General features: G+C 66.7%; 46 protein-coding genes and 1 pseudogene (1 of these 47 running past the window's edge). 28 read left to right on the forward strand and 19 right to left on the reverse strand.

Translation table 11 applies throughout. From position 1 onward, the window contains the following. Window positions 1-869: 869 nt before the first annotated feature. The 4 genes from AB4Z47_RS07035 (at window position 870) to AB4Z47_RS07050 (ending at window position 6,362) form a co-directional block, all read left to right on the forward strand. On the forward strand, window positions 870-2,045 hold the full coding sequence (locus AB4Z47_RS07035; RefSeq protein WP_441948843.1) for a hypothetical protein: 1,176 nt from the start codon (window positions 870-872) through the stop codon (window positions 2,043-2,045). A 295-nt stretch (window positions 2,046-2,340) separates the two neighbouring features. After that, window positions 2,341-3,567: a serine hydrolase gene (locus AB4Z47_RS07040; protein ID WP_441948845.1), complete on the forward strand. Its 1,227-nt coding sequence runs from the start codon at window positions 2,341-2,343 to the stop codon at window positions 3,565-3,567. Between the two features lie 269 nt (window positions 3,568-3,836). After that, window positions 3,837-5,078, forward strand: coding sequence for a tryptophan synthase subunit beta (gene trpB / locus AB4Z47_RS07045; RefSeq protein WP_441948846.1), 1,242 nt, complete (start codon window positions 3,837-3,839; stop codon window positions 5,076-5,078). A 141-nt stretch (window positions 5,079-5,219) separates the two neighbouring features. Next, window positions 5,220-6,362 (forward strand): metallophosphoesterase, encoded by a 1,143-nt coding sequence (locus AB4Z47_RS07050; protein WP_441948848.1) that lies wholly within the window; start codon window positions 5,220-5,222, stop codon window positions 6,360-6,362. Window positions 6,363-6,550: 188 nt separating this feature from the next. Here the strand turns inward: AB4Z47_RS07050 and AB4Z47_RS07055 are convergent, their stop codons facing one another. After that, window positions 6,551-9,184 carry a LuxR C-terminal-related transcriptional regulator gene (locus tag AB4Z47_RS07055; RefSeq protein WP_441948850.1) on the reverse strand — a complete coding sequence of 878 codons (2,634 nt, stop codon included), beginning with the start codon at window positions 9,182-9,184 and terminating at the stop codon, window positions 6,551-6,553. Window positions 9,185-9,595: 411 nt separating this feature from the next. Here AB4Z47_RS07055 and AB4Z47_RS07060 point away from each other — a divergent pair, with 411 nt between their 5' ends. The 8 genes from AB4Z47_RS07060 (at window position 9,596) to AB4Z47_RS07095 (ending at window position 15,856) form a co-directional block, all read left to right on the forward strand. Then, on the forward strand, window positions 9,596-10,009 hold the full coding sequence (locus tag AB4Z47_RS07060; RefSeq protein ID WP_441948851.1) for a DUF7144 family membrane protein: 414 nt from the start codon (window positions 9,596-9,598) through the stop codon (window positions 10,007-10,009). A 510-nt stretch (window positions 10,010-10,519) separates the two neighbouring features. Further along, entirely contained in the window at window positions 10,520-10,942 is a 423-nt protein-coding gene (locus AB4Z47_RS07065) for a low affinity iron permease family protein (protein WP_441948853.1), read from the forward strand. 93 nt (window positions 10,943-11,035) lie between these two features. Further along, entirely contained in the window at window positions 11,036-11,845 is an 810-nt protein-coding gene (locus AB4Z47_RS07070) for an alpha/beta fold hydrolase (RefSeq protein ID WP_441948855.1), read from the forward strand. A 128-nt stretch (window positions 11,846-11,973) separates the two neighbouring features. After that, window positions 11,974-13,167 (forward strand): alkane 1-monooxygenase, encoded by a 1,194-nt coding sequence (locus AB4Z47_RS07075; protein WP_441948857.1) that lies wholly within the window; start codon window positions 11,974-11,976, stop codon window positions 13,165-13,167. A 287-nt stretch (window positions 13,168-13,454) separates the two neighbouring features. After that, complete coding sequence (locus AB4Z47_RS07080) at window positions 13,455-13,793, forward strand: histone-like nucleoid-structuring protein Lsr2 (RefSeq protein ID WP_441948859.1); 339 nt, start codon at window positions 13,455-13,457, stop codon at window positions 13,791-13,793. A gap of 210 nt (window positions 13,794-14,003) precedes the next feature. After that, window positions 14,004-14,984, forward strand: a complete 981-nt coding sequence (locus tag AB4Z47_RS07085) for an iron-containing redox enzyme family protein (RefSeq protein WP_441949016.1) — start codon at window positions 14,004-14,006, stop codon at window positions 14,982-14,984. Next, entirely contained in the window at window positions 14,974-15,669 is a 696-nt protein-coding gene (locus AB4Z47_RS07090) for a HemK2/MTQ2 family protein methyltransferase (protein WP_441948861.1), read from the forward strand. Before AB4Z47_RS07085 ends, AB4Z47_RS07090 begins: the two co-directional genes overlap by 11 nt. Continuing rightward, complete coding sequence (locus tag AB4Z47_RS07095; protein WP_441948863.1) at window positions 15,647-15,856, forward strand: CDGSH iron-sulfur domain-containing protein; 210 nt, start codon at window positions 15,647-15,649, stop codon at window positions 15,854-15,856. Before AB4Z47_RS07090 ends, AB4Z47_RS07095 begins: the two co-directional genes overlap by 23 nt. Before the next feature lie 15 nt (window positions 15,857-15,871). On the opposite strand, the gene AB4Z47_RS07100 is transcribed toward AB4Z47_RS07095, so the two are convergent. Together AB4Z47_RS07100 and AB4Z47_RS07105 are read right to left on the reverse strand one after the other, a co-directional pair. Then, entirely contained in the window at window positions 15,872-16,360 is a 489-nt protein-coding gene (locus AB4Z47_RS07100; RefSeq protein ID WP_441948865.1) for a CinA family protein, read from the reverse strand. 5 nt (window positions 16,361-16,365) lie between these two features. Further along, window positions 16,366-17,829 (reverse strand): aminotransferase class I/II-fold pyridoxal phosphate-dependent enzyme, encoded by a 1,464-nt coding sequence (locus AB4Z47_RS07105; protein WP_441948867.1) that lies wholly within the window; start codon window positions 17,827-17,829, stop codon window positions 16,366-16,368. A 202-nt stretch (window positions 17,830-18,031) separates the two neighbouring features. On the opposite strand from AB4Z47_RS07105, the gene AB4Z47_RS07110 reads away from it, so the two are divergent. Together AB4Z47_RS07110 and AB4Z47_RS07115 are read left to right on the forward strand one after the other, a co-directional pair. After that, complete coding sequence (locus AB4Z47_RS07110) at window positions 18,032-19,219, forward strand: zinc-dependent alcohol dehydrogenase (protein ID WP_441948869.1); 1,188 nt, start codon at window positions 18,032-18,034, stop codon at window positions 19,217-19,219. Window positions 19,220-19,322: 103 nt separating this feature from the next. After that, window positions 19,323-23,939, forward strand: a complete 4,617-nt coding sequence (locus tag AB4Z47_RS07115) for an HAD-IC family P-type ATPase (RefSeq protein WP_441948871.1) — start codon at window positions 19,323-19,325, stop codon at window positions 23,937-23,939. Between the two features lie 101 nt (window positions 23,940-24,040). Here AB4Z47_RS07115 and AB4Z47_RS07120 read toward each other — a convergent pair whose 3' ends face one another. Then, complete coding sequence (locus AB4Z47_RS07120; RefSeq protein WP_441949017.1) at window positions 24,041-24,796, reverse strand: ABC transporter permease; 756 nt, start codon at window positions 24,794-24,796, stop codon at window positions 24,041-24,043. A 444-nt stretch (window positions 24,797-25,240) separates the two neighbouring features. Here AB4Z47_RS07120 and AB4Z47_RS07125 point away from each other — a divergent pair, with 444 nt between their 5' ends. From AB4Z47_RS07125 to AB4Z47_RS07135, 3 genes are all read left to right on the forward strand, one after another. Further along, window positions 25,241-26,521: an ATP-binding protein gene (locus AB4Z47_RS07125; protein ID WP_441948873.1), complete on the forward strand. Its 1,281-nt coding sequence runs from the start codon at window positions 25,241-25,243 to the stop codon at window positions 26,519-26,521. A 64-nt stretch (window positions 26,522-26,585) separates the two neighbouring features. Then, complete coding sequence (locus AB4Z47_RS07130; RefSeq protein ID WP_441948875.1) at window positions 26,586-27,365, forward strand: helix-turn-helix domain-containing protein; 780 nt, start codon at window positions 26,586-26,588, stop codon at window positions 27,363-27,365. Beyond that, window positions 27,362-28,327, forward strand: a complete 966-nt coding sequence (locus AB4Z47_RS07135; protein WP_441948877.1) for a fructosamine kinase family protein — start codon at window positions 27,362-27,364, stop codon at window positions 28,325-28,327. The genes AB4Z47_RS07130 and AB4Z47_RS07135 overlap by 4 nt, the downstream gene beginning before the upstream one ends. 156 nt (window positions 28,328-28,483) lie before the next feature. Here AB4Z47_RS07135 and AB4Z47_RS07140 read toward each other — a convergent pair. From AB4Z47_RS07140 to AB4Z47_RS07150, 3 genes and pseudogenes are all read right to left on the reverse strand, one after another. Beyond that, window positions 28,484-29,357: pseudogene (locus AB4Z47_RS07140) on the reverse strand (TIGR03619 family F420-dependent LLM class oxidoreductase). 79 nt (window positions 29,358-29,436) lie between these two features. Then, on the reverse strand, window positions 29,437-29,940 hold the full coding sequence (locus AB4Z47_RS07145) for a VOC family protein (RefSeq protein ID WP_441948878.1): 504 nt from the start codon (window positions 29,938-29,940) through the stop codon (window positions 29,437-29,439). 741 nt (window positions 29,941-30,681) lie between these two features. Beyond that, on the reverse strand, window positions 30,682-31,317 hold the full coding sequence (locus tag AB4Z47_RS07150; RefSeq protein WP_441949019.1) for a TetR/AcrR family transcriptional regulator: 636 nt from the start codon (window positions 31,315-31,317) through the stop codon (window positions 30,682-30,684). Between the two features lie 230 nt (window positions 31,318-31,547). Here AB4Z47_RS07150 and AB4Z47_RS07155 point away from each other — a divergent pair, with 230 nt between their 5' ends. The 3 genes from AB4Z47_RS07155 (at window position 31,548) to AB4Z47_RS07165 (ending at window position 35,156) form a co-directional block, all read left to right on the forward strand. Next, window positions 31,548-32,351: an SDR family NAD(P)-dependent oxidoreductase gene (locus tag AB4Z47_RS07155; protein ID WP_441948880.1), complete on the forward strand. Its 804-nt coding sequence runs from the start codon at window positions 31,548-31,550 to the stop codon at window positions 32,349-32,351. Between the two features lie 42 nt (window positions 32,352-32,393). After that, entirely contained in the window at window positions 32,394-33,521 is a 1,128-nt protein-coding gene (locus AB4Z47_RS07160; protein WP_441948882.1) for a DUF5938 domain-containing protein, read from the forward strand. Between the two features lie 105 nt (window positions 33,522-33,626). Then, entirely contained in the window at window positions 33,627-35,156 is a 1,530-nt protein-coding gene (locus AB4Z47_RS07165; protein WP_441948884.1) for an AMP-binding protein, read from the forward strand. A 330-nt stretch (window positions 35,157-35,486) separates the two neighbouring features. On the opposite strand, the gene AB4Z47_RS07170 is transcribed toward AB4Z47_RS07165, so the two are convergent. Next, the gene (locus tag AB4Z47_RS07170) at window positions 35,487-36,407 is read right to left on the reverse strand and encodes an alpha/beta fold hydrolase (protein WP_441948885.1); all 921 of its coding nucleotides are present in this window, start codon (window positions 36,405-36,407) and stop codon (window positions 35,487-35,489) included. Then, on the reverse strand, window positions 36,404-36,871 hold the full coding sequence (locus tag AB4Z47_RS07175) for a nuclear transport factor 2 family protein (protein ID WP_441948887.1): 468 nt from the start codon (window positions 36,869-36,871) through the stop codon (window positions 36,404-36,406). Before AB4Z47_RS07175 ends, AB4Z47_RS07170 begins: the two co-directional genes overlap by 4 nt. A gap of 115 nt (window positions 36,872-36,986) precedes the next feature. Between AB4Z47_RS07175 and AB4Z47_RS07180 the strand changes: the two genes are divergently transcribed. Beyond that, entirely contained in the window at window positions 36,987-37,601 is a 615-nt protein-coding gene (locus AB4Z47_RS07180; RefSeq protein ID WP_441948888.1) for a TetR/AcrR family transcriptional regulator, read from the forward strand. Window positions 37,602-37,750: 149 nt separating this feature from the next. On the opposite strand, the gene AB4Z47_RS07185 is transcribed toward AB4Z47_RS07180, so the two are convergent. Next, on the reverse strand, window positions 37,751-41,101 hold the full coding sequence (locus AB4Z47_RS07185; RefSeq protein WP_441948889.1) for a protein kinase domain-containing protein: 3,351 nt from the start codon (window positions 41,099-41,101) through the stop codon (window positions 37,751-37,753). 442 nt (window positions 41,102-41,543) lie between these two features. Here AB4Z47_RS07185 and AB4Z47_RS07190 point away from each other — a divergent pair, with 442 nt between their 5' ends. The 4 genes from AB4Z47_RS07190 to AB4Z47_RS07205 all read left to right on the forward strand — a co-directional run bounded on the left by AB4Z47_RS07190 (window position 41,544) and on the right by AB4Z47_RS07205 (window position 45,436). After that, a complete protein-coding gene (locus AB4Z47_RS07190) occupies window positions 41,544-42,287 on the forward strand; it encodes an IclR family transcriptional regulator (protein ID WP_441948891.1) in 744 nt (247 codons plus the stop codon). A 103-nt stretch (window positions 42,288-42,390) separates the two neighbouring features. Further along, entirely contained in the window at window positions 42,391-43,473 is a 1,083-nt protein-coding gene (locus tag AB4Z47_RS07195) for a Rieske 2Fe-2S domain-containing protein (protein ID WP_441948893.1), read from the forward strand. Between the two features lie 181 nt (window positions 43,474-43,654). After that, window positions 43,655-44,590, forward strand: coding sequence for a PDR/VanB family oxidoreductase (locus tag AB4Z47_RS07200; RefSeq protein ID WP_441948894.1), 936 nt, complete (start codon window positions 43,655-43,657; stop codon window positions 44,588-44,590). Window positions 44,591-44,644: 54 nt separating this feature from the next. Further along, on the forward strand, window positions 44,645-45,436 hold the full coding sequence (locus AB4Z47_RS07205) for an alpha/beta fold hydrolase (RefSeq protein WP_441948895.1): 792 nt from the start codon (window positions 44,645-44,647) through the stop codon (window positions 45,434-45,436). A 45-nt stretch (window positions 45,437-45,481) separates the two neighbouring features. Here AB4Z47_RS07205 and AB4Z47_RS07210 read toward each other — a convergent pair whose 3' ends face one another. Next, window positions 45,482-47,878: an ATP-binding protein gene (locus AB4Z47_RS07210; protein ID WP_441948897.1), complete on the reverse strand. Its 2,397-nt coding sequence runs from the start codon at window positions 47,876-47,878 to the stop codon at window positions 45,482-45,484. 289 nt (window positions 47,879-48,167) lie between these two features. Next, a complete protein-coding gene (locus tag AB4Z47_RS07215; RefSeq protein ID WP_441948899.1) occupies window positions 48,168-48,623 on the reverse strand; it encodes a MarR family winged helix-turn-helix transcriptional regulator in 456 nt (151 codons plus the stop codon). A 76-nt stretch (window positions 48,624-48,699) separates the two neighbouring features. Here AB4Z47_RS07215 and AB4Z47_RS07220 point away from each other — a divergent pair, with 76 nt between their 5' ends. Together AB4Z47_RS07220 and AB4Z47_RS07225 are read left to right on the forward strand one after the other, a co-directional pair. Then, window positions 48,700-49,083: a hypothetical protein gene (locus AB4Z47_RS07220; RefSeq protein WP_441948900.1), complete on the forward strand. Its 384-nt coding sequence runs from the start codon at window positions 48,700-48,702 to the stop codon at window positions 49,081-49,083. Window positions 49,084-49,092: 9 nt separating this feature from the next. After that, on the forward strand, window positions 49,093-49,536 hold the full coding sequence (locus AB4Z47_RS07225) for a nitroreductase/quinone reductase family protein (RefSeq protein WP_441948902.1): 444 nt from the start codon (window positions 49,093-49,095) through the stop codon (window positions 49,534-49,536). 259 nt (window positions 49,537-49,795) lie between these two features. Here the strand turns inward: AB4Z47_RS07225 and AB4Z47_RS07230 are convergent, their stop codons facing one another. The 6 genes from AB4Z47_RS07230 to AB4Z47_RS07255 form a co-directional block, all read right to left on the reverse strand. Continuing rightward, on the reverse strand, window positions 49,796-50,260 hold the full coding sequence (locus AB4Z47_RS07230; RefSeq protein WP_441948904.1) for a MaoC family dehydratase: 465 nt from the start codon (window positions 50,258-50,260) through the stop codon (window positions 49,796-49,798). Between the two features lie 21 nt (window positions 50,261-50,281). Continuing rightward, on the reverse strand, window positions 50,282-51,820 hold the full coding sequence (locus AB4Z47_RS07235; RefSeq protein ID WP_441948906.1) for an acyl-CoA synthetase: 1,539 nt from the start codon (window positions 51,818-51,820) through the stop codon (window positions 50,282-50,284). After that, window positions 51,817-52,692 carry an amidohydrolase family protein gene (locus AB4Z47_RS07240; protein ID WP_441948907.1) on the reverse strand — a complete coding sequence of 292 codons (876 nt, stop codon included), beginning with the start codon at window positions 52,690-52,692 and terminating at the stop codon, window positions 51,817-51,819. The genes AB4Z47_RS07235 and AB4Z47_RS07240 overlap by 4 nt, the downstream gene beginning before the upstream one ends. Before the next feature lie 142 nt (window positions 52,693-52,834). Continuing rightward, entirely contained in the window at window positions 52,835-53,758 is a 924-nt protein-coding gene (locus AB4Z47_RS07245) for an SDR family oxidoreductase (RefSeq protein ID WP_441948909.1), read from the reverse strand. Window positions 53,759-53,793: 35 nt separating this feature from the next. Continuing rightward, entirely contained in the window at window positions 53,794-54,897 is a 1,104-nt protein-coding gene (locus tag AB4Z47_RS07250; RefSeq protein WP_441948911.1) for an NAD(P)-dependent alcohol dehydrogenase, read from the reverse strand. Window positions 54,898-54,925: 28 nt separating this feature from the next. Then, window positions 54,926-56,377, reverse strand: coding sequence for an aldehyde dehydrogenase family protein (locus AB4Z47_RS07255; protein ID WP_441948913.1), 1,452 nt, complete (start codon window positions 56,375-56,377; stop codon window positions 54,926-54,928). Window positions 56,378-56,719: 342 nt separating this feature from the next. Between AB4Z47_RS07255 and AB4Z47_RS07260 the strand changes: the two genes are divergently transcribed. Beyond that, complete coding sequence (locus AB4Z47_RS07260; protein WP_441948915.1) at window positions 56,720-57,172, forward strand: MarR family winged helix-turn-helix transcriptional regulator; 453 nt, start codon at window positions 56,720-56,722, stop codon at window positions 57,170-57,172. Window positions 57,173-57,193: 21 nt separating this feature from the next. Here AB4Z47_RS07260 and AB4Z47_RS07265 read toward each other — a convergent pair whose 3' ends face one another. Beyond that, window positions 57,194-57,671: the 3' portion of an IclR family transcriptional regulator gene (locus AB4Z47_RS07265; RefSeq protein ID WP_441948916.1), read on the reverse strand. It continues 302 nt past the right edge of the window; only the last 478 of its 780 coding nucleotides appear in the window; its start codon lies off the right edge, out of view; it ends in the stop codon at window positions 57,194-57,196.

Consider the following 57,671-nt stretch of genomic DNA (forward strand, 5'->3'; position numbering starts at 1 on the left):
ACCCCGCCAAGACGCCCCCGCCGTACCGGCCGAAACACACCCACCCGAACCCGGCCCCGGCGAACCCGCAGAATCCACCCCACCCACACCCACCCCACCACCCGGCATCGCCCTCCCCTTCGGCATCGTCATCCCCCTACCCACACCCCAAAAGTGACCGAGCCACCGCCCTGTCCGCCCGCCTAGCCGCGTGGTTCGCTGTTCGCTTGACCTCGGCAAATTGCCCGCCGCACTGCCTGCTCGGTCGTTGGCGCTCAACCGGCCGTGTCGTTTGTCTGGCGCGGCTCCTGGCTGCAGTACCGGCTCGGCGAGTGTCGCTGGTCGGCCGGGTGCCTGCGTTTGTTCGGGCGCGGCGCCCACCCGGCCGCGGTGCCTGCCCGAAAATGACGTTTGTGCCGCGCTGCCAGCCTTGCCCTGACGTTTGTGCCGCGGTGCCTGCCTTGCCCTGACGTTTGTGCCGCGGTGCCTGCCTGGCCGTGTCGCCCGCCCGGCTGCGGTGGCTGCTCGGTCATGTCGGTTGCCGGGCTGCCGCGCTTGCCTGACACAGTGCACGCGGCCGCAGCGCTTGCCTGACACAGTGCGCGCGGCCGCAGCGCTTGCCCGGCTGCGGCGTTGTCCGGGTCGTGACGATCGTCCTGCGGTGCGTGCCAGGGTGCGGCGCTTGTCCCTGCGGTGATCAGCCGGGGCGATGGTTGCCGGGCTGGAACGTCTGCCGCTTCATGGTGCTTGCCCGGCCACGACGCCACTTGCAGCACTGATCCACGAGCGTAGGTCTCGGACCGTTCGGCCGCGTGATGGAGAACCGGTGCCAATCGCTGGTCGCTCTCGTGACGAACCCTTACCGACGGGGTTCGAGCAGAGGCGGATTCATGACGGCCACAGTCGGAATATCAGCGGAACAGTCCGTGGTGCGTGCGGTAGTGCTCTCCATGCCCCAGCGGGGAGTGCGGCCGACTGTGCTATGTGCGGTCGAGCAGGCGGCGGAGGAGTCGCCCGCCGCTTCGGCCGCCGCGGCGCTCGGCACCATTACGGCCGATGCCGGGTCCGATACCCGGATCGATGACGTCGCCGTCGCGTATCGGACGGTGGCCGAACGGCGCGCGATCGTGTCCGGACTCTCGTCGGCGCAGTGGCGATCGTCGTCGCTCGTTTCCGCCAAGATGGCGTTGCTCGCGCTACTCGAGGACATGTCGGGACTCGATCATTACGGCACCGTGCTGGTGCTGGAGGTCGTGAATTATTGCACGTCCTTCCTCGTCGTCGGGCCGCAGCGCGACAAAATCCTCGCCTGCGACTCCTGGTCGTCCGGCGTCGTCGACGCCGACAGTGCGAGCCTCGCGATCGGTCGCATCTGGACGACCCTGGACGGGGTCGGGATGCTTCCGGATGCTGTAGTCCTATGCGGCTCGTCGGCAGGGGAGCCGGAGGTCGTGTCCGCACTGCAACTCGGGCTCGCCGCACCCGTCACCCGGGTTCCCGACTTCGACACCGCGGTGGCGCGCGGCGCCGCTCTGGTCGCCGCCGCCCCATTCCGGAACGTGCCGGTAGGAGCTCCATCCGGTCGGCGCACCGGACGAGTGGTCCTGGTCGGCGCGGCCGTCGCCGCCTTGCTCGGCGGGACCGGGATCGCGGTCGTGCAGCTGCGTGCGGACCGACCGGACAACGCCGAAATCCGCGAACCTGCGGAGAATCCGGTCCCCGCTCCGGCACCGGAAGCCCCGCCGGCCGCGCCGACCTCCGAAGCCGCCGTGCCGACACCGGTGGCCGAGCCGTCGGCTCCACCGGTCGACCCCACCGTGCCGCTTTCCGTGCGGCCGGTGTCGCCGACCCGGTCGGCTCCCACGCCGGAAGTCCGCACCGGCCCGGTTGCCCCCTCCGGGGTGCAACAACCGGCCGCACCGACGACCATCAGCCCGACCGAGACACCGGCGCCGGAGATTCCGGCGCCGACGACCACGGTCGGCCCGGCCGAGACACCCACGCCCGGGACTCCGCCCACGACCGCCGTCGGCCCGCCGAACGGGTGGCCTGCCGGTCCCTGGTGAATCTCGGCCTGCGCCAGCCGGTGGCGACCACGTGATCGTGCAGGCATGGTGGGGCGGCCAGCGCCGACCGGCTCATCGGCTTGCGGAACCCGCCGACCGGGACAGAAGGATTGCACACGGGTCGGCCGATGCGGCGCTCGCTGTACCGACATCGACGTCGTCAACAGCGCGCTCACGTGCTAATGCACCCAGAACAGCATTTTGGGATCACCATCTCGGTCAGGAACTGTTCCACCAGTGATCGCAGACAGCCGCTGCACACCGCGTCTCCGCCCGTGGTCGATAAGCTGGCCGAATGAGCACGCTTACGGCCGGATCGGTGGCGATTGCCGAGGACCTGGACACCGTGACCACGGTGGGCCACGAAGACGATCCAGCGGAGGCCGGACTCAGCCGCGGGGACCTCGAGACGCTGTGGGAGTCGATGCGGGCGTGGTACCGCGTAGGCACGAGCCCGGCCATCCAGGTGTGCCTGCGGCGGAACGGCAAGATCGCGCTGAACCGGACCATCGGGCACGGTTGGGGTAACGCACCGCACGATGGACCGGACGCGAAAAAAGTACTCGCGACACCGGACACACCGTTCTGTGGCTTCTCGACGGCGAAGGGCGTGTCCGGCGCACTGATGTTCATGCTCATCGAACAGGGCGCGTTCGGGCTGGAGGACCCGGTGTGCGACTACATCCCGGAATTCGCCGCGAACGGCAAGGCGGACATCACGATCGGCGACGTGCTCTCGCACTCCGCAGGGGTGCCCTTCGTCACGCCGCCGTACCGGGGTGTCGATCTGGTGCTCGACGAGGAGTTGGCTGTGCGCGGATTGGCCGATCTGGTCCCGAGCTGGAAGCCGGGCCGGTTCCGGGTCTACCACGCGCTGACCAGCGGTCTGATCATGCGTCTTCTGGTGCAACGGGCGACCGGAAAGCGCTTGCGGGAGCATCTGTCCGAACAGGTGCTCGAGCCCTTCGGGTTCCGGTGGACCACGTTCGGCGTGCCCCCCGAGGATCTCGACAAGGTCGTACCGAGCGTAAAGACCGGTCCCGCGCCGTCTCGGATGTCGACTTATCTGGCAAGCAAGGCGATCGGCGGACGGATGGACCGCGCATCCCGATCGGCCACCCAGGCGTTCCTGACCGCCGAACTGCCGTCGGGCAATTTGATCACCACCGCGTCCGAGCTGTCGCGCTTCTATGAAATCCTCACGCGCGGTGGACCGGACGGCCGCAGGATCATCCGGCCGGAGACGTTGCGCGAGGCAGTGCGGCCCGCCCGCTGGCTGCCAGGCGTGGCCGGACGGGTCAGTCGCGCGGGTTTCGAACTGGGCGGGCGGAGATCGAAGTTCGGCCGCGACACCGCGGCGCACTTCGGGCGCAGCGGACTGACCACCCAGTACGGCTGGGCCGACCCGGCACGCGGGCTGTCCGGTGCGATACTCACCAGCGGCAAGGCCACGACCGACACGAAGCGCCCGTGGCAGCTGGTCGCGCAGATCTCCGACACTGTGCCCGCCGAACGCCGGTGACCACCGCATGAGCGTGACCGCCCACGGACACCGTCGCGCGGACCTCATCAGGGCGTGTGGCCGATGAGGCGGCCGCGCGCCCTGGTGATGCGCGCCAGACGGCAGTCCAAGCACACCCCGATGGGCGATCACCACCAGCAGTGAGAAGACGTTAGCCGTCCGAAAAATCTAGTCTGTTAACTCTGCTGTTGCCGAACAGTGGTCTTGTGCTAGCACGAGCAGAACAGACTGATCCGTCGGATCTGCGGCGGTGAAAGCGTTGGTGTTTGATGAGGGTTGATCACGAAGTGCCGGCGAGTGGATACCGGCACGGAATTTTTCCAGATGAGCGTGGACGATTCGGAGTGTTCGGAGGCAGATTCGTCCCTGAAGGTCTGATGGCCGCACTGCTGGATCTCGAACAGGATTATCAACTCGCGCAGGCGGATCCGAACTTCGTGGCCGAGTACCGCGAGTTGCTGCGCGACCGGGTCGGACGGCCGACACTGTTGCATCAGGTGCGACGGTTCGCCGAGTTGCTGAGAGTGCCGGGGGTGCGCGTTTATCTGAAGCGTGAGGATATGACGCACACCGGCGCGCACAAGATCAACAATGCGCTCGGACAGGCGCTGCTGGCCAAACGGATAGGCAAGCGGCGGATCGTCGCCGAGACCGGCGCCGGGCAGCACGGCGTCGCGGTGGCTACGGTGTGCGCGATGCTCGGCCTGACCTGTGTGGTCTACATGGGGACCGACGACATGCGCCGTCAGGCGTCCAATGTCGTGCGCATGAACCTGCTCGGTGCCGAGGTGCGCCCGGTGGACAGCGGTTCCCGGCGGCTCAAGGACGCGATCAGCGAGTCGGTGCGTGACTGGGTGGCGAACCTGGACACGACCCACTACCTGTTCGGCACCGCGGCGGGGCCTGCGCCGTACCCGAGGATCGTGCGCGATTTCCAAACCGTGATAGGTGCCGAGACCCGTAATCAGATCGTCCGAGCCGAAGGCAGACTGCCCGACTACATCCTCGCCTGTGTGGGCGGCGGCAGCAACGCCATCGGGGTCTTCCATCCATTCGCGGGTGAGCCGGAGGTGCGATTGATCGGCGTCGAGGCGGCCGGACGAGGTGTCGAGACCGGCGATCACGCCGCGACCCTCTGCATGGGCAGCCCAGGTGAGATCGACGGCTCCTACAGCTATCTCCTGCAGGACGAGGACGGTCAGATCGCACGGACACACAGCATCGCGGCGGGGTTGGACTATCCGGGCGTGGGCCCCGAACTCAGTCATCTGAAGGACAGCGGCCGGGTGACCTACCGTGCGGCGACCGACGCCGTCGCGCTGCGCGGGATGCAGGCGCTCAGCCACACCGAAGGTATCCTCGCCGCCCTCGAATCCGCTCACGCCGTCGGACATCTGCTGGAGATGGGTGACCGCGGTGAGATTCCCGCTGACTCACTGATCGTGTTGTGCCTGTCCGGCCGCGGTGACAAGGATCTCGCCGTGGTGGCAGAGCGGCTCGGGGTGTCCTGACCGGGTTGACGAGTGGGGCTGCGCCCCATACATCACGCAGGCCCTCTGCGGCCTCGGGAACAGGACGCTATCGTCGATAGCGCCCCATGGCGCCGGGGGAGGGACCGCGCGCTGTACCTGCGCCGACGAGGATGAGCCCACTTGAAGTACGTGTCCCGCCTGATGCTGTTCTTGGCGATTCCCGCAGTGTTGTTCCTGCTTCCCTGGTGGACCCTGGTGGAAGCGCCAACCCAGGGAGCCGGCCCACCGTTCTGGATCGGTTCCGCGCTGTTCCTGCTCGGGTTCGCCTGCCTCCCCGCGTCGATGTTCCTCGGACACGGGCCCGCGCAGTCGGATGCCGCGTCCATCGTCGGTGACACGCTGCTCGGCGTGATGTGGGTCATGTTCACCTGGTCGGTGTTCGGGAACCTCGCGCGGATGGGGTTGGCCGTCGCGGGCGTCGACGATCCGGCCCGCTCCCGCGTCGTCGCGGTGGGCGTGCTCGCCGCCGCGACCATCCTGGTGGTGTGGGGAGTGGTCGAGGCGCGTCGCGTGCCCCGAGTGCGCACGGTCGATGTCGTCATCCCGGGGCTCGGGCCTGCCCTGGACGGCCTGCGCATGGTGGTTGTCACCGACACCCACTTCGCCGCACTCGACCGGTTGCGCTGGTCGGAACGTGTGGTCGAAGTCGTCAACGCGCAACGTCCCGATATCGCCTGCCACGCGGGTGATCTCGCGGATGGCTCGGTGGCGAAGCGGCACCCGCAGGTCGACCCGCTCGGCAAGGTCGAGGCAGAACTCGGCAGGTTCTACATCACCGGCAACCACGAGTATTTCGGTGACGCGCAGGGCTGGATCGACCACATGGCGTCCCTCGGCTGGCAGCCGCTGCACAACCAGCACGAGACGGTGCGCCGCGGCGACGACCAGTTGGTGATCGCGGGCATCGACGACCCCACCGGCGTCGGTCTGACCGGTCACGGCCCCGATCTGCCCGCCGCGCTCGCGGGGGCGGACCCGCACGCGCCGGTCGTCCTGCTTGCCCATCAACCCAAACAGATCACCGACACCGCCGCGGCGGGCATCGCGCTGCAGATCTCCGGCCATACCCACGGCGGCCAGATCTGGCCTTTCCACTATCTGGTTCGCCTCGACCAGCCCGTCGTCGCGGGCCTGAGCCGCCACGGCGAACGTACCCAGCTGTACACCAGCCGTGGTACCGGCTTCTGGGGACCGCAATTGCGTGTCTTCGCCCCGAGTGAAATCACCGTTCTGGTCCTGCGTTCGGAGTCGGCGAGCAGCTGAGGGTGCGGTCGGACACGTGTCAGCGGGTACCGCGGGTGCTGTCGATCGGTCCGGTGGCGTGGGCTGCGGATCTCGGCTCACTCGAGTTGTCGGGCCGCCATGCCTCGGTCATCCCGGGCACCCCGTCGTGGACGACGTAGCCGGCGCAGGGGCGGATGGGTGCGCCGGATGGCGAAACCGGGCCCGGCTCAGAGCAAACCGCTGCGGCGGGCGTTGTCCAGGGCGTCGATCCGCGAGTTCGACCCTAGTTTGGCGTAGATGCCGCGCAAGTGAGTCTTCACGGTATTGACCGAAACGCCGAGGTCGGCGGCGATCTGCTGGGCTGTGCGGCCGGACGGGAGCAGCTTGAGCACGGTCGTCTCGGTGTGTGTCAGTGCGGGGTAGGTCGGCCGACGCTGCGCCGCAGGATGACGCCGGACCAGGTCGGCGAATCGCTCGTCTCGGCCGAACCGGCCGACATAGCGGTCCAGCAGAGGGATGGCGGTCGGCACGTCGAGAAACGGTCGCACGAGCCGTTGTGGCGCGGCGACGCGCAACGCGTTGTCGAGCGCAGCGACGGCCTTCGACGGCGCGCCGGAGTCATGCTGAGCCGTGGCGTACAACAGCCAGCCGGCGATCTCGCTGACGGGATGTAGGGCCGCCGCGTCGTCGAGCAGAGGTTCGAGGAGGGCACAGGTAGCCTTGGGCCGGTTGGCGGCGTAGGTCAGGGCCGCGTCGGCCAGCCGGATATCGGGCAGGTCGCCGACGATGCCGCGAGAACGCTCGACCAACAGGTGTGCCGTTGCGGCCTCCTGCACGCGCAGCAGCGCCCACACCACCGGAGGAACCAGGCTGCCGGTCGCGTTCGGCAGCGTTTTCCTCTCCAACAGCAGCAGCAGGTTCCGTCGCAGTGCGTCGACCGCTGCGCCCTGATCGTCGGCCCGCTCGAGGGCGAGAAGGTGGCCGATGACATTGCCGTGCCACCCGGCGACGGGACTGCTCGACCCGTCGTGATCGACATGGACCGCGAGCGCGGCGGCCACCTGCGCCGGACCAGGCTCGTCGCCGTGCAGATAGGCGCCGTGGGCGGCGATGGTAGCGGCATGGACGGCATCGGTCGCTTCGAGTAGACCGTGCTCGGCGGCGATGGCCAGCGCTCGGGCGGCGCGGTCGCGCATCGCGCCGGCGTTGTCGACGGCGCTCGCCGCGAAAGCGAGCCGGGTGAGCGCAAGCAGCACCAGCCGGGGATGGCAGATGTTTTCGGCCAGCGCGAGACTCGACCGCAGCAGCTCCTCGCCGCGCGCGACGTCGCCGCAGGCGATCAGCGCGGTGGCGAGTTGGATCGAGGTGTATGCGTCGAACTCCGGTTCGCCGATCGGCGCGACGGTGTGCGGGAGTTCGCCGAGCACCGTGCCGCTGGTCACGGCGACGTCGACCGCCGCGGCGAGCGCGAGTGCGTCCACCCGGTCCGCGGACGCGAAGGACTTCTTGGTCGCCCGCCGCGCCGTTGCCGTGTCGAGACAGGGGATCGCCGCGGCGGTGTCGCCGCGGACCAGCGCGTCGACGACCCGCACCAGCCACAGGAAAGGATCGTCGAGCAGTGCGGGTGCCGCGTGGGCAAGTGTGTCGAACAGTAGGTCGCCCGCGCCGTCGAGGATCATCGTCAGCGCGCACGCGGACAAGAATTCACCCAGATGCTGTTGGTCGGGCCCGGCGAGTAGATGAGGGAGCGCGTCCCGCAGCAGGCCCGTCGACCGCAACCAGCGCGCCGACCGCACCTGCAGATCCGAGCGCAGTTCCGGCCCGAGCCGATCGGCCTGGGCGAGAAAATACGCCCGCAGCATCGGGTGATAGGTGAACCACACCGCGTTGCCGCGCACGACGGAGACGATCGGGAAACTGATCCGGTCGAGTTCGTAGAGGCAGTGCCCGGCGCCGCCGCCGACGAGCTCGTCGGCGAGCTTCTCGGTGAACGAGACCGGGACGCTGGTGTAGGTGAGGAACTGGCGCAGCGTGGGCGGGAGAGCGTCGACGAGTTCGCCGACCAGGAAGTCCGCGACCGCGTGCGGTGGGCGCGCGAGGACGGTCAGCGCGGCCGCGTGGTCTTCCGGGTATGCCGCAAGCTGGATCGCGGCGATACGCACCAACGCGGCCCAACCTTGGGTGAGGGCGACGAGCGTGTCGAGTTCCGCATCGGTGAGTTCGCAGCCGTGGTCGCCGCACAGCGCGCGGACCTGATCGGGTGTGAAGGCCAGTTCGCTCGCGCCCCAGCGGGTCAGCCGCGAGGGCAGCTCGAGGACATGCCAGCGGATCGGCGGAGCGAAACGGGCACATAGCACAGTCGTGAGGTCCGGCGGCGCGTGGCGCAGGAAGTATTCGAGTCCGGCGAGCGCAAGCGGGTCGCTGATCAGATGAGCGTCGTCGAGGACGAGCACCGCCGGCGAGGCCCGCGCGGTCAGGGCCGCGACCAGGTGGGCCGGATCCGCCGTGGCCGGACCGGGACCGTGTGGCGGTGCGGCGACGCGGAATCGCTTGCTCACAGCAATCCACAGCGCGGCCGGGTCGCTGAGGCGTTCGGTGATGGTCAGCCAAGCCACCTCGTGTTCGCACTCGGCGTGTGACGAACGCCGGGCGGCCCAATCTGTGAGAAGCACGGTTTTTCCGCTTCCCGCGGGTGCGCTGATGAGTAGCACACGACCATTGCCTGTGTGCGTGAGGGCGTCGATGTCGGCATAGATATCCGTCCGAGCAATCGGTGCGAACGGCAATGACGGGATCTCCGAGGCGATTTCGGCGCCAGCCGCGGATATGCTGCGTCGATCGGGGCCGTGCAGTGCCGTCACCGTGCCTCCCTCGGCCGTGTGCTGAAAGATCACTACTGCGCCTAGGTATCGCAATGTACCGCTGCAGATCAGGTCATTTGCGGTAGTTATCGAAATTTAACCCGACGTGGGTGAGGCCGGATCACCTATTTGCTGATCGGCGAGGCCTGCGGTGGCTCCCGTGTGGGACGTGCCGAGCGCGACGGCCCGGCCTCGGTCGCCACCGCAGCGCAGCCGAGGGCTTCGAGATGTCGGGTCGGTGCATGGTCGATCGGCCGGGATCGTGGAAGAGAAATTCTCGGTCGTGTCGGCTCGCCACCGGGTAGGCACGGGTCGGCAGTCCGTGCCGAGTCATCCCGAACGGGTGAAGTGCCCGACCTCGGGTGGAGGGAGATTCGAAAGACGTCCACTACTTCCCGAGAAGGGGGACCGATGACGCACATGACCGAACCGCGCCAACATCCCGTGCGCCAGGGTTTCGCGGCGGGCACGTCCATCGCTGCCGCGATTCTGTTGCTGACCGTCGGTGTCTTGTCGATCTTCGAGGGCATCTCCGCCGTCGCCGAGGACGCCTTGCTCGTCGTCGGGGCGGATTATGCCTACAGGTTGAACACCACCGGATGGGGCTGGATCCATATCGTGCTGGGCATCCTGCTCGTCATCGCCGCGTTGGGGTTGATGACCGGCGCCACCTGGGCACGGGTCGTGGCGATCTGCGTCGCGGCCTTGTCGATTCTCGGAAACTTCCTGTGGCTGCCGTACTACCCGGCCTGGTCGATCCTGGTGATCGCGTTGAACGTCGTGGTGATCTGGGCTATTGCCACATGGAAGCCGGAAGCGCTCTGAGTCGCTCGCCCGGCGTCCCCCTTCCTCCGGGAACGCGCGGCATACCCGTCGGTGGTCGCGGGCCTGCAGACGCCATTGCGGCGCGGAGAACTGTATTGACGCAACAGCGCCCGGAATTCCGTGCCGTCGGGCAGTGGTCGAGTGGGTTGGCGGGGCCGGCAAGGGATCTCGAGAGCATCGTCGACGACGAGCCGACCGTGCCGTCCACGGTCCACTTCTGGGTGCGTGCCGGCGAAAATCCTGCGCTGACCCTGGGGCGAGGTCCGCCATCGGATCTGAACCGCCGCTGGCCAAGTCGAGTTCGGCGGTCGAGCAGCCACGCGCTGAGCAAATCGATGATGTCCGGAACCCAGCCCAGCGGCGATCAGCACCGAATGTCTTGTGTCGCTTGCCGGAGTGCGCAGGCGAGATCGGGCGCGGAGGGCGGTCACCGCGGCCCGGTCGGCTCTCGGTGCGGGTGCATGGTAGTGCGGAGATACCGCGGCGTGGCGATGGGAAGGGGTTTCTACTGTGGGTAACCACACCAAGCAGTCCGCCGTAATGGTGGTCATGATGCCCACGGATATGGTGAGACCGGCCTCTGTGTTCGATGATTTCGCCGCTGTGGCAGGCACGGTGGTGTCGAAGGGCTTGTTCTTCGTGCTGGCCGTCGCGCTGGTGCTGACGGGTGCAATGAGTTCGGTGTTCGAGCGCGACGCCCAGAACTGGCCACGGCTGCTTACTACCGCGACGACGGTAGTCACGTTCGTGCTCGTCGCCCTGTTGCACAACGCGCACAGCCGCGCCACCTACGCGATGCAGGTCAGACTCAACGCGCTCGCGGACGCGCTCTCGGTCGTGAAGGGCGAGTCGGGCACCGATTCCGCACTGTGCTGCCGCGGCGAAGGGCGTTTCGTCGAGGACGGTCTGGCGCGCGACGACAGATCGGCGTGACCGTCCGTCCGGTGCGCGGGCCTTCTACTATCGCAGTAGGCCCAGTCGTGGTATCCACCCTTCCAGGTCGTATTACGAATCCGAAGGACGGTTATGCCCGCCAGCAAGCCCCCACTCTTGCTTCTCCACGGTGTCACCATGTCCGAGCGTGTGTGGGACGACGTCACACCACTGTTGACCGCACAGCACGAGGTGATCACTCCCACTGCTGTGGGGCACCGAGGTGGGGCCCCCGCGGTCCGGCGCCCGGCGCGCGTCGAGCACTTGGTCGATGGCATCGAGGAGCGTCTCGACGAGCTGAGGCTCGAACGCGTGCACATCGCGGGAAACTCGCTGGGCGGCTGGATGGCGATCGAACTGGCCCGTCGTGGCCGCGCCGAGACCGTTTGCGCGCTCTCTCCTGCAGGGTTCTGGAACGTGGGAAGCGTCGGTCAATCGTCGGCCACCCGTCGGATCGCCCGCGAGGCGACCACAGGGCGGTTACTACAATCCCTCGCGCCGTTGGCCCTGCGCAGTGCGACGGTCCGGCGAACCGCGTTGCGCAATATAGCCGTCCATGGTGACCGGATCCGCGCGGCGCAAGCCAGGACCATCCTGCGCGATCTCGTGAACTGCACCGTCACCGCCGATCTGCTGGCTACCGACGAACAAGTCGGCCGACTCGCACCGCTTCCGTGCCCGATCACCCTGGCCTGGTCGCAGCACGATCGGGTTCTGCCACCCGACACCCACGGAGCGATCGCCCGAGAACGGCTGCCAGAGGCAGATTTCCACATCCTGACCGGCGTCGGTCACGTTCCGATGATCGACGACCCCCAGTTGGTCGCCCGAATCATTCTCGCGACCACCCAGACCACCACGGCCGAGCCTCCTAGCGGGCCAGCTCTTTTCCGATGTCTGTAACAGTTCGCGGTCTGGTGGCGAGAAACAGCTATCCTTGAATGACAAGTCAGCGCAAGCTTCTGTGACGGACACGATCTCGACTGTTGTTGTGCTGGTTGACCAGCGAGACGACTATGACCCTATTCCGAATGCGCGCGGACGCGCGCGACCCCAAGCGCTATCTCTGGGTCCTGGGATTGATTGCTCCGGCGTGCGCCCTGCTTCCCTCGCAGGCGGTGGCGCGCACGGGGCTCGAAGTGTTCTGGTGGATCGGGCCGTTCATCGTACTGGTGCTGATCCCGATCCTGGACTGGGCGGTCGGGGAGGATGGCACCAATCCTCGCGATGAGGACTACGAGCTGTTGTCGAACGATCGCTACTACCGCTGGTGTACCTTCCTGTTCCTGCCGATGCAGTTCGTCGGTCTGCTTATCGCCGGATATCTGTGGGCCGGTAGCGAGCTGAGCCTGCTGGACAAGCTCGGATTGGCCGTGACCCTGGGTTTCGTGTCCGGTATCGGCATCAACGCCGCCCATGAACTGGGGCATCGGTCCGAACAGCTCGAACGGTGGCTGGCAAAGATCGCGCTGGCGCAATCCGGGTACGGGCATTTTTTCGTCGAACACAACCGGGGTCATCACGTGCGAGTCGCCACACCCGAAGATCCGGCCAGTGCCCGGTTCGGCGAGTCGCTGTGGGCGTTCCTGCCGCGCAGCATGGTCGGTGGCTTTCGCTCGGCGGTGGCCTTGGAACGTGAGCGACTTGCTCGACAAGGGAAACCGTGGTTCAGCAGCGCAAATCACATTTTGCATGCGTGGGCGATGAGCGCGGTGCTGTTCGGCACCCTCATCCTGGTCTTCGGAGTCGGCATTGTCCCGTTTCTGGCGATCCAGGCACTGATCGGTGCTGGGTTGCTGGAGACGGTGAACTACGTCGAGCATTACGGGCTGCTGCGCCCGCGCCGCCCCGATGGTCGCTATGTACGGTGCTCGCCACGGGACAGCTGGAACAGTGACCGCCTGATCACGAATCTCTTTCTGTTCCACCTGCAGCGCCACAGTGACCATCACGCCAACCCTGGTCGCCGCTACCAAACCCTGCGCAGCTCTCAGCAGGCGCCGCAACTTCCGGCCGGCTACGCCACCATGGTCGTACTCGCCGCCGTGCCTCCGCTGTGGCGCGCGGTCATGGACCACCGCGTGTTGGCCCACTATGGCGGGGACATCACACTGGTCAACGCCAAACGGCGGACACGACGTCACCGCGTCACCGTGGGGTCCGCCGGGGTAACCGCCACCTGGCGCCGACGCCCGGACCGGACAGGTGCCGGCAGTGCCGGGTAATGACGACCGGCGGCCCGAGAACGAGTGTGGCGACGGCTTGCCGGAATCGAGGTAGGCGTAGAAAGCGGAGCCCGAGGATGCATTCGGCTGGGCCTCGCGAAACCGCCGTACAGCGGGGGTGAGACACCGTTTGTGCGATCGAACCCCGGGGTCGACCGGGGGACTCAGAGTATGCCGCGGTGCGAGAAGGACCCCGGCGTTCAGGGCGGCGCAACAGATCTGTTATCTACTGGATACGATTGTTTTTTCGACTGTACGCGCTCGGTAACCGTGAAGGGATTATCTCTATGGCACGCAAGGTCGTCGTGACACTGGTCGATGACTACGACGGCAAGTCTCAGGCCGAGGAAACGGTGTCATTCGCCGTGGATGGCGCGGCCTACGAGATGGACTTGTCGGGGGACAACGCCGGGCAGTTGCGCGTGTTCTTCGAACAGTGGATTCCGTACGCCCGCAAAGTCGGTCGCACACGTCGGGGCCGGGGCGGTGGTGCCTTGCGGTCGGCGACCGATCGGGAGCAGGCCACGGTCATCCGGGAGTGGGCGCGCAAGAACGGCATGGATGTGTCGGCCCGCGGGCGGATCTCGGCCGACGTCGTCGAGGCGTACAAGAAGGTCAACGGGTAGCGGCGCCGGAAGCCGGAGTGCCGAAGCGATTCGCACTCCGGCGGGCTGGGCAGCCTTGCGGTGCCGGTTCGGCGGCTATGACACCGTCGCGCGGTGGGAAGTACCTCGCAGGTGGTCGGCTGCCGCCCGGTCACAACCCGCCGAGCGGGAATATTCGCCTACCGCGATAACGTCGGCGGACCGGGGTATGCGACCACCATGACGGTCACGATGGAATCCCAGTCACGCAATCTGCCGCAACCGCGGGGGGAGCTGTCGGACGCGGTGCTGGACGTGTTGCGTGGGGCGCCGGGCAGTTCCATGCCCAGGTTGGGGCCGGTGGACCCGTACGGCGAGGATCTACACCTGGCTTTGCACACCTGCTACGAGCTGCACTACCACGGCTTCGCGCCCGTGGATTCGGGGTGGGAATGGGACCCGGGTCTGCTGGCGCTGCGCGCCTCGATGGAACACGAGTTCTTGTGTGCTCTGCGCGGCGACGTGCCCGGCGGGACGGATCTCGATGGTGAGCTCGATCGGCTGCTGTTCACGCCCGCGGAGCCCACCGGCCCCAGCCGGTTTCTCCGCGCTGAGGGCGAATGGTGGCACCTGCGCGAGTACTTCGTGCACCGGTCGATCTTTCACCACAAAGAGGCGGACCCCTACGTGTGGGTGATTCCGCGGCTGCGCGGTCAGGCCAAGGCTTCCCTGGTCGCGGTCGAATTCGACGAGTTCGGGGCTGGACGAGGCGAACGCGTGCACGCACAGCTGTACGCCGATCTGATGGCGGGGGCCGATCTGAACGACGAGTATCTGCATTACCTGGACGTGGTGCCCGCGCCGATGCTCGCAGTGGTGAACATGATGTCGCTGTTCGGCCTGCACCGGTCGCTTCGCGGTGCGCTGGTGGGTCACTTCGCGACTGTCGAGATCACCTCGCCGCCGGCTGCCCAGCGGCTGGTCGACACCTTGGAACGCCTCGACGCCGACCCGGCCTGCGTGCTGTTCTACCGGGAGCACGTCGAGGCCGACGCCGTGCACGAGCAGGTGATGCGCAACGACGTGATCGGTACGCTGATCGCGCGGGAACCCGAGCTGACGGAGTCGATGGTGTTCGGTATCCAGGTGACGAACCTTCTCGAGGATCGCTTCGCCGACCACGTCCTCGGCTGTTGGCGCGCGGGACGCAGCTCGTTGCGCGATGGCGATTAACCCAATCGATCCCGGCTACCCCGCCTCTGTGATATTGATCAGGACCCCAGGGGTCTACCGGCCGCAACTGGATACCTGGTTGCTCGCGCGTGCCCTGTCCGAAGCGGGCATTCCGCGCGGCGGGCACGCCTTGGATTTGTGCGCGGGCACCGGGGCACTGGCCGTCAGCGCCGCGCGGACCGGCGCGGCGACGGTGACCGCGGTAGACGTCTCCCGTTCCGCAGCGGTGTCCGCGTGGTTGAACTGCCGGCTGCGCGGGATCGAAGTGGAGGTTCTTCGCGGTGACTTCGCCGCCCAACTCGGTCGGCGCAGCTTCGATCTCGTGCTGGCCAACCCTCCCTATGTCCCGACCCCTGAGGGCGCTCCCGTGCGCGGTGTAGCGCGCGCCTGGAACGCTGGTGCGCGAGGTCGAACTGCCCTCGACCGGCTGTGCGCGATGATGCCCTCGCTCCTGAAACCGCGCGGAGTAGCGTTGATCGTGCATTCGGCGTTGTCGGACCCGGATTCGACCATGTCCCAGTTACGGAACAAGGGATTGAAAGCTGCGGTCGTCGCGCGGGCAACCGTGCCGTTCGGTCCTGTGCTGCGCAGGCGGGCGGACTGGCTGAAGGCGACGGGACTGATCGAGCCCGGCCAGGAACAGGAAGATCTGGTGGTGATCCGTGCTGATCGAATCCGACAATGAACGGCGGCGGGTCACCTTCACGGCCGACGGTCCCGCCTTGATCGAGGGGCCGGTCGACTTGGTGACCGCGGACGGCACGAAGATCCGCTGCGACCGGTTCCTGGTCGCTATTTGCCTGTGCCGACGATCGAAGAACTATCCACTGTGCGATACCAGCCACCGCAAGCATCGCCGCACCCCACAGTGACCGACGCCCAGGAGCTCAGCGGTGGTCCGTCCCTAGCGCCTCGGCGGTGACAAGCAGCCGTTCGGTGGCGCATTCGATCGTCTGCTCCAGGACCTGTTCGGGATCGCCGTCGTACTGGCGATGCCACGCCCGCACGCCGGTGTCGGTGGCCACCGCGAACCAGACCGAGCCTGCCGGTTCGCCGTCCTGCGCGTCCGGCCCGCCGACACCTGTCACCGCCACCGCTACGACCGAGTCCAGCAACGGCCGAACACTTTCGGCCATCGCTTCGGCCGCGGTCCGCGACACCACGGGAACATCGGGAACCCCGAGAACCTTTCGCTTGACCTCCGAGCTGTAGGCCACGACACCGCCCCGGAACCAGCGTGCGGATTCCGGCGCGGCCCCCAGCGTGGCGGCGAGCCGACCTGCGGTCAGCGATTCCGCGACCGCGACCGTGATCCCGGTCCGCCGCGCCAGTTCGGCGAGTTCGAGTGCGTACTTGTCGGCGGATCGCTGAGACATTCGGATCAGGTGCCGGCCACGACACGAATCGTGCGCAGTCGCGAGTCGGCGGCGTCGGGCAGGTTCATGCCTGCGTCCAAACCGGTGCGCAGGTAGTCGACGACGGCCGCGTCAAGCACCTCGCCCGGGACGACCACGGGGATGCCCGGGGGATACGGCGTGAGCTGCTCGGCGGCGATCCGGCCTGCGGCTTCCTCGGCAGGCACCGCTTCGACCGGCCCGAAGAACGCGTCGCGGGGCAGCATCGCGGTCTCCAATTCCAGGTCGGAGGGCGAGGGCAGCGCGACACGCGGCGGCGCGGGATCGTGCAGTTGTCCGCGCCAGGCCTCGATCGCGTCGATCAGGGTGTCGATGGTGCTTTTGTCGTCGGCTATGGACAGCGTGGCGAGCAACCGGCGGTGATCGGTGAGGCCCACGTCGATACGGCGATGCTCACGCAGCCAGTCTGCTGCCTGGTAGCCGCTGGCCCCAGTGCCGGACACATCCATCAGCACCTGCATGTGGTCGAGATCATGGGATGCTTCGGCGCCGAGCAGCTCCTTCTCGAGTACCGCGATGCCGGGAATCTCGGCCAAGCGCCGCCTGGCCTCGTCGGCGACGCGCAACGCCGACCCGAGCAGCTCGTGCCCGTGCTCGACCATCTGCCTGCGCCAGCCGTCCAGCGCCGCATAGACCAGCACGTTCGGGCTGGTCGTCATCAGCAGGTCGGCGCATTCGCTGAGCCTGGTCGGATCGACCAGGTCGCCTTGGAGATGAAAGACCGAGCCCTGTTCGAAGCCCGAGCCCATCTTGTGCACGCTGACCACACAGACATCGGCGCCCGCGTCCATAGCCCAGGTCGGCAGGTCCTCGTGAAACGGCAGATGAGCCCCCCAGGCTTCGTCGACTATCAGCGGTTTGCCGCGTTCGTGGCAGACCTCGGCGATACCGGCGATATCCGCGCAGGTGCCGTACGGACTCGGGCTCACGATCAACGCGCCTGCCGCGTCCGGATGCTGCTCCCATGACCGGCGCACCTGTTGTGGGGAGGGCGGATGCGAGAAATGGCGGGCGGCATCCCATCTCGGCGTGATCCAGCGCGGCAGCACTCCCGAGAAGATCAGCCCTGCCACGATCGACTTGTGGCTGTCGCGCGCGACGAGCAGGCCGCCGTCCTGTCCACCCGCGACCGCCATCATGGCTGCCTTGACCGACAGCGAACTGCCGCACGTCGAGAAGAAGGCGGTTTCGGCGCGCACCGCGTCGGCCATGAGGGCTTCGGCCCGGGCGAGGTACCCGCCCCGCGACAGGCGGTCGTCCAGGCCTGCCGTGAGCACAACATCGGACGCGAACGCGTCACGCCCGATCACGTCGAGAACGCGCTCGTCGGTACCTCGTCCTTGCCGGTGCCCTGGCGGTGTGAACCCGTACCTGCCGAGGCGGTGATAGTCGGCCAGCGCTTCCAGTAGCGGAGCTTTTGTGTGATCCACGACGACTGCCTACCCAGAATCGGCGGCCGCACACTCCTGCTCCTCGGCCACGAGTTGCGGCCTCACGACAGTCACCGGATACGCGCTTGCCGGTGACCAGATCTTTCCGTAGGCCTTACGACAAACCCGATTCGGTCGTTTCGAGCGCGGGTGCCCGGGTAGGGCGGGAACGTACTCAATCCCTCGACCGAGGAGCACACGCATGAAGGCTGTGACATGGCAGGGACGACGCAAGGTCGCCGTGGAGTCGGTGCCGGATCCCCGGATCGAGGAGCCGACCGACGCGATCATCGAGGTCACTTCCTCCGGGATCTGCGGATCGGATCTACACCTGTACGAAATACTCGGGGCGTACATGAGCAGTGGCGACGTGCTAGGTCACGAGCCGATGGGCTACGTGGTCGAGACCGGTTCTGCCGTCACCCGGCTGGAGCGCGGCGACCGGGTGGTGGTGCCGTTCCAGATCAGCTGCGGTGACTGCTTCATGTGCCGCACCGGTCTGCCGACCCAGTGCGAGACCACGCAGGTACGTGAATACGGAAGCGGTGCAGCGCTTTTCGGGTATTCCAAGCTCTACGGGCATGTGCCGGGCGGACAGGCCGAATACTTGCGGGTACCCCATGCCGATGCCACACACATCAAGGTTCCCCAGGGGCCCGACGATGCACGGTTCCTCTACCTGTCCGATGTGTTGCCGACGGCGTGGCAGGCGGTGGAATACGCTTCGGTGCCCCCCGGCGGTTCGGTGACGGTCCTCGGTCTCGGCCCGATCGGGGATATGGCCTGCCGCATTGCCGCGCATCGGGGATTTCGCGTGATCGGCGTCGATCGGGTGCCGGAGCGGCTCGCGCGGGTCGCAGACCGCGGCATCGAGGTGATCGACTTCAGCGCAGTCGATCAGCCGCTCGGCGACATCATCCGGGAATGGACCGACGGTCGCGGTACCGACGCGGTGATCGATGCGGTCGGCATGGAGGCTCACGGGTCGCCGATAGCATCGATCGCGCAGCGGTCGGCCGCCTTCCTGCCGGATCCGGTGGCACAGAAGGTCATGGACACCGCGGGGATCGACCGTCTTGCGGCGTTGAACTCCGCGATCGACATCGTTCGTCGCGGCGGCACGATCTCGGTGGTCGGCGTCTACGGCGGGATGGCCGACCCGATCCCGATGCGGGTGTTGTTCGACAAGCAGATTCAACTGCGGATGGGCCAGGCGAATGTCAAACGGTGGGTCGACGACATCCTGCCGTTGCTCGAGGACGGCGATCCGCTCGGTGTGGAAACATTTGCTACCCATCGCCTTCCGCTGTCCGCGGCGCCGGAAGCCTACGCAAACTTCCAGCACAAGTCGGATGGGGCCGTGAAGATCGTACTCGAACCGAGTGCGTGACGCTGATCCGAGGTCTCGCGCCTGAAAACCGACCTCGAATCGGGTTCTTTGCCGTTTCTTTCGACGGCTGTTTGTGGAATGCGCCCCGGGGTAGCTGCCAACTATGAGATTTTCACTGGGCGAAGTGGTCTCGACCTGGTGGGTGGAGGAACCGACAGCCACGGCGACCGGCGTGGCGCGGATGGGCGCGCTGCTGGGCCTCGCGCTGGCCGCCAAGGCCGCACAAGCACCGCTGTACGCCGTCGGAGCCGGGGCGCGGGCGGGCGCATCACTGTTGGACCTGGGGCGCGTCGATCTGCGGGATGAGGTCACGGCGCTGGTCGATCCGCATACGCGCCGCTCCCAGCGCCGGGTGGAAATGCACGAAGATCGTGCGACGGTGGAGGTGCGCGGGCTGGACTCGGGAAAGAGCCGGGTCGTCGCGCGGGCGCTGAAGAAGCAGTTGAGTCGGCGCGGGGCAGTGCGCTGGTGGCGGGTGAACGCGGTGACCGGCCGCGTGGTCGCCGCGCTCGCGCACGGCGCAGCGGACTTGCCCGACCTCTTGGCGGCCATCGAGTCGGTCGAGGCCGACGCCGCGGTCGAGGACCTGGACTGGAGCCGTGCCGCCGAACACCCCGCCGATCGAGAACCCTTGCTGGTGGCCGGGATCCAGATCGCGGGCGATGTATGCGCGATCGGTCTGTGCGCCGCGGGAGCGCTGCTGCCGCTGCACGGCCCGGCAAGGGCGTTGCGCGCGGCGGCCGCGTTCACCGATACCCAGCCGCGTGTGCGTGGTCTGCTGGAGGAACGGCTCGGCCGTTCACGGACCGATCTGGTGCTCAGCACGGCCAACGCTGTCGGCAACGCTCTCGGCAACAGCGCCGCCGGGGGGACGGCCAACCTGATGGTCGACACCGTGCAGCGAAGCTTGATGCTGGCCGAGGCGTTGGCCAGGTACGTGCAATGGCGGAGCTGGGAGGCCGACATGGGCAGCCGCCCTGCGGAGGTGTCCGAGCCATTGCTCGCGCACTCCCGCGTTGTCGAGATGCCCCAGGGGCCGGTCGAACGAGTCGCGGACGAGGCGGCCGCGGGCTCGCTGGTCGGCGCTGTGACCACCGTGCTCGGCGGACGAGGCCTCGCCGACGCGGCGGACGCGCTGGAATTGGGTGCGCCGAAGGCGGCGCGGGCGAGCCGGGAGGCCTACAGTGCCGCGGTGTCGGTCCAGTTGGCTCGGGCAGGCGTGCTCACGCTGCACCCGGTGATCTGGCGGCGACTGGATCGACTGTCGGCGCTGGTCGTCGATGGGGAGTCGCTGCTCACCTCGCGCCCGGTCGTGCTCGACGCCGAATCGACCGACGAGGAGTGGTCGGTCGCCGACGTCTGGAGTGCCGGCCAGTGCCTGCTGCAGATGCCGACCGACGAGAGCACCGGCGGTGACCCGAAGCCGTCGTCAGCCGACACTGCCGATCGCCGATCCTCGCGCGGCGGCCGCACGCTGCGGCTGGTGCAGGCCGGTACCGGAAACCCCGACCGAGGGGGGACCGTGCGCCCCGTGTGGCGGGACCTGCGCGCGAACGACAGACCGGTCGGGCGGGTCATGATCGGACGCGAACTCGATCGGCGAGCGCACGCGGTACTCGGCGAAGCGCGCGGTGCAGGCCTGCGCGTGATCCTGGTCGCGAGTGCGGACGCCGCCGAGTTGCGTTCGGAGTCGGACGAATTCGTCGCCCCTGGTCGCTCACTGACCAAGCGGGTGCACGACTTGCAGCGCGACGGTCATGTGGTCGCCGTACTGAGTCCCTGTGCGCACAAGGCACTGGCGTCGGCCGATGTGGCGATCGGGCTCGCGCAACGGGAAAACGGAGCGCCGCAGGTGCCCTGGTCCGCCGACGCGGTCTGCCGTGACCTGAGCCAGGTGCATCGAGTCCTGGCCAGCATCATTCCGGCCCGGCAGGTGAGCGAGCGCGGCCGCTCGCTGGCCCTGTCGGCGGCCGCTCTCGGCGGTCTGCTGCTGGCCGTCGCGCCGTCGCGCCGCGGCCGGACCTCCCCCGTGACCGCCGCGCACTACACCGGCCTGCTGACCGGCGCCTACAGCGGATGGCGCGCAGCGCGCGGCGGCCGGCAACCCATGCTCGCGCCGCTGCTGCCCTGGCACGCGCTCGAACCCCATGAGGTGCTGAGCCGGTTGCCCGAACCCAGCCCGCCGGGCGACCGCGCCGAGCCCGCACGATCGGCCCGTGTTCCGGCGCTCACCGTGTTGACCTCCGCGGCGTCGTTTCTCGGTCATCTGCGCCGCGAACTGGCCGATCCGCTCACCCCGATCCTCGGGGTCGGTGCGGTCGCCACCGCGATCCTCGGCGCGCCGTCGGACGCGGTGCTGCTCTCGTCGGTGCTCGCGGTGAACGCCGTGGTCTCCGCTCGCCAGCGCCAGCGTGCGGAGGGCGCGCTGCACCGGCTGTTCGAGGGAGAACAACTCACCGGTCGCCTGATCGATCGCGCCGCGACGCACGAGGACGAGCCGCACGAACGCGTCGTGCCCGCGAGCCTGCTCACCATCGGGGACGTGCTGGTGGTGCGAGCAGGGGATGTGGTCCCTGCCGATGCGCGTCTGCTCCGCGCGGACGACTTGGAGATGGACGAATCCGGCCTGACCGGTGAATCGGTGACCGTCGAGAAGCAGGTCGCCGCCACGCCCGGCGCGGTCCTGGGTGAACGCGCCTGCATGGTCTTCGAAGGCAGCACCGTGGTCAACGGCACTGGCTGCGCGGTCGTCGTGGCCGTCGGCGCCGATACCCAGGCAGGGCGTGCCACGGCGGGCGCCATTCCACCCGAAAAGGGCGGTGTGCAAGCGCAATTGCGGCAACTGACCGACCGTGCGCTGCCGATGACGTTGACCGGCGGCAGCATCGTCACCGCGTTGGGAGTGCTTCGGGGCAGGGTGCTGCGGACCGCGATCGCCGATGGGGTAGCGGTCGCGGTCGCGGCGGTGCCCGAGGGTTTGCCACTGGTGGCCACGGTGGCTCAGCTCGCGGCCGCGCGCCGACTCTCCCGGCACGGCGTGCTGGTCCGCGCAAGCCGGACCGTCGAGGCGCTGGGCCGAGTCGACACCCTGTGCTTCGACAAGACCGGCACGCTCACCGAAGGAAGGCTGCGTCTGACCACGGTCGCGGACCTGGAGGGGCAGTGGTCCCCGAACGCCGACACCGACGACGCTCGCCGACTGCTGCGCGCGGCGGCCCGTGCCTGTCCCGATCCCGCCGAAGGCCCGGTCGTGCACGCCACCGACCGTGCGGTGCTGGACGCCGCCGCCGACGTCCTCGACGACGACGCCCGCCGCTGGGATCCGATCGAGGAGATCCCCTTCGAGTCCAACCGCGGGTACGCCGCCGTCCTCGGCCACACCTCTCGTAAGCTGCGGCTGATCGTGAAGGGCGCGCCCGAGGTGGTCCTGCGGCGCTGCACCCGGGTGCGGCTGCCCGGCACGGACAGCGCACCACTCGATGACCGGACACGCGATCGCGCCGAGCAGGCGGTCCGTGATCTCGCCGAGCAGGGTTTGCGCGTGCTGGTGGTGGCGCATCGCGACCTGCGCAGCGAACCCGATGACGTGGAGAGGATGGTCGGCGACCTCACACTGCTCGGCTTCCTCGGACTTGCCGATACGCCGCGCCCGCAGACCCTTCCCCTCGTCGCCGCCTTGCAGCACAACGACATCAGCGTCCGCATGATCACCGGCGACCACCCGGTGACAGCCGCGGCGGTCGCCAGGCAACTCGGCATCGCGGCGCGCGAAGTGATCACCGGCGCCGATCTGGATGGTCTGGACGACACCGCACAGGCCGAGCTGATCGAACGCGGCACTGTCTTCGCCAGGGTCGGTCCCGAGCAGAAGGTGCGCATCGTTGCGGCGCTTCGACGCGCGGGCCACGTAGTCGGCATGACCGGCGACGGCAGCAACGACGCCGCCGCGATCCGCACCGCCGATGTCGGAATCGGTGTCGCCGCCCAGGGTTCGGCCGCCGCACGCAATGCTGCCGACTTGGTGCTCACCCGCCCCGACCCGCTGGCCCTGTTGCATGCGCTGCTGGAGGGCCGGGGAATGTGGCAACGGGTCACCGACGCCGTCGGCGTTCTGGTCGGCGGCAACGCGGGCGAAGTAGCGTTCACGCTGTACGGCACCGCCCTCAGCGGACAGGCACCGCTGCGAACCCGCCAATTCCTGCTGGTGAACATGCTGACCGATATGTTCCCCGCCCTTGCCCTTGCGCTGTCTCGCGACCGGGACGCGGTCGTTTCGGGTGACACGGACGATCCTCCGGCACGGGCGCAGCGGCTGGCCGAACAGCTCGCCGAGATCCCGCCGGCGCACTTGGGCGCTGACCTGGTGCGCGGGCTTGCCGTGCGCGGGATCGCGACGACCGTCGGCGCTTCGGTCGCCTGGACCATCGGCCACTACACCGGCACCCAGCGCCGGGCCGCCACCATCGGCCTGGTCGCCCTCATCGGCACGCAGCTCGGACAGACATTGCTTTCCGGATACCGCAGCCCGCTGGTGTGGATCACGACCGCGGCCAGCGGAGCGGTGCTCGCCGCCGTGGTGATGACACCGGGGCTGTGTAGATACTTCGGATGTAGGCCTCTGGGTCCGGCGGGGTGGACAACCGCGATGACCTCCGCGGCGGCGGCCACCGCCGGTGCGGCGTTCCTGCCTCGGCTCCTGCCTACACCGGTCGCGGACTAGGCCCGATCGTGGATCGGCGTGCTGGTTGCCGGGTGTTCGGTTGTCGGTAGTCCCGCGCCGGAGTTCGCCGCAGGGCGCTGGTGTGGTCCGTGGTCGGGGACCTACCTGGTATCCGGAGCGCCAATCGACCGGAAGACCCTGGTTTCCCCACCGCCGGTGCGGCGTACTTTCCTGCGGGCGACGAGTTCGATGGTGACCGCGACGGCGCAGGATTGTGCCAAGAGCAGTCCGATCAGCACGAGGATCTGGACCGCCGCGGCCTGGGCGGGCGAGCCGCTGGCGAGCAGGACACCGACGAACGCACCGGGCAGGGTGACCAGGCCGACGGTGCGGGTCTGGTCCACGCCGGGCAGCAGGGCATCGCCGGCGGTGGGCCGAATGATTTCCAGGCGGGCCTCGCGGTCGGTGAATCCGAGGCCGAGGGCGGCTTCGACTTCACCCCGGCGCTGTTCGATCGCGTCCAGGGCGCGTCGCGCGGCGAGTGATGTCGCGGTCATGGTGCCGCCGAGGATGATTCCGCCGATCGGCACCAGGGCCACACCAGTGAGCGGGACGACGCCGCTGAGCAGCAGCGCCGGGAGCACCGCGCCCAGACCGGCGCCGAGTGCGAGAGCCAACCAGGTCGCCGACCGGCCTGCGCGGGCGCGCCGCGCCGCCGTCGCGACGGCCGCGGCGAACATGACCGCCAGCATGAGGATCGATGACCACAGCTGTGCCAGGGCCGCGGCGAGGACCAACGCGACCGCGGCGAGCTGGGCGGCGCCGCGTGTGGCCGCGCCCGGCGCCACCGACCCCGGGCCGAGTCCGGCGATCCAATATACCCCCGCCGCCGCGACCATCATGACCGTGCACAGCATCGCCAACCCGATTCCGGGCGTCACGGCGGCATTCACCTGCGCACTCCTCTCATGATGTGGCCGGGGTCCCGTGAAGTACGGATGGCCGCTTGTGACTGCCCACGCTATCCGCAGTCACGGGCGGCGCCTGCACTGGAGTTTCGCTCGGCCGCTTCGCGGAGAGCCGGACCTGCGATGTTTGCCGGTTGCCCGTATGAACGCGGATCCGGGTCCGTCTCCTCCGGGGTTTACCGTCGGTTGCAGAGCAGTGCCGGACCGCGATTCGGCACTCCGCCGTGAGATTTGCAGGTCAGCGGGCGGCTGTCGGTACTCACCGCAGCTATGCGATTCAGCCGCGCCTTCCACCGAAGACCATTTTCGGGCTTTTCCCGTCACTGCGGGGCTTGCCCAGGGGTGTTTACTGAGAGGAACGGCCGAGTTCGCCGATGGCCGTTCGAGGTATGTATGCCGGTGTGGCGACTACGCGAGTTCCGTGACGATGATTTGGATCAGGCGATCCAGATCTGGGAGCAGAGCCGTGTGCCGACCGCGGACGAGCCGGTCTTCGCGCTGGCGGAGGTGATGGCGGCCGCGCGAGCGAGACAGTCCGCGGTGGTGGCCGAGGTCGGTGGCGAGATGGTCGGGCTGGCGGTCGCCCAATTCCAGGGCGAGCGGGCCTGGGTCCTGCTGGTGGCGCTGGCGGCGCGGTGGCGGCACCGCGGCATCGGCAGCGCACTGCTCGCCGAACTGGAGCGGCGGCTGCGGTCCAACGGCGTGCGGCGGATCTGCACCCTCCTGCCCGAGGGCGCCCCCGGATCCGCGGCATTCGAGAATTCCGGGTACCTGCGCCGGGCCGGCCTCGTCTACTACGAGCTGCTCGAGCCGTTGGCGCCCGCGAAGTCCACCCTGCTGACCGAACTGGGCGGGCGGCTGCTCCCACCGGGACTGTGGCAGTCGATGGCAGGGATGGATCGTGAGAAGGAGGTCATCGAACGCCGGATCGTGCTGCCGTTGGCGAACCCCGATGTGGCCGAGCGTTATCGGGTTTTGCCGCCCAAGAGCGTCATCCTGTTCGGGCCACCGGGGACTGGTAAGACCAGCTTCGCGAAGCCGGTCGCGTCGCGACTCGGCTGGCCGTTCGTCGAGTTGTTCCCGTCCCGGTTGGCTGCCGCGGCGACGGGAGGGCTTGCGGCTTCGCTACGCGAGGTATTCGCCGACCTGGCCGAACTCGACGAGCTGCTGTTGTTCATCGACGAGGTCGAGGAGATCGCGGTCGCGCGTTCGGGTCCGGCGACGAGCGCCGCGCACGGCGTCACCAACGAGCTGCTCAAGCTGATACCGGCGTTCCGGGAGAACTACAGCCGCCTGCTGATCTGCGCGACGAACTCGGTCCGCTCGTTGGACTCGGCATTCCTGCGGCCCGGTCGATTCGACTACGTGATTCCGGTCGGCTCGCCGGACGCACCCGCACGGAACGCGATCTGGCGACGGTATCTGGGCCCCGTCGCCGAAACCATCGACCTCGACCGTTTGGTCGACGCCACGGCGCAATTCACTCCCGCCGACATCGAGTACGCGGCCCGCGCCGGCGCACAGTCCGCGTTCGAACGCGCAATGCGCGACGACACCGGCGAACCCGCGAGCACCGAGGACTATTTGACCGCCGTCGCCCACACCCGACCGACCCTGACAGCCGAGATCCTGACGGCGTTCGAGCAGGACCAGAAGGACTACACCCAACTGTGAGAGCGCAGCTCGATTACCCGAGAGGTAATGGTCGAGGCCGCTCGTCGTTCGTAGGATCGGCGGAGTGAGTACCTCAACGGTCGGTGACCTACTGCGACATTGGCGCCTGGAACGCAGGCTGAGCCAGCTGGAATTGGCCGGGCGCTCCGACACCTCGGCACGGCATTTGAGTTTCATCGAGACCGGACGCGCCACGCCGAGCCGAACCATGATCGTGCACCTGTCCGAGCACCTGGAGATCCCGTTGCGTGAACGCAACCGCGTGCTGCTCGCCGCGGGCTACGCCCCCGTCTACGCGGAACCCGCTCTGGACACGGTCGCCATGGACGCGGTCCGCGGCGCAATGCGCCAGATCCTGGCCGGGCACGAGCCCTACCCAGCGCTGGCCATCGATCAGAACTGGACGATGATCGACGCGAACGGCGGCGTGGGACTGCTGCTCACGGGCATCGACCCGGCGCTGGCGACCCCGCCGGTGAACGCCCTGCGCCTGAGCCTGCATCCCGACGGGATGGCCGGCCGCATCGCCAACCTCGCCGAATGGCGCGGCCACATTTTCGCCCGTCTGGGGCGGCAGGCCGAGGTCACCGGTTCCCCGGAGCTGGCCGATCTCCTCGACGAGCTGCGCTCCTATCCCGGTGGCGAGGTCGAGCTGACCCTCCCCGAACCCGATCAGGCGGTCGTCCCGCTGCGGATCGAGCACGAGGGGGCGGAGCTGTCGTTTCTCAGTGTCACGACGGTGTTCGGAACTCCGATGAACATCACGGTCGCCGAACTGGCCATCGAGTCGTTCTTCCCCGCCGACGAGGACACCATGAAGCGCCTCGCCGCGACCGCCCGATGAAGCTCTCCGAGCGTCTCGCCGCCCGTCTCGGCCCGGTTCGCGGCGTCACCGACCTCGGCTCGCGCCACGCGTGGACGCTGTACCGCGCCGAATTGATGGACGGCCGAACTGTTTTCGTCAAAGCCGCGGCAGCGCCGACGCCGGTTTTCGCAGCGGAGGCGGCGGGCCTGGCCTGGCTGGCCGCTGCCGATCGGGAAGCCGAACGTCGGTCTGGCCCGGACGAATCGGTGCTTGGTTCGACGTGGAACCACGACGGCGATTCGAGCGCTGCCGAGTCCGGTACTGCTCGTCCTAACGCGACCGCGGGGCGCGGGACGATGCCCCTGCCGCAGGTGCTTGCCGCCGACGATCGGATGCTGGTGCTGCCCTGGCTGGCCGAAGCCGGGCCGACACCCGCGGCCGCCGAGCGATTCGGGCGCGAACTCGCCGCACTGCACGCAAAGACACCCGGACGGTTCGGTGCGCCGTGGCCGGGCTGGATCGCAACGCTGCCACTGTCCAACACTCCGACGGCCGGACCATGGTCGCAGTGGTACGCCGAGCATCGCCTCGCACCGTACCTGCCGCGCGCGGCCGCGCACCTGGGCGAGGACGGAGTCCGCCTGCTGGAGCGCGTCATCGACCGCATCGATGCTTTGGCCGGTCCTGCGGAGCCCGCGGCCCGCATCCACGGTGACCTGTGGTCGGGCAACCTGCTGTGGACCGTCGAGCGCGTGCTGCTCGTCGACCCCGCGGCGCACGGTGGCCACCGGGAGACCGACCTCGCGATGCTCGCGCTCTTCGGCGCCCCGCACCTGGATCGCATCCGCGCCGCCTACCACGAGACGTATCCGCTCGCCGAGGGGTGGCGAGCACGCATTCCGCTGCACCAGTTGCATCCGCTGTTGGTGCACGTCGTGCTGTTCGGTGCGGGCTACCGCGCCCAGACTCTCGCGGCGGTCACGGCCGCCCTCGCCGAATAGCGCCGAGACGACCGGATGCGCCAGGTGTTCGGGCATCCACGTGCGCGGGGATGGTCGGCCATCCGCGTTGCCGTGCGTGTCCTGCCGAGACGGACAGTTCGAGGCGGCCGATCCGGCGTTGCCGACGCCGAGCGCACAGCGACGCCGTCCCAGTGTTCAGCCGTCGACCCGCGCGATGACCTTCTCCGCGAATCGGGACAGGTTGGCGAGCTTCGTGTCCAGCGGCTCGGTGTCCTGCTCGGTGGTGTAGGGCAGTCGGAACCCGACGATCACGTCGGTGACGCCCTTGTCCTCCAATCGTTTGATCCCGTCGACGGTGAATCCGTCCAGCGAGATGACGTGCACCTCGAAGTCCTTGCGCGTTCCGTACTCGGCCCGCATGGCGTCGAGTTCGGCCAGCAGCCGGTCGAGTTCGGCGCCGTCGCCGCCCGCGTGCATCCACCCGTCGCCACGCTGCGCGGCGCGCCGCAGCGCGGCCTTGCTGTGCCCGCCGATCAGGATCGGCATCGGTTCGGTGGGTACCGGGCTGATCTTGATCGGCGGAATGTCGTAGAACGCGCCGTGGAATTCGAAGTAGCCGCCCGCCGACAGCCCGCACGATGTCGATGCACTCGTCCATGCGTGCGCCGCGCTTCTCGAACGGCACCCCCATGATCTCGAAATCGTCCGGCCAGGGGCTGATTCCGACGCCGAGCCCGAACCGGTTGCCGCTGAGCGCGGCGACCGAGGCGGCCTGTTTGGCCACCAGCACCGGAGGTCGGATCGGCAATTTCACCACGAACGGCGTGAAGCGCAACGTGGTCGTCACCGCCGCCATCGCCGCACTCAGGACGAACGCCTCGATGAACGGCTTGTCCTCCAGGAACTCCCGGCTCCCGTCGGGGGTGTAGGGGTATTGCGCGTCCGAGTCCTTCGGATACGCCACGCTGTCCGCCACCGACATCGAGGTGTATCCCGCCTCCTCGGCGGCCTTGGCCAGCGGCAGGTAGTACGACGGGTCGATCATCGTCTCGGCGTAGGTGAAACGCATGTCAATCGCCTTCCTGGCGCGTCGAGCGCGCCGTATGGCCGCGGCACGGTGCCCGCGGAACGAGGCCTCGCCGAGGCGCCTACTGCCATGGATTGGTGAAACCTTCCGGGATCAGGTGGTCGAACATCGCCTTCATCTCGTCGGATAGCCGCATCAGTTCGACGTGCGAGCCGATCGGGCCGCCGTCGAGGTACGCGAATTCCATGCCGATGCCGTCGAACCTGCCGTGTGCCACGATCTCGGCGCCCGCGGCGCGAGCGTGCGCGAGTGCGGTGTCGTAGTTGTCGGGCACCCAGGCGACGTGGTGCAGACCGGGTCCGACGCGATCGAGATGCTCGGCGTACAGGCTCACCCCGCCGCGCGGCTCGATCAGCTCCAGCTGCTGGCCGCCCGCATAGCCGAGCGCGACACTGATCGTGTAATCGGCTGGTGCGCCGCGTAATTCACACTCCTCGGGACCGAAGTGCACATCTGGAACGGTAAACCAGCTCGAGACCCCGTACCGCTCGGTGAACGCACGCTGAGCTGCGGTGATGTCCCGAACCACCCAGCACAGCTGGAAGATCGGGCCGTTGGCGATCATCGGCATGCTCCGGTTCGGCTCGTCAGGTTCGGGAACCAGCGATAGGCGGCGTCGAGGGACACAGCACTGGTGACGACCGCCACATTATCCACGCCGTCGTACTCGTCTGCCACTGGTCCGGCCAGGCCGGGCAGCTATGTCCGTTGTCGTCCGGTGTAATGCTGACTCGAGCGCGCCACGGCCGGGTGGGCGTGCGGCGTGGAGCGTGGCGATACGCGAGGAACGCGCTACGTCCTCGCTGGATCCAGCTGCGAATCGCCGGGCAACGAGCCCGGGCTCAGATGCGCCATGACAGTGTGCATTTCACGTTCGATGACCGAGGCGACATGATGCAGACCAGCGAGGCGAAGCTCGGCGATTCGCTCACGTATCGCGTCGATACCGAATTCGACTGCTACATCCTCGAGTCCGAGGCGGTGACTGCGCCTTTCAGTACTTCCGTCAGCTGCCTGCCGTCTATTCGGGGGCGACAACAGCATCCCGCTTGCCTCCTCGGACTTTCCGCAATTTCTCTACTGGACCCGCTCCAGTCTAGGGCTGATGTTCATGCATCTGCAAGAACATCCGGGACGAAAGCCCTGACGGGGCGCCTTTCCGGCTCAGTGAGATGAATTGCTCGTCAACCTCTGTCAGCCGGGTGTCACTCATTCCGGCTTCGGTGACCACGGGATGCGCGCTCGCGTGCCGACTGCCGCGAGGCCCGACGGGGCGATGACGATAAGACGTCGGTCGAGCGGCGCCTCAGTCGCAGACGGTGAGCCGGTCCAGCAGCTGTTCCACGTTGGCGTGGAGATCTGCTGCGGCGTCGGGGTTTCCGCCGAGTTTACGGAGCAGCGCTTGCTGGAACATGCCGTCGAAGACGGCGTAGGCGGTGCCCGGGGATACCGCGGGAGTCGCGTCGGCGAGTTCGGTGTAGCGGCTGACGACGCGCCAGATCATGTCTTCACGACGCTGGTCGATCTCGAGCACGTCGTCGCGGAAGGACTCCTCGAACAGACTCTGGTTGCGCAGGTCGTACCAGAGTCGGTGGAGGTGGGCGTCGGTATGGAGGGTGGCGGCCATGGCGGCGGCGAAGCCATTGCGCAGTTCTTCGGAAGTCTGTGCGTCGGCGACGACTTCGTCGTAACGAGTCACGCAGATGACCTCGTATTGGCGGACCGCATGGGTGATGAGGTCGTTCTTGTCGCTGAAGTAGTAGTGCAGCACGCCGTGGGAGAACTCGGAGTTCTGTGCGATCTCCCGCAGGCTGGTGCGGGCATAGCCGAGTTCGGCGAGGGTGTGCAGTGCCGTAGCGGCCAGCTGGGCCCGGCGCTCACCGAACTTGTCGACCCGGCGGCGTGATATCCGCTCCCGGCTCGTCTCGACGATCTCGGTCACCGTGGACTTCTTCCCGTCTTCTCGCCCGCTGTCTGCGGGCACACCTGCAGTTTATCGCGAGGTCGGCGCGGTCGCCCCGCAAGCTTTGGACAGTCGTCAAGAAAAATCTTGACGACTGTCAAAATTTCTATAGGCTGTGATCCACGTCGCACTCTCCGGCTCGGTCCCAGAGCGGAATCCGGTGATGGTGGCGGCCGAAATGAGCGTTCATCTCGAGGAGGAGATGTCGGATGAGTAGGTATGACCTGGTCGGACGCAAGGCGTTGGTTACCGGTGGGGCGCGCGGGCTCGGGGCCGGGATGGCCGAGGCGCTGGCGCGCGCCGGTGCGGCCGTTGCTATCGGTGATGTCCGAGAAGACCTCGGGAAGGACACCGTCGAGTCGCTCCGCAGTTCCGGCGCCACCGCCGAGTTCGTTCCGCTGGACGTGACCGACGATTCCGCATGGGAGCAGGCCACGGCCGACGTCGTCGATGCGCTCGGCGGGCTGGATATCGTGGTCAACAACGCGGGGATCGAGATCACCCGTTTGATCGTCGATCTCGATCCCGACGAGATTCGCCGCATGCTCGAGGTGAACGTGCTCGGCACCGCACTGGGCATCAAACATGCCTTCCGTGCGATGCGGTCCGGCGGTCCGGCGGGTCAGGGTGGGGCGATCGTCAATATCGCATCGGTCGCCGCGACCATCGCGTTCCCAGGCATTGCCGTGTATTCGGCGACGAAGTCCGGTGTCGATCGGCTCACGAGGGTCGCGGCCATGGAATCGGGCAAGCTGGGCTACGGCGTCCGCGTCAATTGTGTTTATCCCGGGCTCGTTCCTACCGCGATGGGCAGTCAGCTTGCCCAGGACGTGGCGGACATCGGGCTGTTCGGCAGTCCAGAGGAGGCGGTCGGCGCGGTGGTGGGGCTGACTCCCCAGGGGCGGCTGGGCGAGGTCTCCGACATGGCCGATGCCGTGGTGTTCCTGGCTTCGGACGCGGCCCGCTTCATCACCGGGGTCGGCCTGCCGGTCGATGGCGGCATGGGCATGTGACCGCAGTCAGGCACACCGGCTATCACGAAAGGTTCGATTTCCATGAGCACTGACAAGCCCGTCATCGTCTACGGCGCCTCCGGCTACACCGGCCGGTTGGTGTGTGAATACCTGCGCGAGTTCAATGTTCCCTTCGTCGCGGCTGGACGCGACAAGGTGCGCATCCAGCAGGCAATAGACCAGATCCCCGGTATCGAGACCGCCGACTACGAGGTGGTCGAGGTCGCACATGAGGTCGCCTCGCTGACCGAGCTGTTCCGCGGGGCCCGCGTCGTCTGCAACACGGTGGGGCCGTTCTCGCAGTATGGCCGGGAGGTCGTCGAGGCGTGCCTCGACGCAGGGTGTCATTACCTGGACACCACCGGCGAACAGGACTGGCTGATCGACTGCGACGAGAACTACGGCCAGCGGATGGCAGACCGGGAACTGTTACTGTCGCCGGGTCTCGCACATATGTATACGACGGGTGAGATCGCCGCCAATATCTGCTTGGAGACCCCCGGCCTGGATACGCTCGATATCCAGGTGTTCTGGAAGGGATTCCCGACGATCGCGTCGACGCGGACCATCCTGGTCAACGCGGCGCTGTCGAAGGCCTATTACCTGGAGCAGAACCAGTACGTGGAATGGCCCGCCGATGCCGGACTGTACGACGTGGTGGTACCGGGGCAGCATCAGACCGAGCTTGCGCTGCCGTGGGGCGGCACGTCGCATCCGGTGTGGTTCAAACGCGACCCGCGGGTGGCCAACGTCAAGGTGCTGGGCGGGGTTTTCAACCGGGCGCTGATGCAGGGTGTGCCACAGATCGTGGCGGGCGTCGTCGAACAGGTGAAGGATCTTTCGCAGGAACAGAAGTACAAGGTGCTCGCCGAGCAGGCGGCGGGCGTGATGAACGAGATGCCGCCGCGAGAGAATCCGCGGATCAACACCTCCCTGGACTCGGTGTACGCGTCGGGCCCCCTGGGGCGCGCACACTGCGTCATCTACGGCAATTGCAACTACAAGCAAACCGGCCTGTTGCAGGTGTACGCGGCGTACACGCTGCTGCAGACCTCGCCGAAGCGTGCCGGTTTCGCTTCCGGCTGCCAGGCGTTCGGCCATCGTGAGCTGCTGGGTGTACTGCGCGGTTTCGGGCTCGTCATGCAGCCGGTCCTGACCGTGCACAGCTGACCGGGCCCCGGCTGTCGGCGCACCTCCGAAGCAGTGGGTCGCGCCGGCCGCCGGGTTCGCGAATTACGCTTTCCGACTTGTGTTTTCGACGATAGAGGATCATCCGTGCGTTTGACCGACTACCTCGACAAGGGTGCCACGCTCGGCGCGGCCGCACCCTGCCTGACCATGAACGGCCAGACGCTGACCTACGGCGCGGTCCAGCGGCTTTCCTGGCAGGTCGCTCGCGCGCTGGACCGGTCCGGGGTGCGTCCTGGCGAGAAAGTAGCGATACTGTCGGCCAACAACGCGGTCGCGTTCGGTTGCGTTTTCGGTATTGCGCGGGCGGCCGCGGTGTGGTGCCCGATCAATCCCCGCAATGAGGCCCACGAAAACCGGGACCTGCTGGACCTCTTCGACTGCACGTGCCTGATCTTCCAGGATTCGTTCGCGCCGCTGGTCGCCACGATCGTCGGGGATCTGCCGAAACTGGCCACACTGATCAGTCTGGACGGCAGTGCGGTTCCCGATGCCGTCCCGTTCGACGAATGGATCCGCGGAGTTGGGGAAGAGCCGTGGCAGGCCGAGCCGATCGATGACATCGCTCTGCTGGTCGGTACCGGGGGAACAACCGGGCGTTCCAAAGGGGTGGTGCTGACCGGGCACAATATCGAGACGATGTCGGCGCTGACGCTGATGAGCTACCCCCTCGAGGGCCGCCCGCGCTACCTCGCGCTGGCGCCGCTGACCCACGCGGCCGGGGTACTGTGCTTCCCTGTTCTGGCGCTGGGTGGCGAGATCGTCGTCATGCCCGCGCCGGACCTGGGGGAGTTCCTGTCGCTGGTGCCGCGGCACCGGATAACGCACACCTTCCTGCCCCCGACCCTGATATACCTGCTGCTGGATCATCCTGCCCTCGCCACCACCGATCTGAGCTCCTTGCAATGCCTGTGGTACGGCGCGGCACCCATGTCGGTGGCTCGTCTCGAAGAAGCCCTCGGACGGATCGGACCGGTGATGGCGCAACTGTTCGGGCAGTCCGAAGCGCCGATGATGATCTCGACTCTGGCGCCACGGCAACACTTCCGCGCCGACGGGTCCCTCGCCCGCGAACGCCTGTCCTCGGTCGGACGGCCTACGCCACTGACCCAAGTCGCGATCATGCACGACGACGGCACCCTGCTGCCCGCCGGGCAGCGCGGCGAGATAGTCGTCCGGGGTCCGCTGGTCATGGCCGGGTACTACAAGAACCCCGAAGCCACCGCCGACGCGGGCAGATTCGGATGGCACCACACCGGCGACATCGGCTACCTCGACGAGGACAACTACCTCTATATCGTCGACCGGGCGAAGGACATGATCATCACCGGCGGATTCAACGTCTACTCCGCCGAGGTCGAGCAGACGCTGCTGGCCCACCCGGCGGTCCAGGATTGCGCCGTGATCGGACTCCCCGACCCGAAATGGGGCGAACGGGTGACCGCAGTCATCCAGACCCGCGCCGGTCACACTGCCACCTCCGACGATCTCCGGGCTTTCGTCAAAGACCGCCTCGGCAGCGTGAAAACTCCCAAGCAGGTCGAGATCTGGCCCGACCTACCCCGCTCGAAGATCGGCAAAGTCCTCAAGACTGATATCAAGGCTCGGCTCGGCTGACCGGGAACTTGGGCGCCGGGTCGGAATCGAGGCGACTCACCGATCGTGACGTGGTCTTCTCCAGGTCCCGCTGGCGCTGTTGCCGTTCGAGTAGCCACTGGTCGGGCCGCTGACTTGGACGTCGTCGCTCGGTCCGGTTCGCGGTCCACGCGGAAGTGCCGAATTGCGCGTCAGGCATGACGAATTCGAGAAATCTATCCACGAGCGATCGTGTTCGGACTTGTTCCGACAAGTTTCGATGATGCCGCAATGCCGACGCGGCATGGGCGCAACGACCCGGGGGTGCCGCACTGCCCACTCGATAGCGATGTCGTTGGCGCGACAGCCAGCTTACTGCCGAAGCTCTCGGGGGCTTTTCGCTGTTCCGGTCGAGTCGGTGGCGCGGAGCCAGTCCCCGAGCACGTCGGCGGTGCGGGCGGGTTGGTCTTCGGTGGTGTAGGTGTGGCTATCGGCGATGGTCATCAATGGCGCACCGAGTCGGGCGGCGAACCGCCGCGCGTGGTCGAGCGGGAAGACAGGGTCCTCGGACGCCCACGCCAGCAGCACCGGTTTGTCGAAGCGTGTGGTGAGTTCCTCGGCTGCGGCCCGACTGAATCGCGCCGACACACTGCCGATGGCCTTACGGCCGTCCACCCGGATGGCTGGATCGTTCAGCACCGGGCGGATGTAACTGTTCATCACGCGCGCGTCGATCGGATATTTGGCCAGCCAGCCGTACGTGTTTCGCCATCGCCAGGTTCGGCGCACCCGCAACACCTGATACAGCGCCCGGTAACTGACTGGATGCACCGCGGTGGCTTTGAGCAGCCCGAATCCGCCGGGCGTCGGCGGCCACGTGCAGTCGGGTGTCTCGCAGTCGGTGAGCACCAGCCGGGCCAACCGATCGGGGTGTCGGGCGGCAGCGATCTGACTGTACGCACCGCCGGAGTCGTTGCCGACCAGGGTGACCGCACGCAAGTCGAGCGCCTCGAGGAATTCCGCGATCATCCGGGCAATGCCGATCGGTGTCAGATCCGCCTCGCGGTGCACCGGAATCAGGTGTGATCCCAGCGGCCAATCCGGTGTGAGGCAGCGGAATTCGTTGGTGAGCAACGGCACGAGCTTGCGCCAGATGTTCGCGTTGACCAGGTATCCGTGCACGAACACCAGCACCGGCCCGGACCCGGCATCGTGGTACACGATCGTGCCCGAGGACAAGTCGACTGCGCGGCGGTCGCCGAGGGACGGGTCGCGCCAGGTGGTGTCATTCATCGGCGCCTCCGCTGTATACGGCGGCGCACCGCCAGCGGCGCGATTCCGGACCGCCACCATGCCGCCCAAGCGCGTGGCCGCAGCGCGACGGTGCGCGCGAGCGGGGCCGAATCGAAGAACGACTCTCGCCGCCGCAGCCGTCCGTCGCTGTCCACCCGCAGCACGTCCACGGCCTGCCAGGTGAATGGCTCACCGCCCAGAGTGGCGCGAAAGCGGACATGAATGAAGATTGTCTCGTCGCGGCCCGCCCACTCCAGCACGTCCCCGCGCAAGTCCGGCAGCAGCGCCAACAGTCGTTCGGCCTCGCCCCACCAGGATGCGGGGCCTCGGCCGTCGCGCAACATCGGTTGCACCAGTTCGACATCCGGGTCGAGTAGGTCGTCCCATGCGTGCGGCCCCGGTTTGTCCCATCCGGCGGCAAACAGTTTCAGCACCTGTTCGTGCACCACTGGCCAGTCTGTCACCGGCTTCTCCTTCGCAATGACAACGAACCCGGATTCTTGCAATCATTACAATAAGTGTCCGACTACGCTAACAGTCCGATCGACTTCTTGCAATGACTACAAGACTGGAGCTTCGGTGGATCCACGAAAGCAGCGCACCATCGACGCGCTGATGCACGCTGCCCAGGAAATCTTCAGCGAACAATCCGTGGATGCCGTAACCGTGGAGGAGATCGCCGAACGCGCCGACGTGGCCGTCGGCTCGATCTACAACCACTTCGGATCGAAGGCAGGCCTGCATGCGGCCGTCATCCGACGTGCACTCGACGTCGACCGGCGCCACATGGACAACGCCTACACCGCGGACCGCGGACCGATCGAACAGCTCTACGCCGCGGCGGAGGAATACCTGCAGTTCTATCTGAGCAACCCGGAATACTTCCGGATGCTCGCCTTCCCCAACGCCCCCGGCCAATACGCCGCAGGTAGAGATCTCTCCGACCGACTCGCCCGATCGGTCGACGAGCAGAACAACCGCATGGTTCAAGCCCTGAACCGCGGTATCGACGAGGGGCATCTGCGCCCCATCGACCCGGTCGAGGTGGCCACCATCCTCTGGTCGGCCTGGAACGGTATCATCAGCCTCGCTTGGCGGCCGGACCGTCTGCACCGCAATGAAACCGAACTGCGCCAATTGCTGAAAACCGCAACCGAGATCATCGCCAACGGCCTCCTCTTCACGGACGCGTAGCTGAATGACGCTGGTCAACGGAGGGTGTTCACCGTTGAGAGCGCGGTGGCGATGGGATGATTCGCGCTATCCGTCCACGTCGCGAACCCGATCACCCGTCTCGGCTGATTCCGTACCCTCGTCATTCACCATGACCTGAGTAATCCCGGTCATGCCGATGCGGCGGCGATGTCCGACATATGCGGGCCGGCATCCGTGACGAACTGAAGGAGGCCGTGTTCGGTGGCCAGCGAGAGTGCAGGAGCCAGCAGGGTTTTCGCGTCGTCGATTCGACGTGCCTCCCACAGGCAGCAAGCATACAGCAATTGTGCTTGTACCAGGGCTCGTGGGCGGGGCTGGGTTTCGATCTCCCGCACCATGCGATCGGCCCGGGCGCACGCCTCTTCGATGCCGGTGGGGGAGTGTTCGGCCAGCAGCAGCCGGATCGCGGAGTCCTGCTCGAGTTCTGCGATTCCGGCTCGGATCCGGTTGTCCTGCTTGCGATACAGCGGTAAATGTGTGAGGCGGGTACGAACATCGTCCGGGATCGGCAGACCGATCCGGATATGTTCATCGACGATTCGTGCGGCCAGGCGGGGCAGTGCTGCATCCTCGGCGATCCTCGCGCCCTGGGCGAGGAGCTTCTGAGCGAGGGCGAGATCACCGCGGAGCGCCGCGAGCCGTGCCCCGGTGCCGTAGGTGGCCGACAGGAAATCCACCGGTCCGCCCTGCCGACCAAGTCTGGCACTGGTGTTCAACAGTTGTTCGGCTTCGACGAGGCGTCCCTGTTCGTATCGCAGCGCCCCCAGCAGTGCGCCCGCCAAGATCGAGGAGTGGGTTGTCGCGCCTGAGCGCCGGCCCATCGCGACGGCATCCTCGAAATATTCCTCGGCCCTGCTGATATCGAGTTGTTCGTAGGCGGCCAGACCTGCGATGCAGTAACAGTGCGTCATGACGAACGCGCGGTCGCGATGATAGGCAGCCGCACGCTTGTGCCATTGACGGGCCCCGGCGAAATCGAATCGGTTCAACGCATCGTTGGCGGCCAGCGTGGCGGCGTTGTTGGCGATGAACGGTATGGCCGCATCGTCGAGATGCTCGGCCACCAGCTTCGGCAGGCCCTCGAAGCGGTCGGTCACGTACTCCTCGACACTGGTCACCATGGCCGCCTCCACGCGCAGCGCGGTAGCATCCTCGGCCGGTACCGCACCGGACTCCAGTGTCGCGAGCGCGTTCTTCAGCGCGGTCCGAGTCGACTGCCTGCGCCGCAGGCCGATACTCGCCCATGCGACGCACAGCTGCAGTCGTGGCCGTGATTCGGTGAGGCTGCCAGGCAGTTTCGCCATCATCCCGAGGAAAGTGGCCATGCGGGAACGCTCGACGAGATCGAGGGCGCGGGCTTCGACCAGATCCACCGCACGCTGCGGATCACCGGCGGCCATGGCGTGATCGACTGCATCGGTGAGCATCTCGTGTTCGGCGAACCAGGTCGATGCTCGCTGATGCAGTTGTGCGAGCCGGTCCGGGTCGGAGCGGACGAGCCTGCGCTGCAGGTACTCGGCGAAGAGGTGGTGGTAGCGGAACCATTCGGCAACCTCGTCCAGGCGGTACAGGAACAGGTTGCGGTCGGCGACCTGTTCGAGCAGTTCCTGGCTGTCAGACCGGCCGGAGAGGAGAGTGGCGAGGTCGGCGCGCACCCTGCCGGTGATCGAGGTCGACAGCAGGAAGTCGAGCAGCCGCGGCTCGAGTGCGTCGAGGACGTTCTCGGCGAGGTACTCACCGATGACGTGGTGGCGGCCGGTGAGGCGATCGATGAACGCGGACGGATCGTTGCGACCGCGCAGCGACAGGGATGCCAATTGGAGCGCGGCAGGCCATCCTTCGGTCGACTCCTGCAATCGGGTTACATCCGCGGCGCTCAGTAGCAGCCCGTTGTCGATAAGGAAGGCAGTCGTTTCAGCAGGATCGAAACGTAGTGCGGCGACGTCGATCTCGATGAGCTCGTCGCGCACCAGCATCCGGGTGAGCGGCAGCCCGGCCCGGGTACGGCTGGCGACGACGACCCACAGGTGGTGGCAGCCATGCTCTAGCAGAAACGCCAAAGCGGCGCGGGTGGCGTCGCTGGTCACTCGATGCCAGTCGTCGATCACCAGCACCATTGCCTGGCCACTGTCGTGGATCTCGTCGATCAGCGCGCAGAGCACATATCGCGTGGTGTCCGACGATCGCTCCTCGAGTAGTGCACCCAGTTCGCGGGCCAGTTCCGGCCGCACGCGCCGGATCGCCTCCACCAGGTGGGCGAGGAACCAGGCGGCGTTGTCGTCGTCGGAGTCGGCGGTCAGCCAAGCCATCGGCGCGCCGTCGGATTCCAGGCGGTGCCCCCATTGGAGGGCCAGGGTGGTCTTGCCGAAACCCGCCGGGCCGTGGATCACCGTCAGTCGCCGTTGCTCGCCGTAGCGAAGCATGTCCAGGATGCGGGTGCGCTCGATCAGTGTCCGGGGTGGGCTCGGCGGCCGGAACTTCGTCGCGGCGATCGGCGGCACCGGCGGCGTCACCGAGCCGGGGGAGTGGGCAGGCAATGCCGATAGTGCCGCTCTCCGCTCCCTCTGGGCGACGGGTACGTCCGGCGGCACGGCCATGGTGTCGACGGCCTGCCCACAGTGGCGTTGCACCTCTCGCAGCTGGTCGCCGAACTCGACCGCGGTGGCGGGCCGATCCGCGAACTTGGCCGCCATTGCGGCCTCGACGGCCTCGCACACCGCATGCGGGATGCCGTATTCGTGGAGGTCCGGGACCGATCCCCGGGCGATGCGGGCGAGCTGGACTTCCAACTGTTCGCCGGTCCGCCGGGCGAACGCGGCACGTCCGGTGAGCAGACTGAACAATGTCGCGCCGAGGCCGTAGATGTCCGAGGCGGCGGTGGGCGCCCCGCCACCGAGGACCTCGGGTGCCGTGAAGGCGGGTGTGCCCTGGATGATCTGTAGGGACGAGGTCGTCGCCTCGCCGAATTGGGCGATACCGAAGTCCGCCAGTTGGGGTTCGCCATAATCGGTGAGCAGGATGTTGCCCGGCTTCAGGTCACGGTGCACGATTCCGATCGCATGGGCGGCAGCAAGGGCCCCAGCCATCTTGACGCCCACCGAAAGCACCTCGGGCCAGCGCAGCGGGCCGGTCTTGTGGAGCACCTGTTCCAGCGAGCCGCGGGCGTGGTAGGGCATCACAATGTAAGGGCGGCCGGTGGGGGTGATGTCGGCCTCCAGGACCTGCAGGATGTGCGGGTGGCCGGACAAGCGGCCGAGTGCGCGTTGTTCGCGCACGAATTGCTCACGCTCGTCGCCGCGGACCTCCGACGTCATGACCTTGACGGCGACGTGGCGTTCCAGGGCGTACTGACAACAGCAGTAGACCACGCCGAATCCGCCGCGGCCGATCTCCTCGGCATCGCCGAGGCCGGCCGCCGCTAGTTCCGCTGCGATACCGATGGGCAGATCCCGTTGGGTCGCCTCGTCGCATTCCGTCATCGCGCGCCCGTAGACATTGTCAGGTGGCCGGGATCGGCGCAAGCCGGAGTCGGCAGTTCGGTACTGCAGGTTCGTCGAGCTGTCGAACCATGCGATCACCTCCGCAGCAGGATGAGCATCCCGACCCGTTGACCCAACGATAACCCTGGTATGGCCGCAGGGTAACCGCGGATCGCCCGGAGACCCGATGTGCAGTTGACAATTGTGCTGGTATGTGCAGAGATGACCGGCCGATGTGGCAAATCGGGCGGGCATGGCCCGGTCAGCGACCGGTCGTGACCGGGCTCGAACGCCTCGATGATGCTCACCACCTGGACAGCACCGATTGCCCGCTGGTCGATCTGGTCATGGCAGCAGTTATCGCATGGAATGGTAGTGCTCGGACGGGTCGCATTGCCGCTGCTTGTCCTACTACTCGGTCGTGTGCGAGAGGGAGTCGATGATGGCTGCCACATCGTCGGTACTGGCCAGGGCGCTGGTGGTGCTGGAAGCATTCGACAGCTCGCATCTGGTGCTCAAGTTGTCCGAACTGGCCGAGCGCACCGGGCTTCCGCAAACCACGGTCTACCGGCACGTGGTCGATCTCGTGCGCTGGGGCGCGCTCGATCGGGCACCGGGCGGCGGATACCAGATCGGCCTGCGGATGGTGGCGATCGCATCCTATTGCCCGCGGAGCCGTCCGCTGCGCGACGTAGCGCTGCCATTCATGGAAGACCTCTACGAGGCGACCCACCAGAATGTGCAGTTGGCGGTCCCGGACGGCACCGACGTGGTGTACGTCGAGTTCCTCGCGGCGCGCGAGGCGGTGTTCGTACGCACTGAGGTGGGGGCGCGATGGCCGATGCACGCGACCGGCGTGGGACTTGCCATCCTCGCATACTCGCCCGCTCAGGTCGTAGCCGAAATCCTCGCCCGGCCGTTTGCGGAATTCACCCCGAGGACGATCAGTACGCCGGATCAATTGCGTCGGGCGCTGGCCGAAGTGCGCCGGACCGGAGTCGCGATCAGCGAGGGCCAAGTCACGCTGGAGGGCTACTCGGTCGCCGCGCCCATCTTCAGCGCAGGCGGCGAGGTCGTCGCGGCCGTCTCGATCGTCGTGCCGGTGAGCGATTCCCGCCGTGCCGCTTGGGCGCCTGCGGTACGTACCGCGGCCAACGGGATCAGCAGGCAGCTGGGTGGACGGTGAAGGGCTTCCGTCCGGCGGAAGTGTGTCTTGGTTCACGCATCGGGACGCCACACGATGTGGATCACAACGCATCATTCGGGTGCCGAGCTCAGGAGTTTCCCCGATGAGTCCCTCGTCCCAGATTATCCGTAACCAGTGGTATGTGGCCGCGTACGGTCATGAGGTGGGCCGCGAACTGCTTGCCAGAACAATATGCAACGAGCCGCTGGTGTTGTATCGCGCGGAGGACGGCAGTGCGGTCGCGCTGGCCGACCGCTGCGTCCACCGACGTTACCCGTTGTCGAAGTCGCAGCTGGTCGACGGTGACCGGATCGTCTGCGGCTACCACGGTTTCACCTACGACCGCACCGGAACCTGCGTCGCGGTGCCCGCGCAGCAGCGCATCCCCCGCAGCGCCCGGGTGGCCTCCTACCCTGTGGTGGAGCAGGATTCGTTCATCTGGGTATGGATCGGCGACCGCGAGTACGCCGACTCGGCGATGATTCCGCGCGCACCCTGGTTGACCAGGGACGGATGGACCACGATCCGCGGCCTCGAGACCATCCAGGGCCGACATGCCCTGCTGATGGACAACCTGATGGACCTATCGCACGAAACCTATCTGCACGGAGGCTACATCGGCACGCCTGAAGTGGCCGACACGCCGATCGCCACTGAGGTCGACGAGACAGCCGGGGTGGTGCGGGTGAGCAGGCATATCGATGACGCCGAAAGCCCACCGTTCTACGCCAGTTCGACCGGCGTACACGGCAGAATCACGCGCTGGCAGGACATCGAGTTCTCCCCGCCATGCCTTTACCGGCTGCACAGCCGAGTCGCGCGGCAGGGCCACTACCCGCCGGATGGCTATACCCCCGGCTACGATGCCGCAGCTGATCCAGGCGCGTTCCATGTCGAGATCGTCTACGCGCTGACCCCCGAGACAGCGCACTCGGTGCACGACTTCTGGGCCGTGGCACGCGACTTCGCGATAGACGACCAGTGGGTCACCGATTACCTCTACGCCAACAATCACATTGTGGTGATGCAGGACGTCGTCGCGCTGAACCTCGTGGAGGAGGTCATCGCCGAAGAGGAAAGGAATGGCGGCGTCCACCAGGAATTGTCGATCAACATCGACACCGGCGCTCTGGCGGCGCGGCGGCTCATCGCACAACTCGCCCGAGCCGAAGCAAGCCGGACGTGAATGTCCGCTACCGGGTGGAGTGGCACCCGGGAATTGACCAGCTACTGGGCATATGTCATTGCGGTGCAACGCATGTCGCCGACACCCCGATCGAGGTCTGGCAATGGTTGCTCGCCCACCCCACCGGCCACACCAGCCACCTTTCTGATCCGCAGCCCGTCACCCTGATCGGAGTCCGAGCGTGAACACTGAACCGACGTGGTCGGTCACTGTCGCCGACCTCCGCGACATAGCCGACGACGTTGTCGAACTCACCCTGGAGGGGGCCGACGGCCAGATCCCGAAATGGGAATCGGGCGCACACATCGACCTGGTCCTCGGCCCGGACATGGTCCGCCAGTATTCACTCTGCGGCGATCCCGACGACCGCAACACCCTGACCATCGCCGTCCTGCGCGAGCACGTGAGTCGAGGCGGCTCGGCATATGTGCACGAACGCCTTTCGGCAGGCGACGCACTGCGGATCCGCGGACTTCGCAACAACTTTCCGCTGCACGACGCAGAGCGCTACCGATTTATCGCGGGCGGTATCGGCATCACGCCGCTGCTGCCTATGATCCGCACGGTCGCCCGCCGGGGGGCCGCCTGGACTCTGCATTACGGCGGTCGAACCCGCAGCAGCATGGCCTACCTGCCCGAACTGTCGGCGCTCGGCGATCTTCGCATACACGCCAAGGATGAGACCGGCCGGATGAACCTCGACAAGGTATTGGCTCCCGATCCCGACACCCTCGTGTATTGCTGCGGTCCCGAATCGCTACTCAGCACCGTAGAAGAACGGTGCGCCACCACGTGGCCGGCGGGCGCACTGCACATCGAGCGATTCGCACCGAAGCCCATCGCCCATGCCACGGCCGACGGCGAGTTCGAGGTCGAATGCGCGCAATCCGGTGTGACCCTCCTGGTTCCGGCGGGCCTCTCGATCCTCGAAGCGGTCGAGCAGGCAGGTATATCCGCGCTCTCCTCCTGTCGGGAGGGCACCTGCGGAACCTGCGAAACCGTCGTGCTCGACGGCCTCCCCGACCATCGCGACAGTCTCCTGGACGCGAAGGACACCGATCTGATGATGATCTGCCGGTCCCGTGCCAGGACACCCAGGCTCGTCCTAGACCTGTAGATCCGACCACCAGGACGGCTCGACCACGTCCTCCTCGCGAAAGGTTTCACGATCATGCCCATTGTCCACGTCTCCGGAACCGATGTGCACTACTCGCGCTCAGGCTCCGGTCCCGGGTTGGTCCTCGTCCACGGCAGCAGTATGAGCGCGGAGTCGAACTTCGGTCATCTCCTGGCCGCGTTCACCGACCGCTACACCGTCCTGACGCCCGACTACGCCGGCAGCGGCAAGACCACCGAACCCGACGGCGGACCCACGCTGGAACTGCTGGTCGACCAGATCGTCGCGGTCATCGAGCACGCGGACACCGGCCCGGCCGACCTCTTGGGCTTCTCCCTGGGTGCTGTCGTCGCGGCGGCGCTCGCCGCACGTCGTCCCGATCTCGTGCGAAAACTGGTGTTGGTGGCGGGCTGGTCGACCAGCGATGACCCCCGAATGCAACTGGTTCTGCGGACGTGGGCTGCCTCGCTGACCGCTGAAGCCGATCTTGCCTCGGGTGTCGGTCCACTCTTGGCGTTCAGCCCGGAGTTTCTGAGCCAGCTCGGTGCGGAGGGACTGGCTGCGCTGCGCTCGGTGCGACCGGAACCGGGCACGCTGGGCCAGATCGCGATCAACCGCAATGTCGACATTCGCGACGAATTACGCCGCATCACGGCTGCGACCCTGGTGGTCGGCTGCACCCAAGACCAGTTGGTTCCCGTTCGACACGTTCGCGACCTGCACGCCGCGATCGAGGACAGTCGATACGCCGAAATAGACAGCGGCCATGTGGTGTTCTTCGAGAAGCCGACCGAGCTGACCTCGCTGGTGCGGGCATTCCTCGATGCCGATCAGGCGGCCGACTAGGACGGTAACGGCGTCCCTGCCTCGAGCCTCGATGAGAAACCGCTCTCACCCGTCTTGGTGCGCGAAATTCGTGGGGGGTGTGGGTATCGTCCACGTCCACATGGTTTCGCCGGCGCCCGGAGTCGTGATGGCCAGGGCCGCGGCGTGGTCGGCGAGTTGTTCGGAAAGCAGTCCGGGGTCGCCACGGTCTGCCGCCGAGTATTCTGCGGCATCCGATTTTTCCTTTACCGTCACGACAAGGTCGGTCGCGAGCGTGACCTGCAACGCGATTTCCGTGGCCGTCGCGCGGCGGACGATCACGGTCATCAAGTGGCGTACAGCGTCGTAGACAGCAGCGGTGAGGGTTTCGTCGATCGTGTCGAGTGGTCCGGTGAAGGAAACCTCGGAGTGCGCTGTCAGCGTCTCGGCGGTCTCGCTGATCAGTTCGAGCAGCTGCGTCCGAAATCTGCTGTCCTCGGATTGCGGGTCGAGTTCGTTGATGGTGTATCGGATCTGATTGATCACCGTGTCGAGTTCGGCGACCGCATCGTCGAGGCGGTGGGTAATGGCCGGTCGCCGGGCCAGCGACCGTATCCCGCTCAGCTGCAGGCTGACCGAGAAAAGCCGGTGAATCACGGTGCGATGCAATTCGATTGCGATGCGTTCACGTTCGCCGGCGATCCGCACAGTCCGCAGGCGGGCTTCGGCAAGGCGGAGATTCACCAGGTTGTCCACCCGTGCGTGAAGTTCGGTGAGCGAGAACGGTTTCGGCAGGTAGTCGTTGGCGCCGGCCCGCAACAGCGCAAGCCGCGACTGGTCGTCGGCGCGAGCGCTGAGTATCAGCACCGGCGTGTTCGCCAGCAGCGGGTCGGCCCGCACTTCGGCGAGCAACTGATCTCCGCTCAACCGCGGCATCATGATGTCGGAGATGATCACGTCCGGTCGGCACGACCGCGCCAGCTCCAGCCCGGACCGGCCATCGAAGGCCGCTAGCACGCGGTAAGGTCCCGACAATGCCTGCCGGATCACAGCGTTGAGGTCCGCGTTGTCTTCGACAACCACGACCACCGGCCTGGACGGTGGAGCGACCGGGGAGCGCCCCGGCACCGAGTCCGCCATGGAAGTCAGTTCCGCAATCGATTCGACCGGGTCGCGGAGCTCTCGCTCCAGCTCGGTGTCCGAGGCAACCGCGCGGACCGGAGTGCCTGCCGGCGCGGTCCGAGGCAGATCCACGATCACCATCGCCCCACCCTCCGGCGCAGTGGTGATAGTGACTTCACCTCGGTGCAGCCGGACGAGATCGCGGACAATGCTCAAGCCCAGACCGGTGCCGCCGACCGTGCGGGTGGGCCCGCCGTCGATTTGCCGGAACCGGTCGAATACCACCGACCGCTTCTCCACCGGTATACCGGGACCACTGTCGGCGACCTCGATGATCAGTCGATCATCTCGACCCGCGCACACAGAACAGCGCACCGTGCCGCCCGACTCGGTGAATTTGAACGCGTTGGACAGCAGGTTCAACAGTATCCGCTGCAGGTGCTCGGGATCGAGGGTGGCAGTGATCGGCTGCCGGGCATCAACGGTGAATTCGACGCCGCGATCGACAGCCAGCGATTCGAAGTAGGCCGCGCTGAGCCGAGCCAGCTCGGCAACGTCGACGCGAGCGTAATCGGGCTGGAGTGCGCCCGCCTCGAGCTTGGACGCGTCGAGCAGATTGTTGACTTGCCCGACGAGCATCCGCGCATTGCGGATGATCAGCTCGAGGTCTGCGCGGTTCGAGCTGTCGTCGGTAGTCGCGTCCAACTGTTTCTGAGCGGGTGCAAGGATCAACATCAACGGAGTACGCAGTTCATGGCTGACGTTGGCGAAGAACTGGCTTTTGAGTTCGTCGAGCTCCTTGGTGCGCGCATACAGATCGGCCAGTTCGGCGTTGGCCTCCTTGAGCTGGCGGTTGGCCTCGGCCACCTCGTGCGCGCGGGCGAAGACCTCCTGTTCCATCCGCTGTGTCGTGGCACGCAGTGCGGCGGCCTCCCGCTGCTGAGCCACGCCGGAGGCCTGCAGTCGCATGAACTCCGTGACGTCCTCGACACGATTGATGATGTAGCGCAGCTCGCCGGACGAGTCGATGACCGGGGAGTTGGACACGCTCCAGAACCTCTCCTCGAACGTGCTGTCCGGACGGCGGATGTCGTAGCGCAGCACCGGCATCGCATCGGTGACCCGATCGCGCAGCACCCGCTCCAGCGACACCCGCAGATTCCGCACTCCCTTGGCATCCGCGTACTCGGGGTTGTCGGGAAAGATCTCGAAGACGCCACGCCCGAGAATCCGCGCGCGTTCGGTCATAGTCGCCCGCGCATACGCGTCGGTCACCGCCACGATGCGCAGACTGGGATCGAGAACCAGAATCAGCCCCGGCGCCGATTCGAACAACCGACGGAAGTCGATGACGTCGCTCATTGGGGGCCACCATCCCTTCTGCAACTCGAACGGATAGCGTTATTGTCTCTCGTTCCGGTGGGGGCATGGCCTCGATCGCGTGCCACGGGGTGGCCATCGTGAGTATGCCGAGGCCGCAGACCGGCATCAGGGACAATCCCCCGCAGACGCGGAGGGACGATCGATGATCTTCCGGCGACGGCCCTCGCAGAGCGGGTTACACCGAAGACTGGACAGACCCGCCGGTCCGCTCCCTTGCATTCGGAACGACGGTGCATGCGAGAGGTTGCTCCGGCGAGCCGGGATGGAGTTATCGGGCGGGTGCTTCGAGTTCCCCGGCAGAGGGTGCGAGTTGCTCCAGATATCGCGCGACCGTTTCGAGTTCGGCGAGGGTGAACTGCGCACTGTGCGTGTCGAGGTTGTGGTTGATGGTGGTGTACTGCCCTCGCAGGTCCCGCATTTTGGCGGGGTCCGCTTCCAGGGTCACTTTGCGCCGATCGTGTGGGGAGGCCACGCGTCGCAGATAGCCCGCCTGCTCGAGGCGATCCACGACTCGGGTGGTCGTGCTCGGCGGCAAGCCGGTGGCGGCACTGACATCGCCGGGTGACATCGGCTCTTCGGACAGGCTGATGACATTCAACGCCTGCAGGTCCTGGGCGTGCAGGCCGACTTGCTTGGCGATGCGCTCATTGGTCAGCACCGAGTTCGCCACCAACCGGCGCAGCCCTACCTGGATCCGCGTCTCCACTTCGGCGCGTCTGGACATCGCTCGCACCCCTCGCTATTCTTTCCGTTATGGAATCATTCCAAATCGGTACATTACCGAATCGGCAGCATCACCGATGGTACTCGACCTCGGCCACGCCGAAAGCCCGCCACCTCGCGATGTTCGTGCTGATCTTCGCCCAGTTCATGAACCTGCTGGACGTGACCATCGTCAACGTCGCACTGCCTCGATCCGGCAGGATCTGCACGCCACTGCCGCCGAACTGGAGTGGGTTGGTGGTTACGCAATGGTGTTCGCCGCCCTGATGGTGCCGCAGGTGCTGGCCAGTGCCCAGTCGCTGTATCCGCCAGAGAAGCAGGCGGCGGTCTTCGGTGTGATCGGGGCCGTGGTGGGGATGGCCGCGGTCGCCGGCCCGCTCCTGGGCGGGTTGCTGGTCAGCTCCCACGCGTTGGGCGCGGCTGGCGCGCCGTCTTCACCATCAACACACCCTTATAAATAAGGAACGACCATGAACGAACTCGGACTGCCCCGCTGGCTCAAACCGATGAACAAAGTGGTATTGATCCTCATCAGGCTCGGCGTCCCACTGGGCACTATGCGAGGACTCTCGGTACCCGGCCGCAAGACCGGTCAACTGCGGACCACACCGGTCTCACCGCTGACCGTTGACGGCCACCGCTATATCGTCGGTCACGAAAGCACGCAGTGGACTCGCAACGCGCGCGCCGCCGGCTGGGCCATCCTCACCGAACGTGGTCGGCGCAACCGCATCGCTCTCATCGAAGTCCCGCCCGACCAACGCGCTGCCGTCCTCCGCCGGTTCCCCGCCGAAGTGCCCGGCGGCGTCCCCTTCTTCATCAAAATCGGCCTCGTCACCTCCGCTGACCCCAACCAATTCGCCGCCGCCGCACCACATTGCGCCGTATTCCGGATAGAACTACCACAAGCTTGAAACACCCACTTGGGAGACCACCGTTCAGCCACCTGAGCACGGTCCCGACTCGTGCGGCACCTGCCACACGAGTCGCGGTTGCGCGGCATGCAGGCTTGGGAAAGGAATGTCCACACTGTTTACCGCGCTCTCCGGCAGGGCCATTCCAATCCAAGTGCTGGCCACAGCCGCAATGCGCTTACGCTGCTGACCACGCGTCGACCTGCGGCGGGTCAGAAACGAACGTTATCTAGAGCCTTCAGTCCCGCCCACTCCACGGTCACTTTTCGGCGAAGTAGCGGTGCACCATTTGGGCGATGCAAACGGGTTTATCGGAGCTCTCGTGTTCCATCGTGGCGTCGACGGTGACTTGGACGGCGCCGTCGCCGAGGTCTGTCACGTCGGCGAGGGTGGCGCTGAGCCGGACTTTGGATCCGGCGGGGACGGGTGCGGGGAAGCGGACCTTGTTGAGGCCGTAGTTGATCGCCATGCCGCGGTGTTCGATCACGAGGATCTCCGACCACAGCGGGATGAGCAGTGACAGCGTCAGGTAGCCGTGGGCGATGGTGCCTTTGAAGGGGCCGGTCTTCGCGCGCTCGACGTCGGTGTGGATCCACTGTTCGTCATGGGTGGCTTTGGCGAACATGTCGATGTCGCTTTGCGGGATTTCGATCCAGTCGCTGCTGCCGAGGCTGGCGCCGACAAGGTCGAGCAGGTCGGTGGGCTGGCTGACGGTAGTGGTCATGACGGTCACTTTCTTTGCCGGTCAGGGCGCGGGTTGCAGATTTTGTCGGGCATCTTCGCGGAGCTCGAGCCGCTGAATCTTGCCGCTTGCGTTGCGTGGCAGGCCTTTCCGGTAGATGAAATACCTAGGAATCTTGTATCGGGCGAGGTTTGCCTCGAGGTGCGCACGGATCGCATGTTCGTCAGCGGCGTGGCCGGGAAGTGCCACGATGAACGCCAATCCGACTTCGCCCCATTGCTCGTCAGGAACGGCTACGACGGCGCATTCGGTGACGCTGTCGAGTTGGGTGATGGCGGCTTCGACTTCAGCCGGGTAGATGTTCTCGCCGCCGGAAATGATGATGTCCTTGACGCGGTCGACGATGTAAGCCCAACCGTCGTCGTCGATGCGTACGATGTCGCCGGTGCGAAACCACCCGTCTATGAATGCCTCTCGGGTGGCATCAGGGCGTTGCCAGTACCCGGCGAATACATTGGGGCCCCTGACGAGGAGTTCGCCTCGACCGGGACCGTCGATGATTTCGCCGTCGTCGGTGAGCAAGGCGACGTCGGTGAAGAAGTGGGGGACCCCGACCGAGAGGGGATGCGCGGTTGCCCCGTGTCTCAGGGCCATGAACACGCCGGGGGCCGCCTCGGTCATGCCGTAGCCCTGCAGCACCTGGATTCCCCGCGCGAGCCACGCCGTGGCGACGCGTTCCACGACCGGGGAGCCGCCGAACGCGACCACCCGAATGCTGGACAGATCGGCATCGTCCCATTCGGGAAGTTCGCACAGCATCTGCAGCATGGTGGGCGCGAGTGGGAATGCCGTGGCCTTCTCCCGTGCGATAGTGGCGAGAAACTCGCTCGGCTCGAACTTGGGAATGACGACTACGGTTCCGCCGGCATACAAGGTGGGCAGCGTGATCTGGCCCAAACCGAGGACGTGGAACAGGGGAGCCGAGCACAGGCTGACGTCTTCGCGGCTGAGGCTGAAGTGCGCGAACTGGGCCAGCGTGTTCCAGGTGATGTTGCCGTGGGTGAGCACGGCGCCTTTGGGTCGGCCGGTGGTGCCCGACGTGTAGAGGATCAGCGCGGGCTCGTCGAGCCCGACTGGCGCAAGAGACGGTGTGCTTCCGATGTGCTCGCTGATCGCGTGCTCGTACCTGCTGCTGCCGCCGTTCTCCTGGAGTCGCAGCAGGTGCGGTGGCACGGCCATGTGCGCAATCGCGTCGGCCCCGATCCCTTCGCAGGCTGGGGCGACGACCAACACGATGGGGGCGCTGTCGTCGAGCATGTAGGCGATCTCGGGTGTGGCGAGACGCGTGTTCAAGGCGACGAATATCGCACCGAGTTGCGTAGTGGCGAAAAGAGTTTCGAAGGTTGCGATGTCGTTGGGTCCGAGGTAGGCGACGCGGTCGCCTCTGCCGACCCCGAGATCGGCAAGAGCGCACGCGAGTGCGTCGGTGCGCTCGGCCAGACCCGCGTAGTCGAGGTGGCGTTCGCCCTGGACGAGGGCGAGCGCGTGCGGTTCCATGCGGGCGCGGCGGCGTGGCCAGGAGCCGAGTCCTTGATCGATCATGGCACTGTCAACCCCAATGCGGTGATGGCGTTTTCACGCAGGATCAGTGGTCGGATCTCGTCCTTGATGTCGAGCTGGTCGAAATCCTCCATCCAGCGGTCCGGCGAGATCAGCGGAAAGTCGGAGCCGAACAACACCTTCCGCCTGAGAAGGCTGTTTGCGTACTTGATCAGTTGCGGCGGAAAGTATTTCGGTGACCAACCGGACAGGTCGATGTAAACCTTCGGTTTGTGCGTCGCCACGGCCAACGCCTCGTCCTGCCACGGAAACGACGGGTGAGCGATGATGATGGTGAGGTCCGGAAAGTCGACCGCCACGTCATCCAGCAGCATCGGGTTGGAGTACTTGAGCCTGATGCCGCCGCCGCCGGGAAGACCGGATCCGATACCTGTCTGTCCAGAGTGGAAAAGCGCAGGAACACCGAGTTCGCTGATGGTTTCGTACAGCGGGTACACGGCACGGTCGTTGGGCCAGAACGCTTGCAGACTCGGGTGGAACTTGAAGCCCCGTACGCCGTGCTCGGTGACCAATCGTCGCGCTTCCCGGACCGCGACTTTGCCTTTGGCTGGATCGATGCTCCCGAACGGGATGAGAACATCGTCGTGCTCGGCGGCGGCCGCGGCGATGTCGTCGTTGCTGAGCCGGCGGTGGCCGAGCGCGGATTCGGCGTCCACGGTGAACACGACCGCGGCCATACGGCGCTGCCGGTAGTAGTCGGCCATGTCGGCGAGGTTCGGCGGTCCCGACGCGGCGCCGAAGTACTTGTCGGCTCCTGCGCGCAGGTCGTCGGGAAGCGAGTAGTGACCGCAACCGTCGGTTTCCGCGTGGGTGTGCACGTCTATCGCGACGAGATTGTCCAGGTCGAGGCTCATACTGTGCCCTCCTCGGCCTTCGCGGGCCCGCTCTGGTTACGCAAGCTGCCGTCTCCGTGCCTGGCGATCATGCTGTGTCCTTTGCGGCATGAGCGGGGGCCCTGCCCGGTTACGCAAACTGCCGCCCCCGGGCCCGCACAGCTCATGCCGGCTTCTTCTGGGTCGTCGGAATCTTCGGCAGCGGGATTCCGTAGGTCTCGAGTTGTTCGCCGATGGAGGAGTCGAACGCCTCGGCGATCGCCTCGGCGGTCCAACCGCCATCGAGGAATGCGCTGCGGATCTCGCTCGGATGCGACCAGAGTGAGAGGCGGTCGCCACCGATGCCGATGCACTGGCCGGTGACGTCGGCGGATTCGTCGGACGTGAGGAACACGATCAAACCGGCAACGTCTTCGGGGCCGCCGAACGAAGCCGCCCGGCGAACGACGGACGGGATTGGTTCGCCCCGTTTCATACCTTCCACGTAAGGGGCGAGAAACGGGATGGTCTCGGTCATCGCGGTAGCGGCGTTGGGTATGACGGCGTTGACGGTGACCCCGGCTTTCGCGCATTCCATGGCCCAGGTGCGTGCCATCGCGGCGATGCCCGCTTTGGCGGCGGCGTAGTTGGTTTGACCGAAGTTGCCGCGCTGGCCGGCAGGCGAGCCGGCCAGCACGACGCGACCACCGTGTCCGGCCACACGGAAATGTTTGACGGCTTCCCGCACGCAGGTGAACGTGCCACGAAGGTGCACGTGGAGGACGGCGTCGAAGTCGTCGTCGGACATGTTCCACAGCACCTTGTCCCGCAGGATGCCGGCGTTGGTGACGATCGCATCGAGTCGTCCGAACGTGTCGACGGCGTGACCGACGAGCAGCTGTGCGGCTTCGGTGGTGCCCACGGCGATCGGAACAGCGCGGGCGCGACCACCGGCTTCGACGATCTCCGCGGCGGCCTTCTCGGCCCGATCCTCGGCGACGTCGTTGACCACGACGGACGCGCCGGCGGCGGCCAACGCCCTGGCGTAGGCCAGGCCGAGGCCTTGACCGCTGCCGGTGACGATCGCGACTTTGCCGGTGAGATCCATGGGGAGGTTCCTTCCTGACGGGTTTGACGAGGAGATCAGAAGGTGAGGACGGGTTTGATCGTCTTACCGGACGTCATGTCCTGCGCTGCTTGTCCGATGTCCTCGAAGGGATAGCGGGTGATGAGTCTGTCGACCGGCAGCCTGCCGCTACGGACGAGCGCGACGAGCGCGGGTATCACGGTCTGGGTTTCGCCGTCGCCGAGGGTGAGGCCGATCACTTTTCGGCCGGGGAGCATGGCGTTCACGTCGAGGGCGACTTCGGATCCGAACGGTGGCGCGCCGACGATGACGAGGGTGCCGCGCGGGGCGAGGGCGTCGGCGCCCGTGCGCAGCACGCCGAGACTGCCGGTGGTTTCCACGACCCCGTCCGCGCCGGCCGCACCGGTGATTTCCCCGACCGCGCTCGCAACGTCTATGTCGTTGGCATCGATGACATGGGTGGCGCCCAGCTCACGGGCGAGCTCGAGGCGTTCGGCGACCTTGTCGACGGCGACAATCGTGGTTGCCGGCGACAACGCGGCTGCCATCACCGCGGACAGCCCGACCGCGCCCGCGCCGAGGACCACGATGTTTGCGCCGGGCCGTGGCTGGAGCACGTTCCAGACGGCACCGACTCCCGTCTGGATGCCGCACCCCAGTGGGGCAACCGACTCCAGCGGCACGTCGGGGGCGACCTTGACCATGCTGCGTTCGTCAACCAGGGCGTACCTGCTGAACGAGGACTGGCCGAAGAAATGCGCGCCAACGGGTCTGCCGCCGCGGGTGACGGTGTGGCTGCCGTCGGTGCGGGCTCCGCCGATCAGGTTGAGCGGCAGCCAGGATGCACAGTAAGCGGGATGTCCATCCCGGCAGTTTCCGCACCGCCCGCACGAGGTGAAAGACAAGATTACGTGGTCGCCGGGGGCCACGGAAGTGATTGAGGACCCCACGCGTTCGACGATTCCGGCACCTTCGTGGCCGAGTACGCCGGGCAGTGGGAAGGGCAACCCGCCGCTCGCGACGCCGAGGTCGGTGTGGCACAGTCCGGCCGCGACTATCCGCACGATCGCTTCATTGGGTCGTGGTTCGTCGAGCTCGACATCGACGAGGGTGAAGGGCGCTCCGCCGCTCGCTACGACGGCAGCCGTGGTGGTGGTCATGATGGGATTCCTTTGCGGCCGGGCCGGCTCAGTCGAGCGAGACGACGACGGATTTGACCTTGGTGTAGGAGGCGAGCGCTTCCGGTCCGTATTCGCGGCCGAATCCGGAGTCTTTGACACCGCCGAACGGGATCGCGGGATCGAGCATGGCCCAGTCGTTGATCCAGACGATCCCGGCCTGCAGCTTGTCGGCGACGCGATGCGCTCGGGCCAGGTTGGTGGTCTGCAGGCCGGATGCGAGGCCATAGGGTGTGCGGTTGGCCATGTCGATCGCTTCGTCTTCGGTATCGAACGGCTGCACGGTGAGGACCGGGCCGAAGATCTCTTCTTGCACGACACGGGAGTCGTCGGCGAGGTCGGCGATGACGGTGGGCTTGTAGTAGTAGCCACCGTTCAGATCTATTCGCTCGCCACCGCATACGATGCGGCCGCCTTCCTGGCGTGCGAGCTCGACGTACTCTTCGACCTTTTTCACATGCCGGTCGGCGGCCATCGGGCCGACCGCTGTTTGCAGATCTCTCGGATCGCCGACCGGCACCCTGGGGACGGCGTCGGCGAGGATCCCGACGATCGTGTCGTAGAGCGGTCGCGCGACCAGCAGGCGTGGCCCGCCCATGCAGAACTGGCCGGTGTTGAACACGAAGCCCTTGATGATCGCGCCGATCGCTTTCTCGACGTCGGCGTCTTCGAAGACAATGTGCGCGGCGTTGCCGCCGAGCTCCATTGTGACCGGCTTCAGCGCCTCTCCGGCGACGCTGGCGGCGTGCCGACCGATGGAGGTCGAGCCGGTGAAGGCGATCTTGTCCACCCCAGGGTGTTTCAGGAGAGCCTCTCCGATCACCGACCCGGAGCCGGTCACGACGTTGACAACTCCCGCAGGTACACCGGCCTGCGCGAACAGGCTCGCCATGAACAACGCGCTGAGCGGGGTGTCTTCCGCCGGCTTGTGCACCACGACATTTCCGGCCGCCAGGGCCGGAGCGATCTTGGAGGTGGACAGGATCAGCGGGAAGTTGAACGGGGTGATCGCCGCGACCACGCCCAATGGCTCCCGGCGGGTATAGGCGAACGCGTTGAGCGGGACCTTGCGGGTGGCGCCGTCGAGGGTCTGTGCCAGCGCCGCGCAGTACTCGTACTGTTCGGCGGTCGTCGCCACGTCGACCGGACGGCACAGCGCGACCGGCTTGCCGACGTCGAGGCTCTCCAGTCGCACGATCTCGTCGGCGTTCTCGCGCACCAGGTCGGCGACGCGCTGTAAAGTTCGGGCGCGTTCACGCCCACTCAGCCCGGCCCACTCGTCGCTCACGAACGCGTCCCTGGCGGCGGCGACCGCTGCGGCGGCGTCGGCGAGATCGGCGTCGGCGACGGTGCCGATCACGCGCCCGGTAGAAGGATCGATGACGTCGGTCCGGCCACCCGAGGCCGAGTCGCGCCATTGCCCGCCGATGAATAGCTGACCGTGAATATCGTTGTCGAACATGGTCTTTCGATCCCGTTTCTACAAGTTCCGACCGCGGTAGCGGCTGAGCCGGACCTCGGGCTTGCCGGGCGTGCGGATGCCGTTGGGGTCTTTGTGAGGTCCGATCGCCAGCGAAGGCTATATTGACAGGAAACCTGATGGTTTATGTGATAGAAGCCACTATGCACTATCAACAGGATTCCTGTCAATCACCTGTTGTCGCCTTGTCGGAAGATTCCGTGACGCGCCCGGATGGTTCTCGTCATCGACAGGATTCCTGTTAATGTTCTATTCTCGACTCGTCGAACGTTCCGGTTCGATGCCCGCGACGGTGTGGGGTGGACCCGAGGGGTGTTCATGGCGATGTCGGCTACGGACCTGTCGGCCGGCCAATACGGCTTCGGTCGTACTTCTCTGCTGTACGCGGTGAAACGGGTCGAACTCGCGGTGCGGGCGCATCTCGATGATCTGCTGCGCCCGTTCGGGATCACCGCACTGCAGTACACCGCCTTGACCGTGCTCGAACGGCACGAAGGGCTGCCCGCAGCGCAGCTGGCGCGGGATTCGTTCGTCACCGCGCAATCGATGGCGGACATGGTGCGCACGCTGGAAAAGGGCGGCCTCATTCGGCGAGAACGAAACTCGCACAATCGGCGTGAGCTGCTGATCCACCTGACCGATGCCGGACGGCAACTACTCGCCGCTGTCGCAGACCAGGTGGCCGAGCTCGAAGAGCGAATGGTCAGCAGCCTCACGCCCGAGGAGGCCGACGATTTCCGTCTGGCTCTGACCCGTGCGTGGCACGCATTGTCCTGACCGCCACATCGGGGCGCGATGTCACACTCGGGGGCGGCTCGGTGCCAGGCTGCGTGAAATGCCTTGTGCGGCGACTTGAAGCGCGGCGGTAAAGCGTGGTCGGTCGCGCTCGAGGCTCGGTACGACGATGCCGAGTGCGGCGACGACCTCGGGATCTCCCGAGCTTTCGCCGCGAGTGATCGGCACGGCGACCGAACAGGCACCCAGGGTCATCTCTTCGACTGCCGTCGCATACCCGTCACGTCGGATCCGCGCGAGTTGCTCGTTCAAGCGTGCCGGCTGGGTGATCGTGAACGGCGTGATCCGCGTCAGCGATGCGAGGACACGCGCCTGAACGTCGGCCGGGGCATACGCGAGCAGCACTTTGCCGACGCCGGTCGAGTGCATCGGAAGTGTGGATCCGACGGTGCTGACCACCGGCACAGAGGCGTGACCGGACAACCGGTCGAGGTAGAGCGCACGGTCGCCATCACGTTCGGCGAGATGGACCGTTGCGAGA

This window comes from Nocardia sp. 2TAF39 (assembly GCF_052114905.1).
Taxonomy (GTDB): Bacteria; Actinomycetota; Actinomycetes; order Mycobacteriales; family Mycobacteriaceae; genus Nocardia.

Coding starts and splice junctions, on each gene's coding strand:
- AB4Z47_RS07035 (WP_441948843.1), top strand. CDS start 870: ATGACGGCCACAGTCGGAATATCAGCGGAACAGTCCGTGGTGCGTGCG.
- AB4Z47_RS07040 (WP_441948845.1), top strand. CDS start 2,341: ATGAGCACGCTTACGGCCGGATCGGTGGCGATTGCCGAGGACCTGGAC.
- trpB (WP_441948846.1), top strand. CDS start 3,837: ATGAGGGTTGATCACGAAGTGCCGGCGAGTGGATACCGGCACGGAATT.
- AB4Z47_RS07060 (WP_441948851.1), top strand. CDS start 9,596: ATGACGCACATGACCGAACCGCGCCAACATCCCGTGCGCCAGGGTTTC.
- AB4Z47_RS07070 (WP_441948855.1), top strand. CDS start 11,036: ATGCCCGCCAGCAAGCCCCCACTCTTGCTTCTCCACGGTGTCACCATG.
- AB4Z47_RS07075 (WP_441948857.1), top strand. CDS start 11,974: ATGCGCGCGGACGCGCGCGACCCCAAGCGCTATCTCTGGGTCCTGGGA.
- AB4Z47_RS07080 (WP_441948859.1), top strand. CDS start 13,455: ATGGCACGCAAGGTCGTCGTGACACTGGTCGATGACTACGACGGCAAG.
- AB4Z47_RS07085 (WP_441949016.1), top strand. CDS start 14,004: ATGGAATCCCAGTCACGCAATCTGCCGCAACCGCGGGGGGAGCTGTCG.
- AB4Z47_RS07090 (WP_441948861.1), top strand. CDS start 14,974: ATGGCGATTAACCCAATCGATCCCGGCTACCCCGCCTCTGTGATATTG.
- AB4Z47_RS07100 (WP_441948865.1), bottom strand. CDS start 16,360: ATGTCTCAGCGATCCGCCGACAAGTACGCACTCGAACTCGCCGAACTG.
- AB4Z47_RS07110 (WP_441948869.1), top strand. CDS start 18,032: ATGAAGGCTGTGACATGGCAGGGACGACGCAAGGTCGCCGTGGAGTCG.
- AB4Z47_RS07115 (WP_441948871.1), top strand. CDS start 19,323: ATGAGATTTTCACTGGGCGAAGTGGTCTCGACCTGGTGGGTGGAGGAA.
- AB4Z47_RS07120 (WP_441949017.1), bottom strand. CDS start 24,796: ATGCTGTGCACGGTCATGATGGTCGCGGCGGCGGGGGTATATTGGATC.
- AB4Z47_RS07125 (WP_441948873.1), top strand. CDS start 25,241: ATGCCGGTGTGGCGACTACGCGAGTTCCGTGACGATGATTTGGATCAG.
- AB4Z47_RS07135 (WP_441948877.1), top strand. CDS start 27,362: ATGAAGCTCTCCGAGCGTCTCGCCGCCCGTCTCGGCCCGGTTCGCGGC.
- AB4Z47_RS07145 (WP_441948878.1), bottom strand. CDS start 29,940: ATGATCGCCAACGGCCCGATCTTCCAGCTGTGCTGGGTGGTTCGGGAC.
- AB4Z47_RS07155 (WP_441948880.1), top strand. CDS start 31,548: ATGAGTAGGTATGACCTGGTCGGACGCAAGGCGTTGGTTACCGGTGGG.
- AB4Z47_RS07160 (WP_441948882.1), top strand. CDS start 32,394: ATGAGCACTGACAAGCCCGTCATCGTCTACGGCGCCTCCGGCTACACC.
- AB4Z47_RS07170 (WP_441948885.1), bottom strand. CDS start 36,407: ATGAATGACACCACCTGGCGCGACCCGTCCCTCGGCGACCGCCGCGCA.
- AB4Z47_RS07185 (WP_441948889.1), bottom strand. CDS start 41,101: ATGACGGAATGCGACGAGGCGACCCAACGGGATCTGCCCATCGGTATC.
- AB4Z47_RS07190 (WP_441948891.1), top strand. CDS start 41,544: ATGGCTGCCACATCGTCGGTACTGGCCAGGGCGCTGGTGGTGCTGGAA.
- AB4Z47_RS07195 (WP_441948893.1), top strand. CDS start 42,391: ATGAGTCCCTCGTCCCAGATTATCCGTAACCAGTGGTATGTGGCCGCG.
- AB4Z47_RS07205 (WP_441948895.1), top strand. CDS start 44,645: ATGCCCATTGTCCACGTCTCCGGAACCGATGTGCACTACTCGCGCTCA.
- AB4Z47_RS07210 (WP_441948897.1), bottom strand. CDS start 47,878: ATGAGCGACGTCATCGACTTCCGTCGGTTGTTCGAATCGGCGCCGGGG.
- AB4Z47_RS07215 (WP_441948899.1), bottom strand. CDS start 48,623: ATGTCCAGACGCGCCGAAGTGGAGACGCGGATCCAGGTAGGGCTGCGC.
- AB4Z47_RS07220 (WP_441948900.1), top strand. CDS start 48,700: ATGGTACTCGACCTCGGCCACGCCGAAAGCCCGCCACCTCGCGATGTT.
- AB4Z47_RS07225 (WP_441948902.1), top strand. CDS start 49,093: ATGAACGAACTCGGACTGCCCCGCTGGCTCAAACCGATGAACAAAGTG.
- AB4Z47_RS07230 (WP_441948904.1), bottom strand. CDS start 50,260: ATGACCACTACCGTCAGCCAGCCCACCGACCTGCTCGACCTTGTCGGC.
- AB4Z47_RS07235 (WP_441948906.1), bottom strand. CDS start 51,820: ATGATCGATCAAGGACTCGGCTCCTGGCCACGCCGCCGCGCCCGCATG.
- AB4Z47_RS07240 (WP_441948907.1), bottom strand. CDS start 52,692: ATGAGCCTCGACCTGGACAATCTCGTCGCGATAGACGTGCACACCCAC.
- AB4Z47_RS07245 (WP_441948909.1), bottom strand. CDS start 53,758: ATGGATCTCACCGGCAAAGTCGCGATCGTCACCGGCAGCGGTCAAGGC.
- AB4Z47_RS07250 (WP_441948911.1), bottom strand. CDS start 54,897: ATGACCACCACCACGGCTGCCGTCGTAGCGAGCGGCGGAGCGCCCTTC.
- AB4Z47_RS07255 (WP_441948913.1), bottom strand. CDS start 56,377: ATGTTCGACAACGATATTCACGGTCAGCTATTCATCGGCGGGCAATGG.
- AB4Z47_RS07260 (WP_441948915.1), top strand. CDS start 56,720: ATGTCGGCTACGGACCTGTCGGCCGGCCAATACGGCTTCGGTCGTACT.